General features: G+C 67.8%; 50 protein-coding genes, 1 tRNA gene and 1 pseudogene (1 of these 52 only partly in view). 34 read left to right on the plus strand and 18 right to left on the minus strand.

The window, feature by feature from the left end; genetic code table 11:
- The first annotated feature begins 625 nt into the window (after positions 1–625).
- From V3328_RS25675 to V3328_RS25705, 7 genes are all read left to right on the plus strand, one after another.
- Positions 626–1285, plus strand: a complete 660-nt coding sequence (locus tag V3328_RS25675; RefSeq protein ID WP_340332592.1) for a hypothetical protein — start codon at positions 626–628, stop codon at positions 1283–1285.
- Positions 1286–1432: 147 nt separating this feature from the next.
- Positions 1433–1873, plus strand: a complete 441-nt coding sequence (locus V3328_RS25680; RefSeq protein WP_340332593.1) for a GFA family protein — start codon at positions 1433–1435, stop codon at positions 1871–1873.
- Between the two features lie 47 nt (positions 1874–1920).
- The gene (locus tag V3328_RS25685; RefSeq protein WP_340332594.1) at positions 1921–2187 is read left to right on the plus strand and encodes a hypothetical protein; all 267 of its coding nucleotides are present in this window, start codon (positions 1921–1923) and stop codon (positions 2185–2187) included.
- A 6-nt stretch (positions 2188–2193) separates the two neighbouring features.
- Positions 2194–2619 carry a metallopeptidase family protein gene (locus V3328_RS25690; protein WP_340332595.1) on the plus strand — a complete coding sequence of 142 codons (426 nt, stop codon included), beginning with the start codon at positions 2194–2196 and terminating at the stop codon, positions 2617–2619.
- A gap of 146 nt (positions 2620–2765) precedes the next feature.
- On the plus strand, positions 2766–2969 hold the full coding sequence (locus tag V3328_RS25695; RefSeq protein WP_340332596.1) for a hypothetical protein: 204 nt from the start codon (positions 2766–2768) through the stop codon (positions 2967–2969).
- Between the two features lie 9 nt (positions 2970–2978).
- Positions 2979–4253 (plus strand): diaminopimelate decarboxylase, encoded by a 1275-nt coding sequence (lysA, locus tag V3328_RS25700; RefSeq protein ID WP_340332597.1) that lies wholly within the window; start codon positions 2979–2981, stop codon positions 4251–4253.
- A 120-nt stretch (positions 4254–4373) separates the two neighbouring features.
- A complete protein-coding gene (locus V3328_RS25705) occupies positions 4374–6971 on the plus strand; it encodes a TIGR02302 family protein (RefSeq protein WP_340332598.1) in 2598 nt (865 codons plus the stop codon).
- Between the two features lie 7 nt (positions 6972–6978).
- Here V3328_RS25705 and V3328_RS25710 read toward each other — a convergent pair whose 3' ends face one another.
- The 3 genes from V3328_RS25710 to V3328_RS25720 are packed head-to-tail and all read right to left on the minus strand — an operon-like array spanning position 6979 to position 8798.
- Positions 6979–7338, minus strand: a complete 360-nt coding sequence (locus V3328_RS25710) for a response regulator (RefSeq protein ID WP_340332599.1) — start codon at positions 7336–7338, stop codon at positions 6979–6981.
- A gap of 57 nt (positions 7339–7395) precedes the next feature.
- Entirely contained in the window at positions 7396–7947 is a 552-nt protein-coding gene (hpt, locus tag V3328_RS25715) for a hypoxanthine phosphoribosyltransferase (RefSeq protein ID WP_340332600.1), read from the minus strand.
- Positions 7944–8798 carry a zinc-ribbon domain-containing protein gene (locus tag V3328_RS25720; protein WP_340332601.1) on the minus strand — a complete coding sequence of 285 codons (855 nt, stop codon included), beginning with the start codon at positions 8796–8798 and terminating at the stop codon, positions 7944–7946. Before V3328_RS25720 ends, hpt begins: the two co-directional genes overlap by 4 nt.
- A gap of 228 nt (positions 8799–9026) precedes the next feature.
- On the opposite strand from V3328_RS25720, the gene ftsE reads away from it, so the two are divergent.
- From ftsE to V3328_RS25745, 5 genes are all read left to right on the plus strand, one after another.
- On the plus strand, positions 9027–9686 hold the full coding sequence (ftsE, locus tag V3328_RS25725; protein WP_340332602.1) for a cell division ATP-binding protein FtsE: 660 nt from the start codon (positions 9027–9029) through the stop codon (positions 9684–9686).
- Positions 9687–9693: 7 nt separating this feature from the next.
- On the plus strand, positions 9694–10707 hold the full coding sequence (locus V3328_RS25730; RefSeq protein WP_340332603.1) for a cell division protein FtsX: 1014 nt from the start codon (positions 9694–9696) through the stop codon (positions 10705–10707).
- Between the two features lie 94 nt (positions 10708–10801).
- Positions 10802–11518, plus strand: coding sequence for a YdcF family protein (locus tag V3328_RS25735; protein WP_340332604.1), 717 nt, complete (start codon positions 10802–10804; stop codon positions 11516–11518).
- Positions 11519–11606: 88 nt separating this feature from the next.
- Positions 11607–12392, plus strand: coding sequence for a lysophospholipid acyltransferase family protein (locus V3328_RS25740; protein ID WP_340332605.1), 786 nt, complete (start codon positions 11607–11609; stop codon positions 12390–12392).
- Between the two features lie 54 nt (positions 12393–12446).
- Positions 12447–13214, plus strand: a complete 768-nt coding sequence (locus V3328_RS25745; protein ID WP_340332606.1) for an SDR family oxidoreductase — start codon at positions 12447–12449, stop codon at positions 13212–13214.
- Positions 13215–13234: 20 nt separating this feature from the next.
- Here V3328_RS25745 and ligM read toward each other — a convergent pair whose 3' ends face one another.
- Together ligM and V3328_RS25755 are read right to left on the minus strand one after the other, a co-directional pair.
- A complete protein-coding gene (gene ligM, locus V3328_RS25750) occupies positions 13235–14635 on the minus strand; it encodes a vanillate/3-O-methylgallate O-demethylase (protein ID WP_340332607.1) in 1401 nt (466 codons plus the stop codon).
- 245 nt (positions 14636–14880) lie between these two features.
- Entirely contained in the window at positions 14881–15744 is an 864-nt protein-coding gene (locus V3328_RS25755) for a hypothetical protein (protein ID WP_340332608.1), read from the minus strand.
- Between the two features lie 255 nt (positions 15745–15999).
- On the opposite strand from V3328_RS25755, the gene V3328_RS25760 reads away from it, so the two are divergent.
- From V3328_RS25760 to V3328_RS25770, 3 genes are all read left to right on the plus strand, one after another.
- Positions 16000–18387 carry an adenosylcobalamin-dependent ribonucleoside-diphosphate reductase gene (locus V3328_RS25760; RefSeq protein WP_340332609.1) on the plus strand — a complete coding sequence of 796 codons (2388 nt, stop codon included), beginning with the start codon at positions 16000–16002 and terminating at the stop codon, positions 18385–18387.
- Positions 18388–18639: 252 nt separating this feature from the next.
- Positions 18640–19656, plus strand: coding sequence for an ImuA family protein (locus V3328_RS25765; protein WP_340332610.1), 1017 nt, complete (start codon positions 18640–18642; stop codon positions 19654–19656).
- Between the two features lie 52 nt (positions 19657–19708).
- Positions 19709–21169 carry a Y-family DNA polymerase gene (locus tag V3328_RS25770; protein WP_340332611.1) on the plus strand — a complete coding sequence of 487 codons (1461 nt, stop codon included), beginning with the start codon at positions 19709–19711 and terminating at the stop codon, positions 21167–21169.
- Positions 21170–21224: 55 nt separating this feature from the next.
- On the opposite strand, the gene V3328_RS25775 is transcribed toward V3328_RS25770, so the two are convergent.
- Together V3328_RS25775 and V3328_RS25780 are read right to left on the minus strand one after the other, a co-directional pair.
- Positions 21225–21473 carry a BrnA antitoxin family protein gene (locus tag V3328_RS25775; RefSeq protein WP_378758844.1) on the minus strand — a complete coding sequence of 83 codons (249 nt, stop codon included), beginning with the start codon at positions 21471–21473 and terminating at the stop codon, positions 21225–21227.
- A gap of 37 nt (positions 21474–21510) precedes the next feature.
- A complete protein-coding gene (locus V3328_RS25780) occupies positions 21511–21777 on the minus strand; it encodes a BrnT family toxin (RefSeq protein ID WP_340332613.1) in 267 nt (88 codons plus the stop codon).
- An 83-nt stretch (positions 21778–21860) separates the two neighbouring features.
- On the opposite strand from V3328_RS25780, the pseudogene V3328_RS25785 reads away from it, so the two are divergent.
- The 3 genes and pseudogenes from V3328_RS25785 to V3328_RS25790 all read left to right on the plus strand — a co-directional run.
- Positions 21861–24368: pseudogene (locus V3328_RS25785) on the plus strand (error-prone DNA polymerase); the annotation flags it as partial.
- Between the two features lie 18 nt (positions 24369–24386).
- Positions 24387–25973 carry an endonuclease domain-containing protein gene (locus tag V3328_RS26620; protein WP_479691314.1) on the plus strand — a complete coding sequence of 529 codons (1587 nt, stop codon included), beginning with the start codon at positions 24387–24389 and terminating at the stop codon, positions 25971–25973.
- A gap of 92 nt (positions 25974–26065) precedes the next feature.
- Positions 26066–27034, plus strand: coding sequence for an endonuclease/exonuclease/phosphatase family protein (locus V3328_RS25790; RefSeq protein WP_340332615.1), 969 nt, complete (start codon positions 26066–26068; stop codon positions 27032–27034).
- 63 nt (positions 27035–27097) lie between these two features.
- Here the strand turns inward: V3328_RS25790 and V3328_RS25795 are convergent, their stop codons facing one another.
- The 7 genes from V3328_RS25795 to V3328_RS25825 all read right to left on the minus strand — a co-directional run bounded on the left by V3328_RS25795 (position 27098) and on the right by V3328_RS25825 (position 36020).
- Positions 27098–29401, minus strand: a complete 2304-nt coding sequence (locus V3328_RS25795) for a xanthine dehydrogenase family protein molybdopterin-binding subunit (protein ID WP_340332616.1) — start codon at positions 29399–29401, stop codon at positions 27098–27100.
- 178 nt (positions 29402–29579) lie between these two features.
- The gene (locus V3328_RS25800) at positions 29580–29861 is read right to left on the minus strand and encodes a DUF2160 domain-containing protein (RefSeq protein ID WP_340332617.1); all 282 of its coding nucleotides are present in this window, start codon (positions 29859–29861) and stop codon (positions 29580–29582) included.
- A 27-nt stretch (positions 29862–29888) separates the two neighbouring features.
- Positions 29889–30689, minus strand: coding sequence for a carbohydrate ABC transporter permease (locus tag V3328_RS25805; protein WP_340332618.1), 801 nt, complete (start codon positions 30687–30689; stop codon positions 29889–29891).
- Positions 30690–30834: 145 nt separating this feature from the next.
- Positions 30835–31701: a carbohydrate ABC transporter permease gene (locus tag V3328_RS25810; RefSeq protein ID WP_340332619.1), complete on the minus strand. Its 867-nt coding sequence runs from the start codon at positions 31699–31701 to the stop codon at positions 30835–30837.
- 283 nt (positions 31702–31984) lie between these two features.
- A complete protein-coding gene (locus V3328_RS25815; RefSeq protein WP_340332620.1) occupies positions 31985–33052 on the minus strand; it encodes an ABC transporter ATP-binding protein in 1068 nt (355 codons plus the stop codon).
- Between the two features lie 7 nt (positions 33053–33059).
- Positions 33060–34157 carry an ABC transporter ATP-binding protein gene (locus tag V3328_RS25820; protein WP_340332621.1) on the minus strand — a complete coding sequence of 366 codons (1098 nt, stop codon included), beginning with the start codon at positions 34155–34157 and terminating at the stop codon, positions 33060–33062.
- 123 nt (positions 34158–34280) lie between these two features.
- Complete coding sequence (locus V3328_RS25825; RefSeq protein ID WP_340332622.1) at positions 34281–36020, minus strand: ABC transporter substrate-binding protein; 1740 nt, start codon at positions 36018–36020, stop codon at positions 34281–34283.
- Positions 36021–36174: 154 nt separating this feature from the next.
- Between V3328_RS25825 and V3328_RS25830 the strand changes: the two genes are divergently transcribed.
- The 3 genes from V3328_RS25830 to glpK are packed head-to-tail and all read left to right on the plus strand — an operon-like array spanning position 36175 to position 40068.
- Positions 36175–36972 (plus strand): DeoR/GlpR family DNA-binding transcription regulator, encoded by a 798-nt coding sequence (locus V3328_RS25830; protein WP_340332623.1) that lies wholly within the window; start codon positions 36175–36177, stop codon positions 36970–36972.
- 10 nt (positions 36973–36982) lie between these two features.
- A complete protein-coding gene (gene glpD, locus V3328_RS25835) occupies positions 36983–38584 on the plus strand; it encodes a glycerol-3-phosphate dehydrogenase (protein WP_340332624.1) in 1602 nt (533 codons plus the stop codon).
- Positions 38581–40068, plus strand: a complete 1488-nt coding sequence (glpK, locus tag V3328_RS25840; protein WP_340332625.1) for a glycerol kinase GlpK — start codon at positions 38581–38583, stop codon at positions 40066–40068. The genes glpD and glpK overlap by 4 nt, the downstream gene beginning before the upstream one ends.
- Before the next feature lie 37 nt (positions 40069–40105).
- Here the strand turns inward: glpK and V3328_RS25845 are convergent, their stop codons facing one another.
- The 3 genes from V3328_RS25845 to V3328_RS25855 form a co-directional block, all read right to left on the minus strand.
- Positions 40106–41140, minus strand: coding sequence for a methionine synthase (locus V3328_RS25845; protein WP_340332626.1), 1035 nt, complete (start codon positions 41138–41140; stop codon positions 40106–40108).
- Positions 41141–41289: 149 nt separating this feature from the next.
- Entirely contained in the window at positions 41290–42252 is a 963-nt protein-coding gene (locus V3328_RS25850) for a homocysteine S-methyltransferase family protein (protein ID WP_340332627.1), read from the minus strand.
- 187 nt (positions 42253–42439) lie between these two features.
- Positions 42440–42514 (minus strand) — tRNA-Gly (locus V3328_RS25855).
- A gap of 214 nt (positions 42515–42728) precedes the next feature.
- On the opposite strand from V3328_RS25855, the gene V3328_RS25860 reads away from it, so the two are divergent.
- The 6 genes from V3328_RS25860 (at position 42729) to V3328_RS25885 (ending at position 46729) form a co-directional block, all read left to right on the plus strand.
- Positions 42729–43232, plus strand: a complete 504-nt coding sequence (locus tag V3328_RS25860) for a prolyl-tRNA synthetase associated domain-containing protein (RefSeq protein WP_340332628.1) — start codon at positions 42729–42731, stop codon at positions 43230–43232.
- A gap of 170 nt (positions 43233–43402) precedes the next feature.
- Positions 43403–44338 carry a thioredoxin gene (trxA, locus tag V3328_RS25865; RefSeq protein ID WP_340332629.1) on the plus strand — a complete coding sequence of 312 codons (936 nt, stop codon included), beginning with the start codon at positions 43403–43405 and terminating at the stop codon, positions 44336–44338.
- A gap of 23 nt (positions 44339–44361) precedes the next feature.
- Positions 44362–45039 (plus strand): LON peptidase substrate-binding domain-containing protein, encoded by a 678-nt coding sequence (locus V3328_RS25870; protein WP_340332630.1) that lies wholly within the window; start codon positions 44362–44364, stop codon positions 45037–45039.
- 49 nt (positions 45040–45088) lie between these two features.
- Complete coding sequence (locus tag V3328_RS25875; RefSeq protein WP_340332631.1) at positions 45089–45310, plus strand: Trm112 family protein; 222 nt, start codon at positions 45089–45091, stop codon at positions 45308–45310.
- 246 nt (positions 45311–45556) lie between these two features.
- Positions 45557–45976 (plus strand): hypothetical protein, encoded by a 420-nt coding sequence (locus V3328_RS25880; protein ID WP_340332632.1) that lies wholly within the window; start codon positions 45557–45559, stop codon positions 45974–45976.
- Positions 45977–46258: 282 nt separating this feature from the next.
- Positions 46259–46729 carry a hypothetical protein gene (locus V3328_RS25885; protein ID WP_340332633.1) on the plus strand — a complete coding sequence of 157 codons (471 nt, stop codon included), beginning with the start codon at positions 46259–46261 and terminating at the stop codon, positions 46727–46729.
- A 59-nt stretch (positions 46730–46788) separates the two neighbouring features.
- On the opposite strand, the gene V3328_RS25890 is transcribed toward V3328_RS25885, so the two are convergent.
- Complete coding sequence (locus V3328_RS25890) at positions 46789–48024, minus strand: FAD-dependent monooxygenase (protein ID WP_378758845.1); 1236 nt, start codon at positions 48022–48024, stop codon at positions 46789–46791.
- Positions 48025–48138: 114 nt separating this feature from the next.
- On the opposite strand from V3328_RS25890, the gene tesB reads away from it, so the two are divergent.
- From tesB to V3328_RS25925, 7 genes are all read left to right on the plus strand, one after another.
- Positions 48139–49014, plus strand: a complete 876-nt coding sequence (gene tesB / locus V3328_RS25895) for an acyl-CoA thioesterase II (protein ID WP_340332634.1) — start codon at positions 48139–48141, stop codon at positions 49012–49014.
- A 309-nt stretch (positions 49015–49323) separates the two neighbouring features.
- A complete protein-coding gene (locus tag V3328_RS25900) occupies positions 49324–49662 on the plus strand; it encodes a P-II family nitrogen regulator (RefSeq protein ID WP_340332635.1) in 339 nt (112 codons plus the stop codon).
- A gap of 46 nt (positions 49663–49708) precedes the next feature.
- Complete coding sequence (locus V3328_RS25905) at positions 49709–51064, plus strand: ammonium transporter (RefSeq protein WP_340332636.1); 1356 nt, start codon at positions 49709–49711, stop codon at positions 51062–51064.
- Positions 51065–51377: 313 nt separating this feature from the next.
- Complete coding sequence (locus V3328_RS25910) at positions 51378–52679, plus strand: ammonium transporter (RefSeq protein ID WP_378758846.1); 1302 nt, start codon at positions 51378–51380, stop codon at positions 52677–52679.
- A gap of 201 nt (positions 52680–52880) precedes the next feature.
- Positions 52881–55490 (plus strand): FtsK/SpoIIIE family DNA translocase, encoded by a 2610-nt coding sequence (locus tag V3328_RS25915; RefSeq protein WP_340332637.1) that lies wholly within the window; start codon positions 52881–52883, stop codon positions 55488–55490.
- An 87-nt stretch (positions 55491–55577) separates the two neighbouring features.
- Positions 55578–56249: a LolA family protein gene (locus tag V3328_RS25920; protein WP_340332638.1), complete on the plus strand. Its 672-nt coding sequence runs from the start codon at positions 55578–55580 to the stop codon at positions 56247–56249.
- Between the two features lie 492 nt (positions 56250–56741).
- On the plus strand, positions 56742–57477 hold the 5' portion of the coding sequence (locus V3328_RS25925; protein WP_340332687.1) for an exodeoxyribonuclease III. Its footprint extends 83 nt past the window's final position; 736 of the gene's 819 nt are visible here — the first part of the coding sequence; the start codon lies at positions 56742–56744; its stop codon lies off the right edge, out of view.

The raw sequence follows: 57477 nt of genomic DNA on the forward strand, positions 1-57477 counted from the left end.
GTCCGTGTCGGATCCGGACACGCCCCCGCATGGGAGAGATGACATGAGCATACGCGCGTTCTGGAGAGTGTGAATAAAACTGTCGGCGGGTTGCTGGTAAGCAATTGGCTGTGCAGTCGAAATCGGCGCTCCACCCTGACCTCGATTGCGTCCCCGTCGACATGGCCGGGCCCGTCCCGGCCATCCACGTCTTCTCCGCGGTGACCGCTGTCCGTGGATGCCGGCACAGAGGCCGGGCATGACGGCTGAGGTCGGGAGAGGCGCTGACGCGGCCCCTATGCAGCGGCTGCGCCGGATGTTGCGCTGGATCCCCGTAGTCACGGGGATGAGCGGAAGTTGAGGTGACGGTTGAGTGCGAAACTTACACGCGCAGGCCGTGCCGTGGCCGCTGCCGGATCGCTCGTCTTTTCCCCGATCATGTCGGGGACGCAGCGCGCAGGCCGGCGCGCCGTCCTCGCCACGCCGCCGGCGCCGGCCGGCGGTGTTGAAAACATGTAACAGTCGGTATCCCCGGGAGGGTCTGCCACAATCTGCGGCCAATCCGCCCCGTTGTGACCCCATTGTCGCTCCGATTCCTCCCGATAGTGCGGCCGATCCCAGATTCGCAGACACGCCGGAGATCGCGATGCGCCATGCAATGCCCCTGCTGTTCATCCTGGTGGCCGCGAGCGGAACTGCCGAGGCGGAGCCGCTGGACGCCCTGACCGGGGACGGCCGGTACCAGCTGATGGAAATCAACGACAAGGTCGTCCGGCTCGACACGCGGTCCGGCCGGTTCGAGTTGTGCCGGATGGAAAACGGGAACTGGACGTGCCTGGTCGCGCAGGACGAACGCCAGCGGCTCGAGGATACGGTCGCGGCCTTGTCGAGCCGCGTCGACGCGCTGGAAGCCGCGCGGCGGCAGGACAAGGCGCTGGCGCGGGCATCCGGTCCACTCGCCACCCCCGTAACCGTGAGCCAGCCCAAGGTGGCCGAGGCGGCGCCCGTGACGCCTAGCTCTGTGACACCTGCCCCCGTGACGCCTGCTTCTGGGACGCCTGCTTCTGGGACGCCGGCCCCGACGGCGCCGGCTGCATCGCTGGGCACCAGATCGATCGCCGCTGCGCCGGTGCCGGCGGAGCCGGTGCCCTCGGTCCGGCCAGGCGGCCTCGATCCGGGCGCTCACACGCCGGCGGCGACGGGCGAGCCGTTCGACATTTCTCCCGGTGCGACCGTCGCTGCCGCCGAGGAGAGGCCGGGCCTGTTCGACCGGATCACGGGGCTTCTGCCCAGCATTGGCTGGTGACCGGCTTCGAGGTGCGGCCCGCGGGCCGCAGCAACTGGCGGATGAAAGTCCCCCGAACGCGCCTGATCGATGGCCCGGGCGCGCCCGATGTCCCGACCCGCCGATCGTGCTAGTGTGCGCCACAGACTCGTCGTTCGAGGTACCGGCATGATGACACTCACCGGCGGCTGCCTGTGCGGCGCTGTCCGCTACGAGATCGACTACGAGGGAGAGCGGGGCTCGACCTGCCACTGCGCCATGTGCCGGCGCCAGTCCGGCGGGGCCTTCATGGGCTTCGTCACGGTTCCGCGCGGCCATCTCAGGCTGACCGGCGAATTGAAGACTTACCGCTCCTCCGAAATCGGCCTGCGCAGCTTCTGCCCGAACTGCGGCACGCCGATCACCATGGACTATTCCTTCGAGGACGACCGCACCGGCGTCGTCACCGGCAGCCTCGACGATCCCGAAGCGGTTCCGCCGAGCCTGCACTGGGGCGCGGAATCGATGCTGTCGTGGCTGAAGCTCGAGGACGGTCTGCCGCGGATGACCACGGACGAGGACCCCGAATTCGTCGAGGCGCTGCGGCGGCTGGGCGAACGCGACCGATAGTGACCGCGGCGGGCGACCATGCGCCCTCGCCATGCTACAGTTCCGCGATGAGCGACGACAAGCCCACGCCCGGCAAGACCGACGAGGCGCGCCGTGCCGATGCGCTGAAGGACCTAGAGAACGCGGCCGCGGGCTCCGAGGTGTTCGGCACGTCGAGCTTCGTCAGGCAGGCGGACCGGGCGAAGGCGCATTTCGCCGGACAGGACGCCGATCCCGACGACGCGGTCGAGGTGTGGGGCAGGCGCATCGGGCGCGGGCTGTCACTGCTGGCGTTCGTAGGCCTTCTGTTCTATCTCGCCGCGACCTATCTCTGAGCGGCCATGGCACGCGCGAATTCCCATTCCTTCTGGCAGGATCGTCCCTCGCCGTCGCTCGACGAGATCGAGGCGCTCGCCGGCGATGCCTTCGGCACGCTGCCCGACGCGTTCCGGAAATTGTGCGGCGAGATCGTCATCCGCGTCGCCGACTTTCCCGACGAGGACGTTCTCGACGAGATGGGGCTGGAGTCCCCGTATGACCTGCTCGGCCTGTTCCAGGGCACCGGCCTTGCCCATCGAGGCCACGTCCAGACCGGCGAACTGCCGAACATGATCTGGCTCTACCGGCGACCGCTGCTCGACTTCTGGGCGGAGTCCGACGACACGCTGGGCCATCTCGTGGCCCACGTGCTGATCCACGAGATCGGTCACCATTTCGGCATGTCGGACGACGACATGGAGGCGATCGAAGCGGAGGCGCGCGACTGAGGGCGGCGACGGATCGGCGCTGCCTGCCAGGCTGTTCCGTTTGCAGCGGAATTCTGCTACCGGTCGCCGTCGTGGTGGCTCAGGCCGCCGCGACCACGGCACCCGTCGGGTTGGTGGAAATACCGCTGGAAAGATCGAAGGTGAGGATGTCCGTCAACAGTACACTCCTGCTGGCCGCCGGCCTGTCCGTCTCGCTGCTGCTTGCAGGCTGCGGCATCAAGCCGACCCAGCTCGAGCCGCCGCCCGGGTCCGATCCTGCCGAGGTGCGCGATCCCGCCGTCAAGACGCCGCCGCCGCCGGATGGCGTCAAGCCCGACAAGCCGTTCATCCTCGACGGACTGCTGATGTAGGCGCACCCGATGCATCATTTCGGCTATCGCGGCGGCGTCCTGCACGCCGAGGACGTGCCGGTGGCCGACATCGCCCGGTCCGTCGGCACGCCGTTCTACTGCTATTCGACGGCGACGCTGGAGCGCCACTACCGGGTGTTCGCCGAAGCGCTGGCGGGCTTTCCCTCGCTGATCTGCTACGCGATGAAGGCCAATTCGAACCAGGCCGTGCTGACGACGCTGGCCCGCCTCGGCGCCGGCATGGACGTGGTTTCCGAGGGCGAACTCAGGCGCGCCCGCGCCGCCGGGGTGCCCGGCGACCGCATCGTCTTCTCCGGCGTCGGCAAGGCCGCCCGCGAGCTCGCCTACGGGCTCGACGAGGACATCCTGTGCTTCAACGTGGAATCCGAGCCCGAGCTCGAGCTGCTGTCGGAGATAGCCGCCGCGCGCGGCCAGACCGCCCCGGTGTCGCTGCGCATCAATCCCGACGTCGATCCCAGGACCCATCACAAGATCGCGACGGGAAAGGCGGAGAACAAGTTCGGCATCCCCTGGGCGCGGGCGCGCGACGTCTATCGGCGCGCCGCCGAACTGCCGGGCCTGAAGGTAACCGGCATCGACATGCATATCGGCAGCCAGATCACCGAGCTGGAGCCCTTTGACGCGGCGTTCGAACGCCTCGGCGAGCTTGTCGGTGGATTGCGCGACGACGGCCACCGGATCGAGCACATCGACCTCGGCGGCGGGCTCGGCATCCCCTACGCCGGCAACGGCGCGCCGCCGCCGCTGCCCGCCGACTACGGCCGGATCGTCCACCGGCGGGTCTCGGCGCTCGGCTGCAAGGTGATCGTCGAACCGGGGCGGCTGATCGCCGGCAATGCCGGCATCCTGGTCACCCGCGTGCTGTACGTGAAGCAGGGCCATGACAAGATCTTCCTGATCGTCGACGCGGCGATGAACGACCTGGTCCGGCCGACGCTCTACGAGGCCCATCACGAGATCGTCCCCGTCGACGAGCCGGCGGCCGGCGCCGTCCGGGACGTGGTCGACGTCGTCGGCCCGGTCTGCGAGACGGGCGACTATCTGGCGCTGGCCCGGAGCCTGCCGCGCAGCCGGTCCGGTGACCTGCTGGCGATCATGTCGGCGGGCGCGTACGGTGCCGTCCAGTCGACCACCTACAACACCCGCCCGCTCGTCCCCGAGGTCATGGTGCGCGACGATGCCTTCGCCGTCGTCCGCCCGCGTCCGGACTATGACGACCTGATCGGCCTGGACCGCCTGCCGCCCTGGCTGGACGGCGGCTGAGCACGGCGCTCACAAACGCCTGATTGGCGCCACGATTGCAATCCAGCCTATGCTCCGGCTTTCCCCAGCCCAGGCTCGCCCTAGACTATTGGGGTGAAGTCGACCGGGAAGGATGATCCGTTGGCCGGACCAGAGACGACGCAACGCAGACCTCCGAGGATTTCGGGAAGGCACGCCGCGGACGGTGGCCCGGAGGGCGCGCAGCGTCTGAAGATCCGCGGAGCGATCCAGCGGGCGGGGCTGGCGCTCTCCTTCGAGCGTCTGTGGCCCGCCGTGCTGCCAGCGATCCTCGTCGTCGCCCTCTACTGCATCGTATCGTGGTTGGGTCTCTGGCTCACCCTGCCGCCGGCGTTCAGGATCGCCGGACTGGTGCTGTTCGCGATTGCCTTCGCGGCGGCGCTGTGGCCGCTGAGGCGGGTCCATCTGCCGGGCGCCAGCGAGTCGCGCCATCGCGTGGAGACGGCGACCGGCCTGCAGCACCGTCCGCTGACCGCGCTGTCCGATACGCTGCCCGCCAGCCAGGCCGACGAGGCGACGAAACGTCTGTGGGCGGCGCATCGCAGCCGCGCCGCCGCCGGCCTGGGCCGGCTATCGGCCGGCATTCCCGCACCGCGCGTCGCCGAGCGCGACCCCTATGCCCTGCGCGCCGTGGTGCTGCTGATGTTCGTGGTGGCGCTGGCCTGGGCGGGACAGGACTGGCGCGGCCGGCTGCTGTCGGTGGTCGCGCCGGCGGGGCCGGACGAGACGCAGATCGCACGCATCGACGCCTGGGTGTCGCCGCCCCGCTATACGGGACGGCCGCCGATCCTGCTGACCGGCGGAACCCGCGCCGCGCCGGCGCAGAGGGATCGCGGCGATGCCGCGAATCGACCCGATGCCGTCTCGGTGCCTCAAGGATCGCGCCTCGTCGTGCGGGCGCCGAACAGCGCCGGCGTACGCGTCACGGCCGCCATCGGCATGGCCGAGCCGACTCCCATCGCCTCCACTTCCGCCTCCGCAGCTGAAGGGAACGAGCAGGCACAAGGCGCCGAAGCCGTCGCCACGGGGCCGGCCGAGTACCAGATCACGCTCGACGACAGCGGCAGCGTCGGCATCGAGCTCGACGGCGAGACGATCTACGACTGGGCCTTCGACGTCATTCAGGACCAGCCGCCGTCGGTCGGCTTCGCGCAGCCGCCCGATTTCACCGCGACACAGGCGCTGCGGCTGAACTACTCCGTCAGCGACGATTACGGCGTCGTTTCGGGCGAGGCGACCTTCGTGCCGCTCGATCCGCAACTCGCCGCCGCCGATCCGCTCGTCCCCGCCCCGGACTTCGCCCTGACGCTGCCGCAGCTGCGCGCACAGTCGGGCACCGCCCAGACCATCAAGGACCTGTCGTCGCATCCCTGGGCGGGCTCGAAGGTCAAGCTGCGCCTCGTCGTCCGCGACGACGCCGGCCAGGAAGGCCTGAGCGAATCGCTCGAGATCACGCTCCCGCAGCGGCCCTTCTACGAGCCGCTGGCGCGCGCCGTCATCGAGCAGCGCCGCACCCTGGCGCTCGACCGCAATTCGGCGCCGACGGTGGCCCGCCTCCTCGACGTGCTGGCGATCGATCCGGAGGACCACATCGACGATTACGGCGTCTATCTGGGCCTGCGCAGCGCCTTCTGGCGTCTCAAGTCGGGCGACGGCAGCGAGGAGACGCTGCGCAGCGTCGTCGACCAGCTCTGGGAAGTGGCGCTGCAGATCGAAGACGGCGACCTGTCGCTGGCGGCCGAGGACCTGCGCGCCGCCCAGGAGCGACTTATGCAGGCGCTCGAGGACGGCGCGCCGGATGACGAGATCGAGCGGCTGATGGCCGAGTTGCGCCAGGCGCTCGACGAGTTCCTGCGCGAACTTGCGCAGCGCGGCATGGAAAACCAGGACCTCGCCGATCAGCTGCCGGTCGATCCGAACGCCCAGACCTTCACCCGCAACGACCTGCAGCGCCTGCTCGACGCGATCGAGAACATGGCCCGCAGCGGCGCCCGCGATTCGGCGCGCCAGATGCTGAGCGAGCTCCGCAACCTCCTGGAGAACCTGCGCAACGGCCGCATGCAGCCGGGCCAGATGCAGTCCGGCCCGATGGGCGAGATGCTCGACCAGCTGGGCGACCTGATCCGCCGCCAGCAGCAGCTGATGGACCAGACCTTCCAGTTCAACCAGCAGCAGGGACAACAAGGCCAGCAGGGTCAGCAGGGACAGAACGGCGAGGGCCAGCAGGGCGATCAGCTCGGCCAGCTGGGACAGGGTCAGGGCGACCTGCGCGAGCAGCTTCGCCAGCTCATGGAGCAGCTGAGGGGAATGGGCGGCCAGCCCGGCAGCGAACTCGGCCAGGCCGGCGGGGCGATGGGCGAGGCCCAGCAGTCGCTCGGTCAGGGCGACACCGGCGACGCGCTCTCCGAACAGGGCCGGGCGCTCGACAACCTGCGTCGCGGCGCCCAGTCGATGGCCGAGCAGATGGCGCAGGGCATGGGGCAGGGACAGCCGGGTCCGAACGGACGCCAGCGCACGGATCCCTTCGGCCGGCCGCTGCGCACCGAGGGGCCCGACTACGGCGTGACCGTCAAGGTTCCCGAGGAGATCGACGTGCAGCGGGCCCGCGAGATCCTCGAGGAGCTTCGCCGCCGGCTGTCGGACCCGAGCCGTCCGAGCATCGAGAAGGACTACCTGGAACGGCTGCTGGAGCGGTTCTGAGCCCGTCTCAGAGGGCGGCGCGCACCCGCTCGCGGATTTCGGCGAGCGTGAACGGCTTGAGCACGATGTCGCGCACGATGGCGTGGAGCCCGTCGGCGCGTTCGCGCTGGTTGGCATAGCCGGTCATCAGAACTACGGGCACCTCCGGACGCTCGCGCGCCACGCTCTGCGCCAGCGCGATGCCGTCCATGACCGGCATGACGATATCCGACAGCACGAGGCCCGCCTCGCGGGCCGGCCCGCGCAGCAGATCGAGGGCCTCGGCGCCGTCGGCGGCGGCGTGCACCGAGTAGCCGTCGATCTCCAGCGCCCGCTTCACGAAGCTGCGGACGCCGTCGTCATCCTCAACCAGCAAGACCGTAGCCATTCGGTTCACCCCGTACTCATGACCGGTGCCGGTACCGGGCCCGGCGCGCCGTCCGCGTCAGGCGCGATCCTCGACGACACCGACGAAGGGCAGCTCGCGGAACGCATGGGCGACATCCATTCCATACCCGACCACGAACAGGTCGGGACAGTCGAATCCGACGAAATCCGGGTCGATACTGGCGGCACGGTGGCCGGGCTTGTCCAGCAGCACGCAGGAGAGCACCCGGGCCGCGCCTCGTGCCGCGAGCAGGTCCTTGGCATAGGCGAGTGTCCGTCCCGATTCGAGGATATCGTCGACGAGGATGACCGTGCGGCCGGCAACGTCGGTTTCCACGTCCCGCAGCACCGACACCTGCCCAGACGACGCGGTGCCGGCGCCGTAGCTCGACAGGCTCATGAACTCGACCTGCGGGGAGAGTCCCGCCTCGTAGAGCGCACGCAGCAGATCGGCCGCGAACACGAAGCTGCCCTTGAGGATCGCGATGACCAGGATCTCCGATCCCGCCTTCCGGCTGATCTCGTCGGCAAGCGCCCGGTTGCGCGCGGCGATGTCCTCCGGCGAGAACAGCACGCGTATTCGATGGCCCCGCCGCTCGATCGTGGTCAATTCCTGTACTCCGCGAAACGCTTCGTCCGTTCGATGACTCGAACCGGCCCATCCTCGGCTTCCTGCGGCGGCGAGGCAAGGCGCGTCTGGGATGGCACGGCCCCGTCGGCTGCTGTCGAGCGCTGTGGCGGCTTCTCCGCCCGGGCACCTTCATCGCCGTCTGCGCCCCGAAGCGCAAACCGGAGGGCGGGAAGCGCTTCGCCTCGATCGATATTGCGTATGTCGCCCGCCACGACCAGGAACGGTGCGCCGCTCCCGCGCTCCCGGCCCTGGGCAACATAGGCGAGATCCATCCCGCGCGGCTCCACCGGCAGCCCGACCATGGCAAACAGCCCCGCTGCGGCCGGCATCGTTCGCACGATGTCTTCGCGATGGTGAATGGCGGCAATCTCGAGCACCAGCACCGCGGCCAGCGCGGCGGCGAGCATGCCGCGACGCCCGACCGGGCCGGTCCGGCCGCGCGGGCGGCGAGGAATCGCGGTCGCCGCGAGCCGCACGCATGCTCCCGCGGCCCGCATGACACCCCGGTGCCGGCGGATCAGCAGGCGAGCCGTCCGGAGATCGCCGACCTGGCCGTCGTCGCGGACCGCGCGGTGCGGCGGGGCCGCCATGCGGAAGCCCTCCTCGGACACGAGCTGGCGGAGATATCGGTCCAGCGACCGGTCGACCACGATCAGTGCCGTCGTCGCAGCTTCGTCAATTTCGGGCGGCAGGATGTCGATGACCGGCGCGTCGGCGACCGCGTGCCAGACATGCCGGCAACGGGCGCATCGGACCATGCGACCGTGCCGATGGAAGGAATGCGCGTCGACCGAGTAGCCAGTGTTGCAGCCCGGGCAGGTAATCTTCATAAGGTTCGTCCGCCGACTGTCGGAACGCGTCGAATGAGTCCGTGCCGCGTACGCATCACCTCGCCGGATTATGATTAATGAAGCGTTAAGAGGGTGTCTGCGAGGCTACGGGAACGATCGCAGGATGCGCGACCCGGCCCTGATCGAGAACGTTCCCGGGCGCGGGCACGTCGCGCGGCCCCGGCCCGTCCGGCCTGCCGTCCATCCGTCCGCCGTTGGAGCTGAGTGTTGATTCGTTTCGAAAATGTCGGGCTCAGATACGGCATGGGGCCGGAGGTGCTGCGGGACGTTTCGTTCCGCATAGACCGGGGATCGTTCCAGTTCCTGACCGGACCGTCTGGCGCCGGCAAGACGTCGCTGATGCGGCTGCTGTTCCTGGCGCTGAAGCCGACCCGCGGCCTGATGTCGGTGTTCGATCACGACGTGGCGAGCCTGCCGCGCACCGACCTGCCCACCCTGCGCCGTCGGATCGGGGTGGTTTTCCAGGATTTCCGCCTGCTCGACCACCTCACCACCTACGAGAACGTCGCGCTGCCGCTGCGGGTGATCGGCAAGCCGGAGACCTCCTACCGCACCGACGTCATCGAGCTGCTGCACTGGGTTGGCCTCGGCGACCGCGTCCACGTGCGCCCGCCGGTGCTGTCGGGCGGCGAGAAGCAGCGCGCGGCGATCGCTCGCGCCGTCATCACCCAGCCCGAGATGCTGCTGGCCGACGAGCCGACCGGCAATGTCGACCCCACCCTTGCCCGACGGCTGCTGCGGCTGTTCATGGAACTGCATCGGCTTGGCACCACCGTGGTCATCGCAACCCACGATATCGGCCTCATGGATCAGTACGACGCGCGACGCTTCGTCCTGAACGAGGGCCGGGTCCACATCTACGACTGAGGCGCGCATGGTCCTGCCCGCAGACCTCAAGGACGGCTTCCGCGACGCACGGGACGCGGAGGACGCGGACGACCTGCGCATCGACGATCTCGACGAGGACGGCTCGGAGCCGGACGAGGACTTCGAGCCCGCCGGCGCGATCGTCCCGGCCTCCAGCATTGCCGGACGGGCGCTGTTCTTCGTCCTGGCGATCATGTCCTTCCTGGCCTGCATCACGGTCGGCGCGGTCGCAGTCATCGCCTCCGCCTCGGCGGACTGGCGGTCGGACATCTCCGCGGAGATCACCGTCCAGGTCCGCCCGCTCGAAGGGCTCGACGTCACCGCCGCCGTGACCGAGGCGCTCGACATCATCCGGTCGATGCCCGGCGTCACCGGGGCCGGAGCGCTGTCCGACCAGGAACTGCGTGATCTGCTCGAACCATGGCTGGGCGCGGGCGTCGATCTCGACGAGCTTCCGGTGCCCCGCCTGATCGTCGTCGAGGTCGACCGCTCCGCACCGCCCGATATCGGCGAACTGCGCCGCCGCCTGTCGCAGTCGGTGCCGAGCGCCAGCCTCGACGATCACGAGCTCTGGCAGGGGCGGCTTGCCGTGATGGCCAACACGTTGACGATCAGCGGCAGCGCCATCCTGGTCCTCGTCCTGGTGGCGACCGTCCTGTCGGTGATCTTCGCAACACGCGGCGCGATGGCCTCCAACCGCGACATCGTCGAGGTGCTGCATCTGGTCGGGGCCAAGGAATCCTTCATCGCCCGCGAGTTCGAGCGGCATTTCCTGCGGCTCGGCTTCCGCGGCGGACTTGCCGGCGGACTGGCGGCGCTGGCGTCGTTCGCGGCTATCCGGTGGTCGTCGTCGCAGTTCTCGGCGACGCCGGCCGGGGATCAGTTCGACGCGCTGTTCGGCGGCCTTTCGATCGGCTGGACTGCATTTGCCGGTATTGGCCTGACCGTGTTGCTGGTGGCCGCGCTGACCGCCATGAGCTCCCGGCTCGCGGTGTTCCGGTTCCTCAAGGTTTTCGACTGACAATTCTCTTGTGCGACGCACCGCCGCAACACTTGCCGTGACGTGGCCGCAATCCTTAGTATCCTTCCCGGCTGGGATGGTGGAAAGCGAGCAGATGGCCCGGATCGGCCCGGACAACGGCACCACTGAACACACCGGACCGGCAGCGGACCCTGCGCCGGTGCGGCGGCGTTCGACGTCCGTGCGTCTCGGCACCATCGCGGTGCTGGGATTCCTGATCGGCGGCGTGATCGCGTTCGCGATCGGCTTTGCGCATTTCGTGGAATCCGTCGCCGCGCTGGAGCGTCCACGCGTCAGCGAGCGCGCCGATGCGATCGTCGCGCTGACCGGAGGCGCGGAACGGATCACGGATGCGATTACCCTGCTCGGCGAGGGCCGGGCGCGGCGTCTGCTGATTTCAGGCGTCCATCCGGGGACCACCCGCGAGACGCTCGCCAGCCTGACCCCCGATCACGACGGATTGTTCTTCTGCTGCGTCGATCTCGGTCACTCCGCGCTGAACACGGTCGGCAACGCCAAGGAGGCGCGCGACTGGGCGCGCGGCAACGGCTTCAACACGCTGATCGTCGTCACGGCCAGCTACCACCTGCCGCGCAGCCTCAACGAGATCAGCCGCGAGATGCCGGAGGCAAGCCTCATTCCCTACCCCGTCGTCACCGGACGCGTGCACATCGACAACTGGTGGCGCAATCCGGGCACCACGCGGCTGCTGCTCGCCGAATACACCAAGTACCTGATGTCGCTCGCCCGGCTGCGGCTCGGCGGCCCCTCGACCTCGCTGGACGCCGAGCACGCCGCGATTGGCGGCTGACGGCCCCGACATCTGCGCGGTTGATCTGGACCCCACGCGGGTCCACGGATAGACCCTTGCGCATTCCCGGCAACGCAGGGCCCGACCGGTGGTTCTCAGATCGCTCCTCTTCAACCTTGCCTTCTATGTAAACCTCATCCTGTGGATGACGGCGTGCCTGCCGCTGATCTGGCTGCCGCGTCCGCGCCTGACGGTGCTGATGCAGGGCTGGGCGAAGAGCTCGGTATGGCTGCTGAGGGTGGTCGGCGGGGTGCGCCTCGAAGTCCGTGGCGGGCCTCTTCCCTATCGGGGTCCATGGCTGGTGGCCGCCAAGCACCAGTCGATGTTCGAGACCTTCGCGCTTCTGCACTGCTTCGCCGACCCCGTTTTCATACTCAAGCACGAGCTGACCCGGATTCCGCTGTTCGGCTGGTGGATCTCGCGGGCCGGCATGATCTCGGTCCGGCGCGACAAGGGCGCGCGCGCACTGAAGGAGATGGCGGGCGTCGCGCGTCTGGAGGCACGTTCGGGCCGCCAGGTGCTGATCTTTCCCGAAGGCACGCGCCGGCCGCCGGGCGCCGAACCCGCCTACAAGGCCGGGGTCGTCCTGCTCTACCAGCAGATGGACGTGCCCTGCCTGCCCGTCGCGCTCAATTCGGGGCTATACTGGCCGAGGCGCCGGTGGCAGCGCTATCCCGGCACCATCCTCGTCGAATTCCTCGACCCGATCCCGGCCGGGCTGCCGCGCAAGGAGTTCCTGGCGCGGCTGGAGGCCACGATCGAGACGGCGTCGGACCGGCTGCTCGTCGAAGCAGCCCGGGCACCGGCACCGCCGCCGCTGCCCGAATCGGCGCGGCAGCGGCTCGCCGCTCTCGGCGAAGGCCGGAACGCATGACTCCTCCGTCGCGGACGCGGCGATCCAACAACCGACTTATCAGGGAGAACCCCCATGAGCGAACTGGCAGGACAGGCCGCGATCATAACGGGTGCAAGCCGCGGAATCGGCGCCGCGGCCGCGCGTGAGCTCGCAGGCCGGGGCGTCTCGGTCGTGCTCGCGGCGCGATCGAGCGGGGACATTTCCGGGATCGCCGACGAGATCGTCGCGGCCGGCGGCAAGGCGCTTGCCTGGACATGCGACGTATCGCGCTACTACGACGTTGCCGATGCCGTGAGGATCTGCCGGAGCGAATTCGGCCGGCTGGACATTCTCCTCAACAATGCCGGCGTTATCGAGCCGATCGCCCGGATTGCCGAGTCCGATCCGCAGGAGTGGGCGAAGGTCGTCGACATCAACCTGATGGGCGTCTATCACGGCCTGCGCGCCGCGCTGCCGGTCATGGAGGAGCAGGGTTCCGGCACGATCATCAACATCAGCTCCGGCGCGGCGACCAGCGCGCTGGAGGGCTGGAGCCACTATTGCGCGACGAAGGCCGCCGTCCTGTCGCTGACCATGTGCGCCGACAAGGAATACCGGGACAGGGGCATCCGCGTCGTCGGCCTGAGCCCGGGCACGGTGGCAACCGGCATGCAGGTCGCCATCAAGGCCTCGGGCGTCAATCCGGTCAGCCAGCTCGACCCGTCGGTGCACATCCCCGCGGAGTGGGTGGCGAAGGCGATCGCCTGGCTGAGCGGTCCGGGCGCCGACGGCCATCTGGGCACGGACGTGTTACTCAGATCGGCCGAGGTCAGAGAGGCCGTCGGGCTGCCGCAAGCGTAGGTTCGGCTGCGGCGCAGCCCTCAGGCTCTGCGGGTGCGCCAGCTGTCGGCGTAGGATTCTCGCGCCATCTTCGAATAGGGGACGGGAGACACCCGGACGCGGATCTCGGTCTGCCGGTGCGGCTCGACGGTGGTCTTGCGTGTGCCGCCGTCCTCCTCGCCCCAGACCAGCGTCAGCACGTCGCCCTCGTTGATGTCCGGATCGACGATGCCGAGCGACAGCATGGACTTCTCGTTGTAGCTGTAGCCGGCGAACATCGAGAAGCCGACCGTCCTGCCGCCCATCTCGATCCTGTCGTAGGAGGACGAGGCGTAGTTCGACAGCGGCAGGTCGATGTACTTGTAGGCCTCGCCCTCGGGCGCAAACATCGATGCCATCACCCTCGCCACATCCTCGGCGTTCCATTCGAAGGTGACCTTGCGGCGCTGCGGGGCGTCCTTCATCTTCTCGAGCGCCTCGCGGCCGATGAAGTCGTGGTCGAACTTCACGTATATCCCGTAGCCGAGCTCATACGGGTTGACGTAGTAGTCCTCGATGTCGGCGGAGACGAAGCTGCCGCCGATCGAGCCGGTCGCCTCGTAGCTGTCGGCCGGGAGCCATTCGCGATAGGGCTTCATCTTCTCGCCCGTATAGACGGCCGGGAGCGGCGAGGGGATCCAGCCCGATTCGAGCGTGTTGGTGGCATAGGCGCGCGAGCCGACCTGGTGCAGGCCGTGGTCCCTGCCGGCCTCGATGATGGCGGCGCGGATCTCCTCGCCCTCCTCGTAGGGACCCCAGACCTCGAGACCGGGCGCGCCGGCCATGCCGTGGCGCAGCGCCCGCACCTTGCGGCCGGCGATGGTGATCTCGTCCATGTTGAAGAACCGGATCTCCGGCACCGGCCCGCCGTTCAGCTTCTCGAGGATCTGCGGGGCGTTCGGCCCCTGGATCTGGTAGCGGTAGTGCCGCCGGACCACCGGCTTGCCGCCCGGCCGCGGCGGCGACCGGTCGTCGCGGGCAAGCTCGACGTCGTAGCCGCCGGTCGAGGCGTTGAACTCGACCCAGTTCACCGTCGGGGCGCGCCCGACGAGATTGTACTGGTTCTCCGCCAGGTGGAAGATGATCACGTCGCCGATGACATGGCCGCCATGGCTGCACGGCACGAAGTGCTTGGCCTTGTCGACGGGAAAGTTCTCGAAGGAGTTGATGGCCAGATAGGACAAAAGCTTCCTGGCGTCGGGACCCTCGACCATCAGTTCGGCCATGTGGTGGGACTGGTCGAAGAGCACCGCGGAATGGCTCCAGGCCCACTGTTCGCTGCGCCAGTTGGTGAATTCCGGCGGCACGACCGGATAGACATAGGCGCCGATCTGCGAATTGCGCAGCATGTCCACCGTGTTGCCGGCCGACGCGAGCGCGTCCTCCAGGGTCTTTCTGGTCATTGTCGTTCCTTCCCACGATTGCGGACAGGGCTGTCAAAGCGCGTGCCGCCTGGTCCGATGAAGTCCCCGAAAGGATCGGCCATTGTTAGTGCAAAGGTAGTTTGGGAGTCGAACGACAATTGGGCAATGCGGAGGGTTATGCGGCTTTCCCTGCGCTATGCGAAAACCGGCCGGCCAAGGCGGCCGGCCGGTCGTCGCAATCGGTATCGGAGTCGGCGGTTTGCGGGCCGGGTAGCGGGAGCCGACTACTGGAAGACGCAGCGATTGATCGCCGGTGCCTTGCCGTCGAGCAGCTTCGATAGAACGGTTGCGACGCCGGTCGGCGCACCGACCGCGATCCTGGTTCCTGTCTTGGAGACGCTCGTCACGCCGCACAGCCGTTCCTGGTAGTCCTGATCGCAGCAGCGGCCGTTGACGTTCTTGGCGCCGGGCCTGCACGACCACGGACCGGAGGCCTGGAAACCGATGGGCGAGGCCGCGGCGGGCGGGCAGGAACAGACGATCTCGTCCTTCTTGACGTGCCCGAGGCCGGGGAAGTCCTGGCCGACCGTGCTCTTGAAGCAGACGCCGCCGTCGCACTGGGCGGAGTATCCGGCCTCCGCGCCCATGCTCGTTCCCGGACAGGTGTAGAGCGCCAGCGGCCGGCCGAGCTTCTCCTTGGCCGGCTTGTAATCCTTTTCGAGCTGGCGCGGCGTGGCGTAGGTGCTGATCGTGAAGCCGTTTTCGACGCCCTCCTTCAGCAGATCGCAGACATCCTGCCGCTTGCCGCCTGCGCGGAAGTGGAAGGGCAGCGAAATGCTGTCTTCGTTCAGCACGTCGCACTTGCAGTAGGCGACCCCGTCGAGGGTCCAGCACTTGGCGGTTGCGCACAGGGCGAAGGTGTTGGGGTCGTCCGGCGATTCGGGGCAGATCTTGAAGGCGGACGGATTCGCCGCGATCGCGGCAGGCGTCAGTTCGGCGATCGTGCGGCCATCGGTATCGGCGGTGCCGGCGATCCCGCTCGATGCGGAAACAAGCCCGGCGAATGCCGCGACCAGCATCGTCCGCAGGCGCGTCGTACGGGTGAATTGCATGTTGTCAGGCCCCTTGCGTTCATTGCCGTACGGCATCGTTGATACTCCCCGGGACCGGCGCGCATTGGCTGATCGCCGTTGCACCGAATCTTCCGCCGGTCCGGCGATGATCTCACGGTTATCGGATTCCGACGACTGATTAAGTGTCAATAATTGGATGCAAATCCCGTCTCCGGCATGTCGAGGACGTTGCCTCTCAGGTACAAAACATGAACATTTATTGACCTCGTGCACGTTTCGCACGATATTGGAAGGTGGCGCCACCTTGGGCGCGCGTAACGAGTATCGAGCATGGCAAGCAGGACCTCCCGCGACTCCATACCGCTCTCCCCGATCGCAACCGAGATCTGGGACATGAAGTACCGGCTGCGCGGCGAGGGCGGCGCTCCCGTCGAGGACAGCGTCGACGATACCCTCGGCCGGGTTGCGCGTGCCGTCGCGGACGCCGAGGTCCCCGAGCGTCGCGATGCGTGGGCGCAGCGGTTTCACGAGACGCTGAAGTCGGGCGCGTTCCTGCCCGCAGGCCGCATCCTGGCGGGGGCCGGCACCGGCCGCCGGGTGACCCTGTTCAACTGCTTCGTCATGGGAGAGATCCCCGACGACCTCGACGGCATCTTCACGCAGCTTCGCGAGGCGGCGCTGACCATGCAGCAGGGCGGCGGGATCGGCCACGACTTCTCGACGCTGAGGCCGAAGGGCGCGGTGGTGAAGTCGATCGGCGCCGACGCGTCCGGGCCGGTCAGCTTCATGGAGGTCTGGGACGCCATGTGCCGGACGATCCAGTCGGCCGGCCACCGCCGCGGCGCCATGATGGGCACGCTGCGCTGCGACCATCCCGACATCGAATTGTTCATCGACGCCAAGGCGGACTCGGCGAAGCTGAGGATGTTCAACCTGTCGGTCCTCGTGACCGACGCCTTCATGCAGGCGGTTGCGGACGACGCCGACTGGGATCTCGTCTTCGACGGCAAGGTCTACCGGACGGTGCGGGCGCGCGATCTGTGGGACCGCATCATGCGCTCCACCTACGACTACGCGGAACCGGGGGTCATCTTCATCGACCGGGTGAATGCGGAGAACAACCTCGCCTATTGCGAGACGATCCAGGCGACCAATCCGTGCGGCGAGCAGCCGCTGCCGCCATACGGCGCCTGCCTGCTCGGCTCCGTCAACCTCGCCAGACTGGTTCATGATCCCTTCGAGCCGACGGCGCGCCTGGACGCCGACGAACTTGAGGAGACGGTGGCGACCGCGATCCGTTTCCTCGACAACGTCGTCGGCGTCTCGAATTTCCCGCTTCCCGCCCAGCGCGAGGAGGCCGAGGCCAAGCGCCGGCTGGGCCTCGGCGTCACCGGTCTTGCGGATGCTCTTGCCATGCTCGGGCTGGTCTACGGTTCCGACGAGGGCGCCGAGGCGGCCGGCGCCTGGATGCGGACGATCCAGAATGCCGCCTATCGCGCGAGCGCGCGGCTCGCCGCCGAGAAGGGCGCCTTCCCGCTGTTCGACAGGGACCGGTTCCTGGAAAGCCCGACGGTCGCCCGGCTCGACGAGGACGTTCGGGCGCTGATCGCGACGCACGGCCTGCGCAACTCGCACGTCACCTCGATCGCCCCGACCGGCACCATCTCGCTGTTCGCCGACAACGTCTCGTCGGGCATCGAGCCGATCTTCTCGCTGGCCTACCGGCGCGCCGTGCTGATGCCCGACGGCACGCGCCGCGAGGAAGAGGTCAGCGATCACGCCTACAGGCTCTACCGCGCCCGGTTCGGCGAGGAGGCCGGTGTCGCGGACGCCTTCGTCACGGCGCAGACGCTGACCCCGGCCGCGCACCTGAAGATGCAGGCGGCGCTGCAGCCGTGGGTCGATTCCTCGATCTCCAAGACCATCAACGTGCCGCGCGACACCACGTTCGAGGCCTTCAAGGACCTCTATGCGCAGGCCTATGCGATGGGCCTGAAGGGCTGCACCACCTACCGGCCGAACCCGGTGACCGGGTCGGTCCTCAGCGTGGTGGAAACGGCCGGCGGCCAGGCAAGCGCCGGTCAGGAGGCCGCCGGCGATTCGCAGACAAGCCTGCCGCTGCCGGCGCCGGAGATACCCGCCGAGGCCCGGACCGTTCCCCCCGACGGCGCCGCGGTCGTGCGGCTGACGGAGCCGCTGAAGCGGGACGCGATCCTGCCCGGCTTCACCTACAAGCTGCGCTGGCCGGACATGGAGCATTCCTTCTACATCACCATCAACGACATCCTCCGCGACGGGCGGCGCCGGCCGTTCGAGATCTTCATCAACTCGCGCAATGTCGAGCACTATGCCTGGACCGCGGCCCTGACGCTCTTGATCTCCGCCGTGTTTCGCCGCGGCGGCGACGTGTCCTTCGTGGTCGACGAACTGAAGGCGGTGTTCGATCCGCGCGGCGGCCAGTGGATGAACGGCCGCTACGTGCCGAGCCTTCTGGCCGCGATCGCCGACGTCATCGAGAAGCACATGGTCGATATCGGCTTTCTCGCCTCGAGCGGCGACAGCCGGCGCGACGTGCGGGAAGAGCCAAAGGCGAAGGCGATGATCGCCGGCATGCCGGAAGGGTCGGGGGCGACCTGCCCCCGCTGCGGCCATCCCAGCCTGCATCACCGCGAGGGCTGCCTCGCCTGCCTCGACTGCGGCTATTCCAAATGCGGGTGAGGCACCCGCGGCTCGTACAGGGGCGCGGGCAGGGCTGACCGACGAGGTGCCTGGGCCGTGCCGGAGCTTTTCAGATTCGCCTTTGGCCCGGGTCCGTTATCTCTCGGGGAATCTACCCGATGCCGGGCCTTCGGGTGATCAGCCCGCCGATTGACTCTCACGCTGAACAATGGAATCCATATTGGAACAAAACAGGAACAAAAGCTGTTGTCACCGGGCGGCGGAAGCATTTGCCCGGAACGGAGAGCCATTGTGCCCGACGCACCTGACACCCTGCCCGATCTCGACAGCCTGCGGCGGCGCATCGCGCGGCTGGAGGGTGACGGGGGTGGGTCGGCGGAGCCGGATCAAAGCCGGGTCGCGTCGCCTGTCCCGCTCGGCCATCCCGCGCTCGACGACACGCTCGGCGGCGGCCTGAGGCGGGGGGACCTGCACGAAATCCGCGCCAGCGAGGCGAACGGGGCGCTCGCCTTCGGCTTCGCCGCAGCGCTTGCCGCCCGTCTTTGCGCCTGGCCCGGCGGCGATCGGGTCGACGTTGACCGGCCACCTCTGGAGCGGACAGCGCAGGGCCCCACTGGCCGCCACCGGCCGGGTGGCCGCTGGACGCTGATCGTGACCACCTTCGACGGCGCCGGCGAATGGGGCCGGCCCTACGGTCCGGGCCTTGCCGCCTTCGGCCTCGACCCCGGCCGGCTGCTGATCGTGGAGACGCGGCGCCCCCGCGAGGCGCTGTGGGCGGCCGAGGAGGGCCTGTCGAGCCGGGCCCTCGCCGCCGTGCTGGCCGAGATCCGGGGCGACCCGGCAGTGGTCGACATGACCGCGACCCGGCGACTGACCCTACGCGCCGCCCGCAGCGGCGTGACCGCGATGCTGGTTCGGCCGGGCGCCGGCGCCGGCCTCAGCGCAGCCCGCACCCGCTGGCGCATCAGCCCGCCCGCGGACCTGGGCGTTTCCGAGTCCCTGGCCCTGCCGCAGCCGGCCTGGCAGGCCGATCTGGAACGCAACGCCGCCCGCCCCGGCGGCTGTTTCACCCTGATGTGGAAGCCCGATGAGCACGTCTTCACCCCCGCCCCTCCCCTCCTCACGTCCGGCATCGCGGACCCCGGCACCGGTCAGCCCGGATCGGCCTGGTCCGGATCCGATTGGCCTGGATCCGATCGGTCCGGCACGGCGGTTCCTCGCCGTCAGGCTGCCGCACCTGCCGGTCGAACGGCTGAGGGGGGCTCCGCCGACCGGCCGGCCGTCCTGCCGCTCCGGCGCGCCGGATGAGACGGGCGCTCCCGCGGTCCCGCACGCCACGGTCGAGACTGCGGGCAACGCCATGCGGCTCGCCGCCGTCGACCGGGTCGCCGCCGCGGCCGGGCTCGATCCGGGCCTGACGCTGGCCGACGCCCGCGCCCGCCGACCCGACCTCGAGACCTTTCCCGCCGATCCGGAGGCGGACCGCCGAACGCTGCTGGCGCTTGCCGAGTGGGCGGGGCGCTACACGCCGCTGGTGTCGCTCGACGGGCCGTGCGGCCTGGTCCTGGACATCGCCGGTTGCACCCACCTGTTCGGCGGCGAGACCGCGCTTCTCGCCGACCTCACCGGCCGGTTGCGGCGCCGAGGCCTGACCGGCGCCGCCGCGATCGCCGACACGGCAACCGCGGCCCGTGCGCTTGCCCGCACGACGCCGGGAACCGTCGTACCGCCCGGTGGCAACGCCGAGGCCGTCGCGGCCCTGCCCGTCGGGGCGCTCGAGGCGGACCCATCCACCGTCGCCACGCTCGACCGGCTCGGCCTGAAGCGCATCGGCCAGCTCGTCGGCCTGCCGCGCCAGACGCTGGCCGCCCGGTTCGGCCCCGACCTGTTGACCCGTCTCGACCGGGCCCTCGCCAGGGCCGACGAGCCGCTGTCGCCGCTGCGCGCGCCGCCGGCGTTTCTCGTGGAGCGGACCTTCGCCGAGCCGATCCGCCTGGTCGAGGACATCGAGCGGACGATCCGGACGCTGGCCGGACATCTCGCCGAACCGCTGACGCGCCACGGCCAGGGCGCGCGGCGACTGGCGCTGACCCTGTTCCGCCTCGACGGCAGGGCCTTGCGGATAGAGGCGGGGCTCAGCCGGCCGGCACGCGCGCCCGACGTGATGGCCTCGCTGCTGCGGGAGCGGCTGGTCACCTTCGACAGCGGCCTCGATACCGGCGAGGGGATCGAACTGGTACGGCTCGCCGCAGAGGTGGTCGAGGCCTTCGATGCCGAGCAGGTGGCCGCCGCCCGGATTGCGCCGGACCGGACGGAGGACGAGGAGGCGCTCGCCCGCCTCGCCGACCGGCTGGCCGCGCGCCTGGGACGCGACCACGTCGTCCGGCTGGTCAGTCGCGACAGTCACATTCCGGAGCGGGCCGCTGCCGCGGTGCCCGCCGTCGACGGCCTGTCGGGAACGCACTGGCCGCAGCCCCTGCCGCGCCCCGGCCGGGCACCCGAACGGCCGCTTCGGCTGCTGGCGGTGCCCGAGCCGATCGAGGCGATCGCCGAGGTGCCGGACGGGCCGCCGATCCGCTTTCGCTGGCGCCGGGTCCTGCGCCGCATCGCGCGCATGGAGGGCCCGGAGCGCATCGCGCCGGAATGGTGGGCGCAGGCTGGCGGCGGCCTGCAGGAGGCAAGCGAGGATGCGGCGACGCTGACCCGGGACTATTTCCGCGTCGAGGACGATGCCGGCCGCCGCTACTGGGTGTTCCGGGCAGGGCTCTTCGGCCGCGAAACGGCGCGTCCGCGCTGGTACCTGCACGGGCTGTTCGGATGAGTTGCGGAGCGGGGCGTCCGGGCTGGCGCGGTTCCGGCCCCGGGGCCCGGACGGTTCAGGCGCGCTTCTTCTGCTCCGCCTCGACGACACGCCGCAGCGCATCGTTGAGCCGCGTCTGCCAGCCGCGGCCGCCGGCCCGGAAATGCTCCACCACGTCCTGGTCGAGCCGCAGGGTCGTCTGCACCTTGGTCGGCGCCTTCTGCGGACCGCGGGTCCTGGGCCTGGGAAAATCGAGATCGGGGAAGACCTCGCGCGCCGGGCGCAGACCTGCCAGCTGCTCGTCCGTCAGTTCCGGACTGGCCACATCATCCCAATCCTTCCTGGAAATATGCGCCGGTTTCCTACGCTCGCTCATAACTGCGTCTTTCCCGTTCATTCGCCTTGCGCAGGCTGATGATCCTGATCGTCGTGCCGCGAAGGGTGAAGATCACGACGTGAACCCGCTCTCCGATCAAACCCAGAGCAATGAAGCGCTTCTCGCCGTACCTGTGCCTGCGGTCTTCGCCGAGGCGCGCCGATTCCCATTGGAAGTCAACGACATGCTCGAAGGCCACGCCATGCTTCACGACATTGGCAGCGGCCTTCCGCGGATCCCATTCGTATTCCATATCATATTGTGGTTACGATATGCACTGCGCGCAAGAGTTGAGACCGGAGTTGAGGGTATGGCGGCCGCGCGAGGGGCGCCGCGATGAGCCCCTTCGCCGAACTCGCCGCGATCACCAACTTCTCCTTCCTGCACGGTGCCTCGCATCCCGAGGAGTTGGTCGACCGGGCGATCGCGCTGGGCTACCCCGCACTGGGCATCACCGACCGGAATTCGGTGGCCGGAGTGGTGCGCGCCCACGTCGCCGCACGCGAACGCAGCTTCCGCATCGTCGTCGGCACCCGCCTCGTCTTCTGCGACGGCACGCCCGACATCCTGGCATGGCCTGTCGACCGCGCCGCCTACGGCCGGCTTTGCCGGCTGCTCACCACCGGCAACCGCCGCGCCGGCAAGGGCGATTGCCATCTCGCGCTCGCCGACCTGCTGGACTGGGGGGATGGGTTGCTGCTTGCCCTCGTAGCCGGCCCCTCCACCTATGACGGACCGGGACGACCCGATCCCACGATCTGGGCGAATGAAAATAAGCCGCCTTTAGAGTTGACGCTGCGGGTCCTCTCCCGGCGCTTTCCCGCCGCGGTGTATCTGGCCGCCCGCGCGGCCTACGACGGCGACGACCGCGCGGGGCTGGCACGCCTCGCCCGCCTTGCCGACCAGCACGACACCCCTCTGTTTGCCACCAACGAGCCGCTCTACCACTCACCCGAACGGCGCCCGCTGCAGGATGTCGTGACCTCCACGCGCAACCACTCGACTCTCCATAAAGCCGGCTCACTACTTCTCGCGAATGCCGAACGCCACCTCAAGCCTGCCGACGAAATGATGCGCCTGTTCCGCAATCACCCCGGCGCGATCGCCGTGACGGGCGAAATACTAAGCCGCATTTCATTTTCCCTCGACGAGCTGCGCTACCGGTATCCGGACGAGCCCACCGGCGACAGCGCCACGCCGCAGGACGAGCTGATCCGACTTGCATGGGAGGGCGCCGCGCGGCGCTATCGCGAGGGCATACCGGAGAAGGTGCGCCGACTGCTCGATCACGAGATCGGACTCATCGGGGAACTCGACTACGCCCCCTATTTCCTGACCGTCCACGACATCGTCCGCTTCGCCCGCTCGCGCGGCATCCTCGCCCAGGGGCGCGGCTCTGCCGCCAACTCGGCGGTCTGCTTCTGCCTCGGCATCACCGAGGTCGATCCCGCGCGCATGGATCTCCTGTTCGAGCGCTTCATCTCGGCCGAGCGCCGCGAACCGCCCGACATCGACGTCGACTTCGAGCACGAGCGCCGCGAGGAGGTGATCCAGTACATCTACAAAAAGTACGGCCGCGAGCGCGCCGGCCTCGCCGCCACCGTGATCTCCTACCGGGCCCGCTCGGCGATCCGCGAGGTCGGCAAGGCCTTCGGCCTGTCGGAGGATATCGCCGGCGGCCTCGCCGGCGCGATCTGGGGCTGGTCGGAGAAGTCGATCACGCAGGCCGAGGTGCGCCGCCGCGGGCTCGATCCGTCGGATCCCGCCTTGGGGCGAATGCTCGAGCTCACCCGCGAGGTCATCGGCTTCCCCCGCCATCTCTCCCAGCACGTCGGCGGCTTCGTCATCACCAGGGACCGGCTCGACGAGACGATCCCGATCCAGAACGCCGCCATGGAAGACCGCACCGTGGTGGAATGGGACAAGGACGATCTCGACGCGCTGGGCATCCTGAAGATCGACGTGCTGGGCCTCGGCATGCTGACCTGCGTGCGCAAGGCCTTCGACTTCCTGCGCGACCACTACGGCGTCGACCTGACGCTCGCGACGATCCCGGCGGAGGATCAGGCGGTCTATCGCATGCTGCAGCGCGCCGATTCGATCGGCGTCTTCCAGGTCGAGAGCCGCGCCCAGATGACCATGCTGCCGCGCCTCAAGCCGGACAACTTCTACGACCTCGTCATCGAGGTGGCGATCGTGCGCCCCGGGCCGATCCAGGGCGACATGGTCCACCCCTATCTCAGGCGCCGGCAGGGGCTGGAGAAGGTGGTCTATCCGGCACCGTCGCCCGAGCACGGCCCCCCCGACGAACTCGAGAAGGTTCTCGGCCGGACGCTCGGCGTCCCGCTGTTCCAGGAGCAGGCGATGAAGATCGCCATCGTCGCGGCCGGATTCACCCCGTCGGAAGCCGACCGGCTGCGCCGTGCCATGGCGACCTTCCGGCGGGTCGGCACCATCGGCACCTTCCAGCAGAAGATGATCGAGGGCATGACGCGGCGCGGCTACGAGCCCGAGTTCGCCGAACGCTGCTTCCGCCAGATCGAGGGCTTCGGCGAATACGGCTTTCCCGAAAGCCACGCGGCGAGCTTCGCCCTGCTGGTCTATGCCTCGGCCTGGCTGAAATGCCACTACCCCGACGTCTTCGCCGCGGCCCTGCTCAACAGCCAGCCGATGGGCTTCTACGCCCCCGCCCAGATCGTCCGCGACGCCATCGAGCACGGCGTGCTGGTCCGGCCCGTCGACGTCAACCTCTCGGACTGGGACAACGGCCTGGAGGAGGAGGAGGCGCCGGTATCAGGCCCAGCCGCCCCCGCTTCACGAGAGCCGCAAAAGAGGCCTGCGCACACGCCGGTTTGCGAAGGTTTGCGGGAAAATGCCAAGGCCCTTCGCCGCAACATGACGGATGCCGAGCGGCGTCTCTGGAACGCGCTGCGGGCCAATCGATTTCAGGAACATTCCTTCCGGCGGCAGGTCCCGATGGGTCCGTATATCGCGGACTTCGTCTGCCACGGCCAGCGCATCGTCGTCGAGGTGGATGGCGGCCAGCACGGCGAGGCCGGTCACGCCTCCGCCGATGCAAGACGCGACGCCTGGCTCACCTCACGCGGCTACCGGGTCCTGCGCTTCTGGAACAACGAGGTGATGGAGAACCTCGACGCGGTGCTGGAGCGCCTGGCGGAGGCTCTGCACGCACCCCCCTCTCCATCTCTCCCCCGCAAGGGGGGAGAGGGTTCTTTGCAGCAACCGCCGGACGCAGCTGGCGATCTCGAGTTCACTGCTCGGCTAGAAGGAGATTCAAGGTCCTCGCATGGCGCCTTGCGCCCCTCTCCCCCCTTGCGGGGGAGAGATGGAGAGGGGGGTCGCGGAGCCCCGATGGAACAGCCGGGCTCCGCAGACAAAAGCCAACCGTGGAATGCCGCCGAAATACGCGATCCAAAACACGTCCGGGATCGAGAACCGCGTCCCGCCGCGCGTCGCCTCCACGCCCTCCATGCCGACATGCGCGACGACATCCGCTCGACCCGCGCGATCCGCCTCGGCCTCCGGCAGATCAAGGGCATCGGCGAGGAGGATGCACGGCTGATCGTGGCGAAGCGCGGGGCGGGCTACGATTCGGTCCGGGATCTGTGGCTCAGGACCGGCCTGCCGGCGGCGACCGTCGAACGGCTCGCCGACGCCGATGCGTTCCGCTCGATCGGGCTCGACCGCCGCGCCGCCTTGTGGGCGGCCAAGGGTCTCGACAAGGGATCGGCGGACAGCCGGTCCCGAGGCCGGCAGAACGGCCGTCTGCCGCTGTTCGAGGCCGCCGACCATGCGGATCTGCGCCGAGAGCCGGACGTCGACCTGCCGCCGATGCCGCTCGGCGAGCAGGTGGTCAACGACTACCGATTCCTGAAGCTCTCCCTGAAGGCGCATCCGCTGAGCTTCCTGCGCGAGGCGCTGGAGAGGCGCGGCATGGTGCGCCACGCGGCGCTGCGGACCATGCGTCCCGGCCGCAGGATCACCGTCGCGGGCCTGGTGCTGGTGCGGCAGCGGCCCGGATCGGCCAGCGGCGTCATCTTCATGACGCTCGAGGACGAGACCTCGGTCGCCAACATCATCGTCTGGCCGAAGGTGTTCGAACGCTACCGGGCCGAGGTGATCGGCGCCCGGCTGATCGGCGTCACCGGCCGTCTGCAGAACGAGCAGAACGTCGTCCATATCGTCGCCGAGAAGATCGAGGACCTCACGCCGATGCTCGCCACCCTCTCCGACGACGCCGGCGATCTTGAGGCCCTCGCCCGCTGCGACGAGGTGCGTCGGCCGGTCCCCGACAGCAAGGAAAAGGTGGCCCGGCGCTCGCGGCTGGGACGGCTTCTCGCCGAGACGCCCGAACTCGCCAGGGACATCGCAACGGACGACATCAGGACGTTGGCGAAGGCGATGCCGAAGGGCCGCAACTTCCATTGACGGCACAAATCCGCGCGCCGATGCCGGCGCCGGGCTGCGGGGCCGGCGCGCCTGGGCTACGCTGAGGGAACATCGCCAGGATACCGACCGACATGCGGCTTGCCACCTTCAACATCGAGAGCCTCGGCGGAGACCGCCGGACCGGCGCGCCGATCGAGGACCGCATCGCCGTGCTGCGGCCGCAGCTCGAACGGCTGCGCGCCGAGGTCCTGTGCCTGCAGGAAATCAATACCCGCAAGGCCGGCGGCACTCGCCAGCCGGCCGACCTGAAACGACTTCTGGCCGGCACGCCCTATGCGGAGCACGCGCTGGAGATCGCCGCGCGGCCGGGCGGAGACACCCCCGCCGACGTCCACAATCCGGCCATCCTGACGCGCCTGCCGGTCGTCGAGCGCGAAGACATCCACCAGCGCCTCGTCGCCCCGCCGTCCTGGCAGAACACCACCGCCATCCCGCCCGGGGAGGCGCCGCAGCCCATGACCTGGGACCGGCCGATCCAGCGGCTGGCGCTCGCCCTTCCCGACGGCCGGCACCTGCATGTCTTCAACGTCCACCTCCGCGCACCGCTCGCCGCGCCGATCGCAGGCCAGAAGGACGCGCCCTTCGTTTGGAAATCGGTCGCCGGCTGGGCGGAAGGTTACTTCGTCTCGGCGATGAAGCGGAGCGGACAGGCGCTGGAACTCAGGCTCGCCGCGGAGCGCGTCTTCGACGCCGATCCCGACGCGCTGATCGCCGTGTGCGGCGACTTCAACGCGGAGGACCACGACACCGCCCTCAGGCTCGCCTGTGCCGGCGAGGACGATACGGGGTCGGGACGGCTCGCAGGGCGGGTGCTGACGCCGGTCGAGCGATCGCTGCCGGCCGACCGCCGCTACACGGTCGTCCATCATGGCCGCCCGCAGATGCCGGACCACATCCTGGCAAGCCGGGCGCTGTTCGGCCGGCTGGCGTCGGTCGAGATCCACAACGAGATGCTGGAAGACGAACTGGTCGCCTTCGGCCGCATCGACCGCCCTCCGGAATCGCTGCACGCGCCGATGGTGGCGGAATTCGCGATCTGACTCCTGCAAGGCAACCGTCCGGATCGGACCGACGCCCGATCCGGCAGTCCCGGCAGACAGTCCTCAGGCGGCCGCAGCCTCCGCTTCGCTGAGCGCCCGCCACACCTTCTCCGGCGTGACCGGCATGTCGATATGGGTGATGCCGGCGGCCCGGTACAGCGCATCGACGACCGCGTTGACGACGGCCGGGCAGGCGCCGATCGCCCCCGCCTCTCCGGCGCCCTTCATGCCGAGCAGATTGGTCGTGCAGGGAACGTTGCGCGTCTCGAAATGGATCGAGGGCACGTTGTCGGCACGCGGCAGCGTATAGTCCTGCAGGCTCGCCGCCAGAAGCTGGCCGTCCGCGTCGTAGGCGGTGTGCTCGAGCAGCGCCTGGCCGATGCCCTGGGCGATGCCGCCGTGCACCTGGCCCTCCAGCAGCATCGGATTGAGCAGTACGCCGAAGTCGTCGACGACGGTGTATCTGACAATGTCGATATGTCCGGTGCCGGGATCGATCTCGACCTCGACGACATGCGAGCCGTTCGGATAGGTCGCCTCAGGCGGTGTCCAGGAGTCGGTCTCGACAAGCTCCTCGCCGGCTTCCGACGCCTTCTCGGCAATCTCGGCGAAACTGACGGACCTGTCGGTACCGGCAATGGTCACGACGCCGTCGCCGAATTCCAGGTCGGAGGTCGCCGTCTCGAGCATGTCGGCGGCCTTCGCCTTGATGCGTTCGCCGAGCTTGACGGAGGATTCCGACACCGCCGCACCGCCCACCGGAAGCGAACGCGAGCCGCCGGTGAAGCTGCCGTGCTCGTAGGCGTCCGAATCGCCCTGCAGGACGGTGATGCGCTCGGGATCGATGCCGAGCCGCTCGGAAACCACCTGGGCGTAGGCTGTCAGATGGCCCTGTCCGGTCGACTGGGTGCCGACATTGACGAAGATCGTGCCGTCGTCCTTGAGGGCGACCCGGGCCGTCTCCGGCGCACCGCCGGCGCACGCCTCGATATAGGTGGCCAGCCCGATGCCGCGCAGCTTGCCGGCCTTGCGGCTGTCGCGCAGCCGGGCGTTGAAGCCCTTCCAGTCGGAGACGTCCATTGCCTGGCGCATGTGACCGTCGAACTCGCCGGAATCGTACGTCTTGTCGGTCGGCGTCTTCCACGGCATGCTCGACGGCGGAATAAAGTTCTTCCGCCGCAGCGCATCCGGCTTCATGCCCAGTTCGCGCGCCGCCTTGTCGACCAGCCGTTCGATCAGATAGGCGGCCTCCGGCCGGCCGGCGCCGCGATAGGCGTCGACGGGGACGGTGTTGGTGTAGATCCCGCGCACCCGGCCGTGGACATTCCTGAACCGGTAGATGCCGGGCAGCATGCCGGCGCCGCCATGGGCGACGAACGGTCCGAACTGCGCAAGGTAGCCGCCCATGTTGGCGAGCGTATCGACCCTCAGCCCCAGGAACCGGCCCTTGGCATCGAGCGCCAGTTCGGCGCGGCTGACGTTGTCGCGGCCATGGGCATCGGCAAGGAAATGCTCGCTGCGGTCGCTGACCCAGGTCACCGGCCGGCCGACCTTCTCGGCGGCCACCAGCACCAGGGGATATTCCCGGTAGATGAACAGCTTGGTGCCGAAGCCGCCGCCGGTGTCCGGCGTGATGATGTGGAACCGCTCCTTCGGCAATCCGAAGATCATGCCGGCGAGGACGTTCTGGATCAGGCCCGTCCCCTGCGATCCGCAGGTCAGGGTGTAGCGGCCGGTCTGCGGATCGAAGGCGCCGATGGCGCCGCGCGGTTCCATGTAGTTGGAGACGAGGCGGTTGTTGACGAGTTCGAGCGTCACCACCCGGTCGGCCTCGGCGAAGGCGGCATCCGCCTTGTCCTTGTCGCCGACATGGGCGTCGAAGGCGATGTTGCCCGGCCGGTCCGGCCAGACCTGGGGCGCGTCGGAAGCGATCGCCGCCTGCATGTCGGCAACCGCCGGCAGGGCGTCCCACTCGACTTCGAGGGCTTCCGCCGCATTGCGGGCCTCCACGAACGAGCCGGCGACGATCATCGCGACAGCGTCGCCGACATAGCGGACCACGTCCTCGGCAAGGATCGGATAGCGCGGGACCTGCAGCGGCGTGCCGTCCGTGTTCGGCGCCTGGCCAACGCAGGGCATCGCGTTGACGTGGCTGACGTCGTCGGCCGTCAGCACCGACAAGACGCCGTCCATGCCGCGCACCTCGTCGAGATTGCCGAACGAGAAGCGCGCGTGCGGAAGCGGACTACGGACCACGTAGGCGTAGGCGGTATCCTCGGGTATCCGGTCGGACAGGTAACTGCCCTTGCCGGTGATGAACGCGGAATCTTCCTTGCGCCGAATCGACGCGCCAATGCCGAATTTCATGGAACCATCCGTGCGTGCGGGGGACAGACTGCTTCAAAGCTAGTGCCCCGAGCCGTTCGCGGCAACTGCTGCGCAACATTGAAGTTTTGCATTGCGGCAAAAGCGGGCCGGGGGAAATCGGCCGGAACGGCCCGCTTCACGCTTGCCGCCGATGACGCGGTCGGCGACCAGCCGGCGGCTAGACGAACCGGAACACCAGCAGGGCCCAGACGATCGCGATAGCCAGCGGCGCCCACAGCGGCGTCCCCATCAGGCCGAGCCAGGCCAGGAAGATGAACGCCGAGCCGAGCAGCGAGATGAACAGCCGGTCGCCGCGGGTGGTGTCGAGACCGAGAATGCCGTGCCGCGGCGCCCCGCCCGGCGATTTCAGCTCCCACACCGTCATTGCCGCGAGGCACAGCACGATGAAGCAGAAGAACGCCGCCGTCGGGCCGGTCCACGCCATCCACGAAAGTCCCATGGTCGATCTCCTTGCGGACCCGTCGGGTCAGACCCGCCCGAGGGCGAAGCCCTTGGCGATGTAGTTGCGCACGAAATAGATGACGAAGGCGCCCGGAATGATCGTCAGTGTCCCCGCCGCCGCCAGCAGGCCGAGCTCGTAGCCCGAGGTCGAGGCAGTTCGCGTCATGGTCGCCGCTATCGGCTTGGCATCCACCGCCGTCAGCGTCTTGGCGAGCAGTAGCTCCACCCACGAGAACATGAAGCAGAAGAAGGCGGCGACGCCGATGCCGGCGGCAATCGTCGGTATGAAGATCTTCACGAAGAACCGTCCGAAGGAGTAGCCGTCCACGTAGGCCGTCTCGTCCAGTTCCTTGGGCACGCCGGACATGAAGCCCTCGAGGATCCAAACCGCCAGCGGGATGTTGAACAGCGTATGGGCGAGCGCGACGGCGAGATAGGTGTCGAACAGGCCGACGGCCGAATAGAGCTGGAAGAAGGGCAGGGCGAACACGGCGGCCGGCGCCATCCGGTTGGTCAAGAGCCAGAAGAACAGGTGTTTGTCGCCGACGAACCGGTAGCGCGAGAACGCGTAGGCCGCCGGCAGCGCCGCGCAGACCGACAGCACCGTGTTCATGGTCACGTAGATCAGCGAGTTCACGTAGCCCATGTACCAGGTCGGATCGGTCAGGATCTTCTCGTAGTTCTCCAGCGTGAAGTCGACCGGGAACAGCGTGAACGAGCCGAGGATCTCGTTGGTCGTCTTGAACGACATGTTCACGAGCCAGTAGATCGGCAGCATCAGGAACAGGATGTAGATCGCCGGGACGAGGAAGCGCGCGCGTCTCATGGCAGGGCTCCGACCGATGAAGCGGACGGGACGGGCGCCGGCGAAAGTCGACGCGGTTCGAATACCGGACGCGCCAGACCGAACTTCGAGGGCCCAAGGCCCGAAGGGGCGCGGCACGAGTCATGCGCGGGGTGCACCGACGTGATCATTGCTGCGCCTCGTTTCGCATCATCAGCGTGTAGAACACCCAGCTCATCAGCAGGATGATCAGGAAGTAGATCAGCGACATCGCCGCCGCCGGGCCGAGGTCGAACTGGCCGAGCGCGATCTTGACGAGGTCGATCGACAGCAGTGTCGTCGCGTTGCCGGGCCCGCCGCCGGTCAGCACGAACGGTTCGGTGTAGATGTTGAAGGAATCCATGAAGCGCAGCAGGATCGCGATCGTCAGGACGCGCTTCAGCTTCGGCAGCTGGATGTAGCGGAAGATCGCCCAGGACGAGGCACCGTCGATCTTGGCGGCCTGGTAGTAGGCTTCAGGGATCGACACCAGGCCCGCATAGGTCAGCAGCACCACCAGCGAGGTCCAGTGCCACACGTCCATCAGGATCAGCGTGAACCACGCCGACAGCGGCTGGCGGGTGTAGTTGTAGTCGAAGCCGAGACCGTTCAGGACTCGGCCGAGCAGGCCGATGTCCGGCAGCGCGAAGATGTTCCAGATCGCGCCCACCACGTTCCACGGGATCAGCAGCGGCAGCGCCATCAGCACCAGGCAGACGGACACCCATGGACCCTTGCGCGGCATCGCGAGCGCGATGGCGACCCCGAGCGGCACCTCGATCACGAGGATCAGGAAGGTGAACAGCATCTGCCGGCCGAGCGCCTTGTGGAAGCGCTCCGACCTCAGCACGTCCTCGAACCAGGTGACCCCGGACCAGAAGAAGGTGTTGTCGCCGAAGGTCTCCTGCACCGAGTAGTTGACGACCGTCATCAGCGGGATCAGGGCGTTGAACGCCACCAGCGCCACCACCGGCAGCACGAACAGCCAAGCCTTCTGGTTTTCGGTCCTGTTCATGGCGACCGTCCCAGAAAACTCCCCTCCCCCCTGTGGGGAGGGGTCGGGGGTGGGGGGGCGAGGAGGCCGGCCTCGATGGCCGACCTCTTTGCATTCAAGCGGCAGTCTGGCGCACGGCCGGCCCATCGAGGTCCGCCCGAGCGACCCCCCGCCCTAAGCCTCCCCCACAAGGGGGGAGGGAAAAACTGCGGCGACTCGGAGCGAAGTCCGGCTTCGAAGATGCCTGAAAGGGGGGGCGTATTCGGCGATCGGATGGCGACCTGCGTTGTCATGAAATCCTCCCTCACTCCACGATCCAGCCGTCGGCGTAGACCTGCGTGTGCGCCGGGTCGAACTGCAGGAAAGCGTGGCCCGCCGGGATCTCGCCCGCCTCGCCGACAACCACCTTGATCGACGTTTCGCCGTGCGCGGTGTCGACGATCCGGTAGCGGCCGGCGTCGCTGACCCGCGACACCCGCACCGGCACGCCGTCCTCGGCGAAGGCGACGAACTCCGGCCGCACGCCGATCTCCAGCCGGGCGGCGCCGCCGCCGAACCTGCCGGCATTGTTGGTCTCGACCGAAATGCCGTCAAAGACCGCCTTGCCGTCGCGGATCTCGCAGGGCAGCACGTTCATCCCCGGCGAACCGATGAAGTGTCCGACGAATGTGTGCCGGGGCCGCTCGAACAGGTCGACTGGCTCGCCGATCTGCACGACCTCGCCCTCGTTCATCACCACCACCTGGTCGGCGAACGTCAGCGCCTCGGTCTGGTCATGGGTCACGTAGATCATGGTGATGCCGACGCGCTGGTGCAGCTCCTTCAGCTTGGAGCGGAGCTGCCACTTCAGGTGCGGGTCGATGACGGTCAGCGGTTCGTCGAACATGATGACGTTGACGTCCGGGCGCACCAGCCCGCGGCCAAGCGAGATCTTCTGCTTGCCGTCGGCGGTCAGGCCGGAGGCGCGCCTGTCCAGCGTCGCGGTCAGGTCGAGCATGCCGGCGATCTCGCGCACCCGCGCATCGACGTCCGCCTCGGCCGCGCCGCGATTGCGCAACGGGAACGCCAGGTTGTCGTAGACGCTCATCGTGTCGTAGACGACCGGGAACTGGAACACCTGGGCGATGTGGCGCTGATCGGGCGGCAGGCCGGTGACTTCCCTGCCGTCGAACAGCACCTGCCCCTGGCTCGGCCGCAGCAGGCCGGAGATGATGTTGAGCAGCGTGGTCTTGCCGCAGCCGGACGGGCCGAGCAGCGCGTAGGCGCCGCCGTCCCGCCAGTCGACGTTGAGGGTCTTCAGCGCCCAGTCGGCCTCGGCGCGCGGATCCGCGAGATAGCTGTGCCGGAGGTTCCTGAGGGTGATCTCTGCCATGGCGCACTCAGCTCCGGCCGCCGGCCTGGGAGGCGATCAGCTTGCCTTCGGCGTCAAAATACATCGCCATTGACACGTCCACGTAGAGGCGCGCCGTCGCGCCGACCTCGAAGGGATGGATTCCGTGGGACACCGATACCCAGGTGGTGTCCGCCACGGTGAAGTGGATGACGCTTTCCGAGCCGCTGAGCTCGGTCACCAGCACCCGTCCCTCGATCGGCACCGGATGGCCCCCGCGCTCGAAGGGCGTGATGTGGTGCGGGCGGATCGCGAACGTGTGGCTGCCGTCGCCGAGAGCGGCGGCGGCGCCGGACGCGCTCCAGGTTGCCGCACCCGCCGAGGCGTCCTCGAGAGTGAAGGTGTCGCCCGCCTTGCGCACGGTGGCGACGTTGATCGGCGGATCGGAGAAGACCTGCGCGGTGATCAGGTCCTCCGGGTGCCGATAGAGGTCGCCGGTCGGCCCGAACTGGGTGACGCGGCCCTCCGACATCGTCGCGGTGTTGCCGCCGAACAGCAGCGCCTCGGTCGGCTCGGTCGTGGCATAGACGACGATCACCTCGCGGCCGGCGAACAGGCGCGGCAGTTCCTCGCGCATTTCCTCGCGCAGCTTGAAGTCGAGATTTGCCAGCGGCTCGTCGAGCAGCACCAGATCGGCGTCCTTGACCAGCGCTCGCGCCAGCGCCGTGCGCTGCTGCTGGCCGCCGGACAGTTCGCCGGGACGGCGGTCCAGCATCGGCGTCAGCTTCAGCAGCCCGGCCATCTCCCGGACGCGCCGGTCGATGTCGCCGGCCCGTACCCGCGCCACCCTGAGCGGCGAGGCGATGTTCTCGTAGACGGTCAGGTTCGGGTAGTTGATGAACTGCTGGTAGACCATCGCCACGTTGCGCTTCTGCACGGGCATGCCGGTCGTGTCGACGCCGTTGAACCAGACCTGGCCGGCCGTGGGCCGGTCGAGACCCGCCATCAGCTGCATCAGGGTGGTCTTTCCCGCCAGCGTCGTCCCGAGCAGGATGTTGAACGTGCCCGGTTCGAGCGTCAGCGACGTTGGATGGATGTGGACGTCGGCGCCGACGCGTTTGGTGACGTTCCTGAGTTCGAGTGTCATCGCCGTCGCGTCAGCATCGCGTTGGACGGACTTCGGTCCGCAACCGGAGAAGGAGCGGGGCGCACCGTCGATGCGCCCCGCGGGACCGGCAGTTTCATGGCGCCGGGAGGAGTGCCGTACCGGTCACTGGGCGGCCCAGCGCGCGGTCAGCTCTTCGTACGAGATCGTCTCGCCCTGCGGCTTCTCGTTGTCGAGCTTGGCGGCCGGGCCGTCCGGCTTGCCGAGCCATTCGGAGGGGTCCTTCGGCTCGTTCAGCCGCGGACCACAGCCGCCATAGGTGTCGTTGGCCTCGTCGGCCGCCTGCATGCGGGCCATGATCTGGTCCATCTCGCCGGCAAGCCGGTCCATCGCCTCCTGCGGCGTGAAGGCGCCGGAGTTGACGTCTCCGATCTGCTGCCACCACAGCTGCGCCAGCTTCGGATAGTCCGGCACGTTGATGCCGGTAGGCGTCCAGGCCACCCGGTCCGGCGAGCGGTAGAACTCGACCAGGCCGCCGAGCTTCGGCGCGCGCTCGGTGAAGGACTCGCCGTTGATGGTGGAGTCGCGGATGATGGTCAGCCCCACATGGCTCTTCTTGGTGTCGACGGTCTTCGAGACGACGAACTGGGCATAGAGCCAGGCCGCCTTGCGGCGATCGACAGGGGTCGACTTGAACAGGGTCCAGGAGCCGGTGTCCTGGTAGCCGAGCTTCATCCCCTCCTTCCAGTACGGCCCGTGCGGCGAGGGCGCCATCCGCCACAGCGGCGTGCCGTCGTCGTCGACCGTGTTGTTGCCCTCGCTCTTCGGGGCGACCATGTTCGCGGTGAAGGCGGTGTACCAGAAGATCTGCTGGGCGACGTTGCCCTGGCTCAGTGCCGGCAGCGACTGGTAGAAGTCGTAGTCGGCCGCGCCCGGAGGCGCGTACTTGCGCAGCCACTCGTCCCACTTGGCGATCGCGTAGACCGAGGCCGGCGCGTTGGTGCCGCCGCCGCGCGACACCGAGGCGCCGGAGGGATTGCACGAGCCCTCTTCCATGCGGATGCCCCACTCGTCGATCGGCCGGCCGTTCGGCAGGCCCGGCGAGGTCGATCCGGCCATCGACAGCCAGGCATCGGTCATGCGCCAGCCGAGATCCGGCGCGCGCTTGCCGTAGTCCATGTGGCCGTAGATGCGGACGCCGTCGATCTCCTTGATGTCGTTGGTGAAGAACTCGGCGATGTCCTCGTAGGCCGACCAGTTGACCGGCACGCCGAGGTCGTAGCCGTACTTGGCCTTGAACTTCTCCCTGATCTCCGGCCGGTCGAACCAGTCCTTGCGGTACCAGTACAGGTTGGCGAACTGCTGGTCGGGGAGCTGCCAGATCTTGCCGTCCGGCCCGGTGGTGAAGGAGATCCCGATGAAGTCCTCGATATCGAGCATCGGGTTGGTGACGTCCTTGGCCTCGCCTTCCATCCAGTCGGTCAGGTTCACCGCGCTCTGCAGCCGCGAATGCGTGCCGATGAGGTCGGAATCGTTGATATAGGCATCGTAGAGATTGCGATTCGTCTGCATCTGCGTCTGAACCGCCTGCACCACCTCGCCTTCGCCGAGCAGCTGGTGATTGACCTTGATGCCGGTGATTTCCTCGAAGGCCTTGGTCAGGGTCTCCGACTCGTAGGTGTGCGTCGGGATGGTCTCCGACAGGACGTTGATCTCCATCCCGCGGAACGGTTCGGCTGCGTTCACGAACCATTCCATCTCCTTCATCTGCTCCTCTTTCGAGAGCACCGAAGGTTGAAATTCGTTGTCGATCCACTTCTCGGCTTCCTCCATTCCGGCGAAGGCCGGTCCGGACAGTGCCAGAAGCGCGGCGGCCGCTGCTGCAGCCATCATTTCGCGTTTCATCGGCTTCCTCCCTATGGAATGCCGAAAAACTATCAAACGAAAGAAAGCGAACGTCAATACGAAACTTTTCATTGTGTTGCGGCCAGGTTTGCCGAAAAATAGCGCAAATCTGCCGGCTATTTCGCACTTGCGAAAAGAACCGAAAGGAAAGGAAATGGAGCCACTTACGCCCAGGCAGGCCGAAATACTTGGCCGGGCGCGGCAGGTCGGGCGCGTCGAGGTGGAAGGACTTTCGCTTCAGTTCGACGTCACGCCGCAGACGATTCGCAAGGACCTGAACGATCTTTGCGACCGGCGGCTGCTGCAGCGGGTGCACGGCGGCGCGATCTATCCCTCCGGCGCCTCGAACTATGCCTACGATTCGCGGCGGATGCTGGCTGCAGACGAAAAGCGCCGTATCGGCGAGCGCGCCGCCGCTCTCATCCCCGACAATGCATCGATCATGCTCAACATCGGCACGACGACCGAGCAGGTGGCGCACGCGCTGCGCCAGCACGACGGCATCATGGCGATCACCAACAACATCAACGTCGCCCACATTCTCCGCGACACGCCGTCTGCCGAGGTCATCATCGCCGGCGGGCTGGTTCGCAAGTCGGACGGCGGCATCGTCGGCGAGGCGACCGTCGACTTCATCAAGCAGTTCAAGGTCGACTACGCGGTCATCGGCGCCTCGGCGATCGACGAGGACGGCTCCGTGCTCGACTACGACTACCGCGAGGTGCGGGTCGCCCGTGAGATCATCGGACACGCCCGCCAGACGATCCTGGTCGCCGATGCCCTGAAGTTCCAGCGCAACGCGCCGATCCGCATCGCCCACCTGTCGGAGATCAACGTGTTCGTGACCGACCGGATGCCGCCGGAACCGATCCTCGCGCTGTGCACGGGCGCGGGCGTGCGGATAGAGGTGGCCGGCGAAGACACGGAGGCGGTCGCCCTGGCGGCGTCCTGAGCGCATGTCCATGTCCCCCCCACCCGAATCCGGCGGTTTCGACTACGACATCTTCGTCATCGGCGGCGGTATCAACGGTGCCGGCATTGCCCGCGACGCCGCCGGGCGTGGCTATCGCGTCGGCCTTGCCGAGAAGGACGATCTGGCCAGCGGCACCTCGTCGGGCTCCACCAAGCTGATCCACGGCGGCCTGCGCTACCTCGAGCACTACGAGTTCCGGCTGGTGCGGGAGTCGCTGATCGAGCGGGAGATCCTGTGGAGCAACGCACCCCACATCATCTGGCCGCTGCGATTCGTGCTGCCGCATCATGCCGGTCTCCGGCCGGCCTGGACGCTGCGCCTCGGCCTGTTCATCTACGATTACATTGGCGGGCGCAAACGGCTGCCGCCGGCGCGCACCATCGACCTGCGGCGCGATCCCGCCGGCCGGCCGCTGAAACCCGGCTATTCTAAGGCATTCGAGTACTCCGACTGCTGGGTGCAGGATGCCCGGCTCGTGGTGCTCAACGCCCGCGACGCGGCGGCACGGGGGGCGACGATCCTGACCCGCACCGCCTGCACGGCGCTGAGGCGGGAGAACGGCGGCTGGCGGATCACGCTCGACGACCTCCGCTCCGGCACGACGCACGAGGTCACCGCCCGGCTGGTGGTCAACGCGGCGGGGCCGTGGGTCGACCAGATCCTGACCAGCGTGGCCGGCGGCAACCGCGTCCACAACATCCGGCTGGTCCAGGGCAGCCACATCGTCGTGCCGCGGCTGTTCGATCACGACCACTGCTACATTTTCCAGAACGCCGACGGCCGCATCGTCTTCGCCATTCCCTACGAGCGCGACTTCACGCTGATCGGCACGACGGACCGCGACTTCACGGGAAATCTCGACGACCTCGCCGTCGCCGACGACGAAGTGGAGTACCTCTGCGCTGCCGCGAGCGAGTATCTTTCCGCGCCCGTCGTTCCGGGCGACATCGTCTGGACCTATTCGGGCGTCCGTCCGCTCTATGACGACGGCGCATCGAAGGCGCAGGAGGCCACCCGGGACTACGTCATCAAGAACGATGGCGACCCGGAGACCGGCGTGCTGGTGAACATCTTCGGCGGCAAGATCACCACCTATCGCCGGCTGGCGGAGACCGTCCTTGCGGACATCGGCACGCTCATCGGCCGCCGCGGCGGGGCCTGGACGAAGGACGCGGCGCTTCCCGGCGGCGGGTTTCCCGTGGACGGTTTCGACAGCCTGTGCACAGAGTTGTCCTCCGCCTATCCACAGCTTTCCCCGCGAATGCTCGAACGATACGCCCGCAACTACGGGACTGAAGCGCGTCAGCTTCTCCGCGACGCCCGCCGCGAAGCGGATCTGGGGGCCTGTTTCGGTGCGGACCTGTTCGAGGCGGAGGTCCGCTATCTGATGGCCGCCGAATGGGCGCAGACCGCCGACGACGTCCTGTGGCGGCGCTCGAAGCTCGGCCTGCGCCTGTCCCAGGCCGAGGCGGACAAACTCGACGACTGGATGGCGGCGGCACGATCGGCCACTATCGACCGTGACACCGGCACGGTCTCCGCGGACGGAGAGGGACCGCCGGACGGGGACGGACCGGGAGGCGAGACATGAGCTCGGGGATCCTGGCGATCGACCAGGGCACCACGTCGTCGCGCGCCATCGTGTTCGGCGCGGACTACCGTGTGGCCGCGATCGCGCAGGAGGAGTTCAAGCAGCACTTTCCCGCCTCCGGCTGGGTCGAGCACGAGCCGGAGGATATCTGGGATACTACGGTGCGCACGGCCCGCGCCGTGCTCGACGAGTGCGGCGGAACCTCCGGCGTCGCCGCCCTCGGCATCACCAACCAGCGCGAGACGACGGTCGTCTGGGACCGCCGCACCGGCCGGGCGATACACCGGGCCATCGTGTGGCAGGACCGGCGCACCGCGGACATCTGCGCGCGGCTGAAGGCCGAGGGCCTGGAACCGATGTTCGCGGAGAGGACCGGGCTGTTGCTCGACCCCTATTTCTCGGGCACCAAGATCGGCTGGATCCTCGATCACGTCGACGGCGCCCGCACCGCCGCGGCGGACGGCCACCTCGCCTTCGGAACCGTCGACTCCTTCCTGCTGTGGCGCCTGACCGGGGGCCGCGTCCACGCCACCGACGCGACCAACGCCTCGCGCACGCTGCTCTACGACATTCACAGGGGGGCCTGGGACGACGACCTGCTGACGGCGCTCGGCGTTCCCGCCAGCATGCTGCCGGAGGTGCGCGACAGCTCCGACGATTTCGGCGAGACGGCGTCCGACCTGTTCGGCGGCGCGATCGCGATTCGCGGCATTGCCGGCGACCAGCAGGCGGCGACCGTCGGGCAGGCCTGCTTCCGACCGGGCATGGTCAAATCGACCTACGGCACGGGCTGCTTTGCGGTGCTCAACACCGGCCCCGATGCGGTGCTGTCGCAGAACAGGCTGCTGACGACGATCGCCTATCGCGTCGACGGGAGGACGACCTACGCGCTCGAGGGCTCGATATTCATTGCCGGCGCGGCGGTGCAATGGCTTCGCGACGGTCTCGGCGTGATCGGCAGCGCCGAGCAGACGGGGCCACTGGCGGCCGAGGCCGATCCCGCCCAGCGCGTCGTGCTGGTGCCGGCGTTCACCGGATTCGGTGCACCCTACTGGGATACCGAGGCACGCGGCGCGCTGTTCGGCCTGACGCGCGCGACCGGCCCGAAGGAGCTTGCCCGGGCGGCGCTCGAATCGGTCTGCTTCCAGACCCTCGATCTCGTCGAGGCGATGCGCCGGGACTGGCCGCACGACGGCGACACCGTGTTGCGCGTCGACGGCGGAATGGTCGCCAGCGACTGGACCATGCAGTGCCTGGCCGACGTTCTCGATGCGCCGGTCGACCGGCCGGAGGTGCTGGAAACGACCGCGCTCGGCGCCGCGTGGCTGGCCGGCTACGCCGCCGGCGTCTGGCCCGACATGGAGGGCTTCGCCGCGGCCTGGCGGCGCGACCGGCGTTTCGAGCCCAAGATGGACGGCGCCGACCGGGCCGACAAGGTAGCGCTGTGGCGCGACGCGGTGAGACGGACGCTCAGCGCCGGATAGCCTTTAGGCGCGCCGCCGTTCCCGTTCCGGGTCCCGGCTAGCCGGTCTCCGTGCAGACGATCGCGGCGCCGGCCGCCAGCGCCTTCAGCTTGCCGACGGCGACGTCGCGCGGCATCGGCGCCATGCCGCAGTTCGTGCAGGGCTGGATCCGCCCGGCATCGGCATGCCGCAACGCCTCGCGGATGGTCGCTGCGACCTCCTCGGCTGTCTCGACCCGGTTCGTAGCCACGTCGATCGCCCCGACCAGGATCTCCTTGTCCTCGAGCAGCCCGATCAGCGACACCGGCACGTGCGAGCCGGCGCATTCCAGCGAAACCTGGTCGATGCGGCTGGCGTTGATCGCCGGGAAAATCTCCTCGTACTGCCGCCAGACGGAGCCGAGGGTCTTCTTCCATTCGGTGTTCGCCTCGATGCCGTAGCCGTAGCAGATGTGCACCGCCGTCCGGCAGGTCAGGCCGCGGGCGGCGCGCTCCAGCGCGGCGATGCCCCAGTCCTTTACGTCGTCCATGAAGACGTTGAAGGCCGGCTCGTCGAACTGGATGACGTCGACCCCGGCGGCCTCAAGATCGCGCGCCTCCTCGTTCAGCACCTCGGCGAAGGCCATCGCCATGTCGGCGCGACTGCCGTAGTGGCTGTCGGCGATGGTGTCGCAGATCGTCATCGGTCCCGGCAGCGTCCATTTCAGCGCCCGCGTCGTATGGACACGAACGAAGCGGGCCTCCCCGACATGGACCGGCTTCGTCCGCGCGACCGCCGAGGTGACGGTCGGGACGTCGACGACATAGCGGTTGTCGCGGATGCCCATCCGGGTCTTCCGCTCCCAGTCGATCCCGCCGATGTGCTCCAGGAAGCCGTGCACGAAGTGGGTGCGGAACTGCTCGCCGTCGGAGACGATGTCGATCCCAGCGTCCTCCTGTTCCTTCAGCCAGACCAGCGCCGCGTCGCGCTGTGCCGCCTCCCGCTCCGCCCCCCGGTGGCGCCAGGCCGGCCAGAGCTTTTCCGGCTCGGCGAGCCAGAACGGCTTCGGCAGGCTGCCGGCCACCGTCGTCTGGAAAAGCTGCGCTGCGGTCATCGTCTCCTCCCCGCGATGCGCCCGTCATGCGTGCAGGCGGCTTGCCGGCAACCCTAGCGGGGAGGCCGGTGCGGGGGGAAGGGCTTTCGCGCCCGCGGGGAGGCGACAAGCAGTTTGTCCTGCAGGTTGAAGGCGAATCGGCGGCGGTATCAGCCCGTGCGGTCCGCGACGATGGCGTCGCCGATCGCCGCGACGTGGCGGTGATCGGTGCCGCAGCAGCCGCCGACGACATTGAGGTTCGGCATGACCTCGCGCAGCGCCCTCAACCGGCCGGCCAGGTCCTCCGGATCGCCCTCGTCGAGCGTCTCGGAATCGTCCAGTTCCGCATGGCTCTTGGCGGATGCGTTGGCGCGGATGCCGCGCACCCGCGTCAGCCATGCCTCGCCGCGCAAGACCGCATGCTCGAAATGGCTCGGATGGGCGCAGTTGATCATGTAGTAGGCCGGATGCGCCTCCGTCGCGGCATCCACCGCGTCGACCGCCGCACCGATCTCCTCGCCGGAGGGCAGCCGGCCGTCGGTCTCCACCGTGAACGAGACCGCGCACGGCACGGCGGCATCGCGTGCGGCGAGCGCCAGTCCGGTCGCTTCGGGGACGTTGGTCATGGTGATCCCGGTGACCATGTCGGCGCCGGCCGCCGCGAAGACCCCGACCTGCCCGGCATGGTAGGCGCGCGCCTGTTCGACGCTCGTCAGGTCGCCGGCATCGTATCCGTCGCCGCGCGGACCGACGCAGCCGCTGATGACGAAACGACTCTGCGGCGTCTCGTGCTCGTTACGTATCTCGTGCATCATATCGATCGCGGCCGTGTTGATGCGGGCCAGCGCGTGGGCGTCGTAGCCGAGCTTGCGGCCCCAGTCGGGGCTCGCCCGCCATGTCGGGCTTTCCAGGATGAATCCGAGCCCGCGCTCCGCGGCCAGCGCGGCGTATCGCCGGAAATAGCGCCGCAGCATCTCCCGCCCCTCGTCGGTCTCCAGCAGCACGAACGAGGCGAAGCAGGGAAGGTCCGCCCCCTCGTGGAAGATCAGCACCGTCTCGATGCCGCCGTCGGTAAGGAAGACCCCGCCGGAGCGGGGGTCGGTCTGGGGAAGGTGGTCGCGATACCTGGACATCTGCGTCCGCTCCTGTGTCGACATGGTCATGGCGTGACCATGCGGGTAGCAGGATGCGGTATCGCCTCTGTGTCCGCGACGTTTCAGGCCGGTTTCTGCGCCATCCGGCTCCAACCCGGTTCATGCGGGCGGCACGTGCGGGCACCGCGCGGCAGGCCCGTCCGACAGATCGAATGGTGAGGAAAACTGGAGCGGGCGATGAGATTCGAACTCACGACCCCAACCTTGGCAAGGTTGTGCTCTACCCCTGAGCTACGCCCGCTCTGGCGCCGCCGTTAGGCGTTCGGGCGCCTTATATGCACAACAGTCGCACCGATTGCAACTGGCAGGAATCCCATCGCCGTCGGCGGCCTGTCCCGTGCGGCGCGGAGAGATGCCGACCGTACACGGTTCCGGACAGCCCCGGGAGGGCCATTGAGAAATGCGGTGGCGGACTCTAGAAGCGGGCGGAGAGGAAATCGTGACGGACCAAAGCCATGCCGCTGACCCCCGACCAACTGCTCGACCGCCTGCAATCCCTCGGTTTCGAGACCACGACGGTGCGCCATCCGCCGCTGTTCACGGTCGCCGACTCCCAGGAACTGCGCGGCGAGATCGAGGGCGGCCATACCAAGAACCTGTTCATGAAGGACAAGAAGGGCCGGCTGTGGCTCGTCGTCGCAGAAGAGGATGCCGACATCGATCTGAAGCGGTTGCACGAGCGGATCGGCTCGGCGCGTCTGAGTTTCGGCAAGCCGGAGCTGCTGATTGAGGTGCTCGGCGTGCGGCCCGGATCGGTGACGCCGTTCGGCGCGGTTAACGACACCGAGGGCCGCGTCACCGTCGTCCTCGACGAGGCCCTGCTGCGCCACGCGGTCCTGAATTTCCACCCGCTCACGAACGATGCGACGACCTCCATCCGCCGCGACGACCTGATAGCCTTCCTCCGCGACACCGGCCACGACCCGCTGGTGATCGCGGTATCGGATCCCGTGACCTGAGGCGCGCATTACCGGATTTGCACTCCGGCGCATTGGAGCCCATCTTAGTGGTGACCACGGGCACGCGGGCCGGTCCGGAATGGAGGCGGTCCCCGACAGTTCGGGCACCACAGCTCGGGCAACACTTCGGGCAAGGTTGTGCCGATAACACTTGGATAGGACGACAGGACATGGATCTTTCATCCCTCGTTTCCGGAGGCGCCCCCGGCGGAGCCAACGGCGGCGGTGCACCGGGCGGCCTGATCAAGGACACCAGCACGGCCGAATTCATGACCGACGTCATCGAGGCGTCGAAGACGCAGCCGGTGCTGGTCGACTTCTGGGCGCCCTGGTGCGGCCCCTGCAAGCAGCTCGGGCCGTTGCTGGAAAAGGCCGTGCAGGAAGCAAAGGGCGCCGTGAAGCTCGTCAAGATGAACATCGACGAGCATCCCTCGATCCCGCAGCAGATGGGTGTCCAGTCGATCCCGGCGGTATTCGCCTTCGTCGACGGCCGTCCGGTCGACGGCTTCATGGGTGCGCTGCCGGAAAGCCAGATCAAGGAGTTTATCGCCCGCCTCGCCGGTCCTAGCGCCGAAGAGGCCGAGCTTGAGGATGTGCTCGCATCGGCCCAGGCGGCCCTCGACGAGGGCGACGTCGCCGGGGCGGCCGAGATCTTCGCCGCCGTGCTGCAGGAGGACCGCACGAATCTCGCCGCGATCGGCGGGCTGACGCGGTGCCTGGTCGCATCCGGCGAACTGGACAGGGCGCGTCAGACGCTCGCGCTGACGCCGCCCGGGAAGGAAGGCGACGCCGTGATCGCCGGAGCCCGCGCCGTGCTCGAACTCGCCACGCAGACCGCCGATGTCGGCGACATCCAGACGCTCGCCGCTCAGCTCGAGAGTGATCCGAATGACCACCAGGCGCGTTTCGATCTGGCGCTGGCGCTGAACGCCCGCGGCGACCGGGAGGATGCGGTAAACCATCTGGTCGAGATCATCCGGCGCAAGCGCGACTGGAACGACGAGGCTGCCCGCAAGCAGCTCGTCCAGTTCTTCGAGGCTTGGGGACCGGTCGATCCGATGACCATCGAGGCGCGCCGCAAGCTGTCCTCGGTGCTGTTTTCCTGAGGAACCGCCGAGGCGAACCGTAAATGACCATCAATCGCCCCTACCACGGTCCGCGCGAGCTCCCGCAGATCGTCCCGGTCTTTCCGCTGAGCGGTGTCCTGCTGCTGCCCCGCGGCGACTTGCCGCTCAACATCTTCGAACCGCGCTACCTGAAGATGATCGACGACGTGCTCGCCGGCGACCGGATGATCGGCATCATCCAGCCCGCCATCGGTGCCCAGGGGCCGGACGAACGCGAGGTCCCGGCGCTTGCCGACATCGGCTGCGTTGGCCGTGTGACCGCGCTGCAGGAAACGGGCGATGACCGCTATCTCATCACGGTCACCGGCATTTCCCGGTTTCGGGTCGTCGAGGAACTGGAGGTGACCACGCCCTATCGCCAGTGCCGGATCACGACGGAGCCTTTTGGGGAGGACTTTACCGCGAGCTATGGGGAGGACGCCGTCGACCGGCAAAAGCTGCTCGCCACCTTCCGTGCGTTTCTGGATGCCAACGACATGGAGACCGACTGGGAGTCCGTCAATCGGGCCTCCAACGAAACGCTGGTGAACGCCCTGTCGATGCTGAGTCCCTACGGACCGCGCGAGAAGCAGGCGCTGCTGGAAGCAGACGACCTCAATACGCGCGCCGAAGTGCTGATTGCCGTGACCGAGATGGCGTTGGCGCGCGACAGCGACGATTTCGGGCCGTCTCTGCAGTAGGCGGGACATTCGACAAGGCTGCGATTCAATCAGGAGGTCGCCACAGACGATGAGCATACCGACGCGCGGGAGCATCGATCCGAAGCTTCTGGAAATCCTCGTCTGTCCGCTGACGAAGACGGTTCTGGAATACGATTCCGATCGTCAGGAACTGGTCAGCCGCGCCGCCCGTGTCGCCTATCCGATCCGCGACGGGATTCCGATCATGCTGCCCGAGGAAGCCCGGCCGCTCAGTGACGAGGATCTGTCGACCTCCGGATCCCGCGGCTGAGCCCTGACGGACTTCCCGTCCCTTGCGCGGGGTAAATTCCTTGTTGCGGCATTCGGCGGGCCGATCTATCTGTCCCGGCACTCGATTGTCAGGAGTCCAGGCGCGCATCTAGGCCCGCGCGCACAACACCGAAAAATCGAAACCACGAACCGGCCCGGGCACCGTCAGTGCAACCGGACGATATCCCCTGTGAGGAAGCAGATGCTCCGAGTTAAGACCTTTATTGCATTGGCGTTTGGAGGATTGTTGCTGGCGGCGCCGGCAAAGGCGCAGCAGGTCGAATGGCGGGGTGGCGGCTTCTTGTCCTCGCTGACGCAGGCCTGCCTGGACGACGGCTACAAGGAGCACGAGTACGTGTCGGTACGCTATCGGCCGAAAGGGTTCGGATCGAACGGCAGCCAGTCGCGCATCGGCTTCTTCCATCCGCTGTTCTTCGCCACGAGCTATGCCATCAACGGCAATTTCGCCAAGTCGTTCAAGCCGGTGCAGGGTGGCGGCACGTCGGCCGGCACCTTCCTGTTCGAAACCACCATGAAGTTGACGCAGAAGCCCTCGAAGCTCACGGACTCGACCCCTTCGGTGGAGCTTTCGGGACAGATCCGCAACTACGGCGGTACTCCCGACTGCACGATGGCCTTCGAGGTCAACCTCACCAGGCGTCCCTGAACGCTTCTCCGACCGCTCCGCTGCGACCCGCGCCGCGGAGCAGGCCTGCCGATCATTCCATGGTGCGGCCGTCGCGACGGGTCTTCCAGCCGCCGCGCGGGGCGACCCCGCCAACGTTTGGCTTTGACCAACGGGTCAACTATGGTCCCTCCGTGCCGAGTCGGATCCGCTTCGACGAGCAGCACTTCATCCGGCTCTTCGAGCCATCCAGCCATTACGAGGCAACAACCAGGGACAGCTGACGGGCCAAGTGACCCGGCTGTCCTTTCCTTGGAGATTCCGATGTTTGCAATTCGAACTGCTTTTCTTGGCGCGGTCGGTGCCGTCCTGCTGGCTTCGCCGGCGAGCGCGGCGACCGAGGAATGGCGGGGTGGCGTCTATCTCACCGCCGAAACTCCGGCCTGTGCCGAGGATGGATATCAGGACCGCGAATACGTCAATGTCCGCTACCGTCCGAAGGGCCTCGGCGACAATGGCCCGGATTCCCGGATCAGCTTCTTTCATCCGCTGTTCTTCGCGACATCCTACCGGCGCACTGGCAATTTCACGAAGTCGTACAAGCCCGTCCAGGGCGGCGGCATGTCGGCATCCGTCTGGGCGTTCGAGAACACCCCGCGGCTGAAGCTGAAGCAGTCGCCCGCCAGGCTGAAGCCGTCGACGCCGTCGGTCTACATCACCGGCGTGATCAGGAACTACGGCGACTACGTCGGCTGCACGATGTCGTTCGAGGGAAGCCTGACCAAGCGCCCCTGAGGGCGCGCGGGCCCGCGGCGTCCGCTGCGGGCCCTGCCTTCCCAGACCGGCACGCCTTCCTAGACCGGCTCGCCGCGCAGCAGGCGCGGCGCCGGACCCGCGTCGCCGGCGGCCTCGGCCACGAACAGCTTCTTCAATGGGACGATCCGGTCGACTAGGCCGAGACCGATGTCGCGCACCGCGCGCAGCGGGCCGAAGTCGTTCGAAAACAACCGGTTCATCGCCTCCGTGGCGGTCGCCACCTGAACCGTGTCGAACCGGCGCCAGCGCTGGTATCGCTCCAGCACGGCGAGCGAGCCGAAATCCTCGCCGCGGCGCGCCGCGTCCACGACGACCTGTGCGAGGGCGGCCGCGTCGCGGAGGCCTAGATTGAGTCCGAGACCCGCCAGGGGATGCAGCCGGTGCGCGGCATCGCCGACCAGCGCTATGCGTGGTGCGACGAAAGTGCGGGCCAGCGCAAGTTCGAGCGGATAGACCCGCGGCGCCTCCAGCACCGTGATGTCGCCGATCTCCGGACCGGCGCGCAGGGCGAGTTCCCGCGCGAAGTCCTTTGAAGGAAGCGCCACAAGCCGCTCCGCCCGGGCTGCCGGCTCCGTCCAGACGACGCCGCTGCGGTTTCCCGGCAACGGCAGCAGGGCGAATGGCCCGCCGGGCAGGAAATGCTGGGTGGCCGCGCCGTCATGGGCAACGTCATGACCGACGATCGTGATGATCGAGGCCTGACCGTAGGACCATCCAACCGTCTTAATGCCGGCCCGCCTGCGCACCGCGGATCTCGCCCCGTCCGCGCCGATCAGAAGTCGCGACGGGACCGTTTCGCCGCCGATTCGAATGCCGTAGGTGTCGGCCCCCACGGTTTCGACAACGGCGCCGTGCTCCACAGTGATCCCCGCCTCGTCGCACGCGGCGGATACGGCAGCCTGCAGATCCCGGCCGTCGACGAAATGGGCGAAGGGCTCGCCGGCTCGCGACGTGCCGGCAATCGTCAGGAACACGGGACGAACGACCTCGGCGAGCTTGCTGTCGGAAATACGCATCGCGCTGCAGGCCTCGGCCTTGTCCTTCAGCCGGGCCCAGACGCCGAGTTCCTCCAGCATCCGCACCGTCGAGGCGGCGATGGCGTAGGTCCGTATGTCGCCCGGCGGACGGGGCGTCGGCGATGCGTCGACGATCCGCACCCGCAGGTCGACCCCCCGGGCGCCGGCGAGCGCCAGCGCCATTGCCTGGCCCACGAGGCCGGCGCCGGCGATGGTAACGTCGTGGCTGGTCGTTCTTGCGCCGTTTGCCATTGTCATTTTCGCCCTGTTCCGGCCGGTCCGGCGACGCCGGGGCGGTGTACGCCCGGTCGGCCCCTTGACTTGGTTGCGGCAGCGCCGTCAGTTTCGCGCATCCCAACGGGGCACGCTCGCATGTCCGATGCAATCGAAAACCTGATCTCGATACTCGATCTGGAACAACTCGAAGACAACCTGTTCCGTGGTCGCAGCCCGCAGGACGGCTGGCAGCGGGTATACGGCGGACAGGTGATCGGCCAGGCGCTGGTAGCGGCCTCGCGCACGGTGGCGGACCGGCACGTCCATTCGCTGCACGGCTATTTCATGCTCGGCGGCGACCCGAAGGTCCCGATCATCTACGAGGTCGAGCGTATCCGCGACGGCGGCAGCTTCACGACCCGTCGCGTCGTTGCCATCCAGCACGGCAAGGCGATCTTCTCCATGTCCTGTTCCTTCCACATCGAGGAATCCGGTCTGGAGCATCAGTTCGAGATGCCGGACATTCCCGATCCGGAGGATCTGCCGGACGTCGGCAGCTTCGTGGCGCAGTTTCCCGACAAGATCCCCTCCGCGATCCGCAAGTACTGGGAACGCGAGCGGCCGATCGAGTTCCGGCCGGTCGACCTGTCCCGCTATGCCGGCAATCCGAAGAAGGTGCCCTACCAGCACATCTGGTTCCGCGCCTCGGCGCCGCTGCCCGATTCGCCGGAAATCCAGCGCTGCGCGCTGGCCTACGCCTCCGACATGACGCTGCTCGACACCTCGCTGATCGCACACGGCCGCAGCGTCTTCGAGCGCGACATCATGGTCGCCAGTCTCGACCACGCGATGTGGTTCCATCGCCCGTTCCGCTGCGACGAGTGGCTGCTCTACGTGGAGGACAGCCCGTCCACGCAGGGCGCGCGCGGCTTCAATCGCGGCCTGATCTACACCCGCCAGGGAACGCTGGTCGCCTCCACCGCGCAGGAGGGGCTGATCCGGCCGATCAGCCGCGAAGGGCGCAAGGACTAAGCCGGTTCGCAGCGCGAATAGGCGGATTGCCCAATAATACGGCGCCCACCGGGCATTGCATAAATATTGAGCATTTCCGCTTCCGGTTGCCACGCCGGATTCCCGTTCCGATTCCTGAAACCAAACAGATTCAATGACTTGCTGACGGTTCCGGCAGTTGGCACGGCTTTTGTTGTTCAACCGTCCAGCGAGGCCTGCCTGCGCCGTCCTGGGGGCCATTGGGCCGGGGGACTGACGGGCGCCGTCTCGTATCGAACGTCCGAGGCGCTGACGCCTGGACGATGGGTCGGAACAGGACAGGGAGCCGACATGAAAATCGTTATGGCCATCATCAAGCCCTTCAAGCTCGATGACGTCCGTGAGGCCCTCACCGCCATTGGGGTGCAGGGGCTGACGGTGACCGAGGTGAAGGGATACGGGCGCCAGAAGGGGCACACCGAGATCTATCGCGGCGCCGAATACGCCGTCAGCTTCCTGCCGAAGCTGAAGATCGAGGTCGTCGTGGCGGCCGATCAGGTCGACAGGGTCGTCGAAGCCATCTCCGGGGCCGCGCGCACCGGCCAGATCGGCGACGGCAAGATCTTCGTCCACGGAATCGACCGCGCGGTGCGTATCCGGACCGGCGAAACCGACGCGGACGCCCTCTAGGCGCGCGCATCCCCGCAAAACCAGACTGTTCAGGGAACCAGATCCGATGAACCTGCGAAAGCTACTCCTCACCATTGCCGGGGGCGCGGCGCTTGCTGCCATCCTCGTTGAACCGGGCCTCGCCCAGGACGCGGCGGAAGCGACCGAAGAGGTCGTCGAGGCGACGGGCGGCGGCGTGCCGGCCGAGTCCGTCTACGTCTTCAACACCCTGCTGTTCCTCGTCACCGGCTTCCTCGTGATGTTCATGGCGGCCGGCTTCGCCATGCTGGAAGCCGGCATGGTGCGCACCAAAAACGTCTCCATGCAGTGCCTGAAGAACATCGCGCTGTACTCGGTCGCCACGATCATGTTCTGGATCGTCGGCTACAACCTGATGTATGACGGGGTCGACGGCGGCTTTCTCGGTTCGTTCACGCCGAAGATGATGCCGGCGCCCGATGCCGATGCGGGCGACTACGCCGCTGCGTCGGACTTCTTCTTCCAGCTGGTGTTCTGCGCGACCACCGCCTCGATCGTCTCCGGCACGCTCGCCGAGCGCATCAAGCTGTGGCCGTTCCTCATCTTCACGGTCGTCCTGACGGGCTTCTTCTACCCGATCACCGGCGCCTGGCAGTGGGGCGGCGGCTGGCTCGCCGAGATGGGCTTCTCCGACTTCGCCGGCTCGACCATCGTGCATTCGGTCGGCGGCTGGGCGGCACTGTCCGGCGCGCTCATCCTGGGCGCGCGCAGGGGCAAGTACGCCGCCGACGGCCGGGTCCATCCGATCCCCGGATCCTCGATGCCGCTGGCCACCCTCGGCACGTTCATCCTGTGGCTCGGCTGGTTCGGCTTCAACGGCGGCTCGCAGCTGGCGCTGGGATCGGAGGCCGACGCCTCCTCGGTCGCCCGCATCTTCGTCAACACCAACATGGCGGCGGCCGGCGGTGTCGTCGTCGCGATGATCCTCACCCAGATCATCTACAAGAAGGTCGACCTCACCATGGCGCTGAACGGCGCCCTCGCCGGTCTCGTCTCGATCACCGCCGAGCCGCTGGCGCCGAACCTGCTGATGTCCGTCATCATCGGCGGCATCGGCGGCATCATCGTGGTGGTCGCCGTGCCGTTGCTCGACAAGCTGAAGATCGACGACGTGGTCGGCGCCATTCCGGTCCACCTGATCGCCGGCATCTGGGGAACGCTGGCGGTCGTGCTGACCAATTCCGACGCCAGCATCGGCACCCAGGTGATCGGCATCGTCGCCATAGGCCTGTTCACCTTCATCGCCTCGGGCATCGTCTGGGCGATCCTCAAGGCGGTGGTCGGCATCCGCGTCAGCGAGGAGGAAGAGGCCCTGGGTCTCGACATGGTGGAAGTCGGCGTCGAGGCCTATCCCGAGTTCGGAGTCGGCAGCCAGCGCGTCTGACGCATCGCTCCCGCGCTCCGTGCGCGCCTCAGGCCCGGGCTTCGGCCCGGGCCTTTTTGCTGTCCCCACGCCGGCTCGCGCACGCCCTGGCCCGCCGCCTGCCTGTTCCGCAGGCAATTCGGCGTGCCGGTTTTATGGGCAATTGAACAACCGGGCGGCATCGTCTGCAGCAAAACCGCGATTGATTGGTGAACTGAATCAATAACATGCATTTGCCGCAGGAATTGGCACGCCGCTTGTAGAGGTGCCGGCGGCTCCGCCGCGTCGATCGACGTGATTTCAGGCGACGGGGCGAGATCCTGGAGGACATCAAATGACGCTACTGCGCCGTCGCGGACTGACCGTTTCCCTTTGCGCTGCCGGGCTCTGGCTCGCATCCCTCGCGCCTGCCCTCGCGCAGGACGCGCTCGACAGCGGCGATACCGCCTGGATGCTGACCTCGACGGCGCTCGTACTGATGATGACGATCCCCGGCCTCGCGCTGTTCTACGGGGGCATGGTCCGGCAGAAGAACGTGCTGGCCACGGTGATGCAGAGTTTTGCCGTGTGCTGCCTCGTCACCATCCTGTGGATGGTCGCCGGCTATTCGATCGCGTTCACCGACGGCGGCGCCTTCAACGCCTGGATCGGGGGCTCCGGCCGCTTCTTCCTGGCCGGAATCGGCACCGATTCGGTGACGGGCACGATTCCAGAGATCCTGTTCGTGATGTTCCAGGCGACCTTCGCGATCATCACGCCGGCGCTGATCTGCGGCGCGTTCGCCGACCGGATGAAGTTTTCCGCGATGCTCTGGTTCATGGCGCTCTGGCTGATCGTCGTCTACTGCCCCGTCGCGCACTGGGTGTGGGGCGGCGGCTTCCTGGCCGACGACGGTGTGCTCGACTTCGCCGGCGGTACCGTCGTCCACATCAATTCCGGCATCGCCGGGCTGGTCGCCGCGCTCGTCATCGGACGGCGGACGGGCTACGGCACCGACAACATGGCGCCGCACAACCTCGTCTACTCGGTGATCGGCGCCTCGCTCCTGTGGGTCGGCTGGTTCGGCTTCAACGCGGGCTCGGCCTTGGCGGCCAACGGCTTGGCCGGCATGGCGCTTGCGGTCACGCAGATCGCCACGGCAATGGCAGCGCTCGCCTGGATGTTCGCCGAATGGGTGCTGCGCGGCAAGCCGAGCGTGCTCGGGATCATTTCGGGCGCTGTCGCGGGGCTCGTTGCGATCACGCCGGCGTCGGGCTTCGTGACGCCCACCGGCGCGCTGTGGATCGGCCTCGCCGCCGGCCTTGTCTGCTTCTGGATGGTCACCTGGGTGAAATCGGTCCTGAGATACGACGATGCCCTCGACGTGTTCGGCATCCACGGCGTCGGCGGCATCGTCGGGGCAATACTCACGGGCGTCTTCGCGGCCCCGGAAATCGGTGGCGCGGCCGGATTGCTGTCCGGAAATCCCGGGCAGCTGTGGACCCAGATCGTCGGCATCGTCGCCACCGTGATCTGGTCGGCCATCGGCGCCTTCGTCATCCTCAAGGTGCTCGATCTGACCATCGGCATCCGGGTGTCGCGCGACGTCGAGATCGAGGGCCTCGACGTCAATCTGCACGGCGAGACCATCCATTAGGTCCAGCTGAGGGGCATGCCGGTCCCGCGCCGCGGCGGGACCGGCCGTTCTTCACCATCTTTTCCCGGGTATCGTCGACTCCTGCGCGGAAGGTTAATGGCCTCTTAACCCGGTCCGCATAGCGTCTGAGGCCTCGACGTTCGCCTCGCCTGCCGGCGTACGCGCGCGTATGAAGCCGACGCTTCTTGATGCCTGGACCCGATGAGCGCGACCGGATCGCAATTCCACGATGATTCGAGCCTGACGGAGCGCCTCCGTGAAGGTGCAGAGCGCCTGTCGACGCAGGCCACAGGCCTGGCGATCCTGGCGATCGTCGCTGGTATCGTGGCCAGTCTGGCGACGTGGTCGGTCCAGGATCCCTCGCTCAGCCACGCAACCGAATCGGTTCCGACCAACCTTCTCGGCTTTCCTGGCGCCGCGGTGGCCGACCTGATGATGCAGATGCTGGGGCTGGCGTCCGGCGCCATGTTGATCCCGGTTGGCGTCTGGGCGGTGCGGCTGATAGCCGACCGCCCGGTCGCCGCCGTCGGCCGGCGCCTGCTGTCCTGGCTCGCCGGTAGCGCCTTTGCGTGCGCCTTCTTCGCGGCCCTGCCGGCGCCGTCCGGCTGGCCGCTTCCCTCCGGCCTGGGCGGTCTGATCGGTGATGCGCAACTCTACGTGTCGGGCTTCCTGTTCTCGCCTATATTCGGCGGCCTTGCCGCGCTGCCGGCCGGCCTGATGGCGGGGCTCGGCGCGTTCCTGCTGCTCTCCTACGCCTCCGATCTTCCCCTGCCGTTGCTGCGTCGCCGGCGCCGGGAGGAAACCGGCAGCGAGTGGGATGACGAAGACCAGAACGAGCGGGACGCCGGCGGCGAAGCCGACGAGGACATCGACGAAGAGCAGGGTGGCCATCGCATCGGCGCCCTGCAGCACGGCTGGCTGAGCTTCAAGGCGCGGATGCGCCGCCGCATTCGACCGGGAACGTCGGCAACGCCCCGCGCGCGTGGCTCGCTTGCCCAGTCCGTGTGGAGGCGGCTGGTCGAGGACGAGCCGCTGGTCGCGGTGCCGGTCACCGGCCGGGTCGAACCAAGCTTCGACGGCGACAGGCGCTGGTCCGGCCCGTCGCCCGAGGACGCCGCGCAGGACGACGACTGGGCCGGCGACGACTGGCCGGAGGAGACCGGACCGGGTGAGACGGGGCCGGGTGAGACGGGGCCGGACGACTGGGAAGAGACGGCCGCCCCGCGTATCACGCCGGCCAAGGCGCGCCTCAAGCAGGGCCGCCGCGCCTCCAAGGAGGCACAGCCTTCGCTGCTGCCCAACAGAGGCTACGAGCTTCCGCCTCTGCGCCTGCTCGCCGAACCGAAGCAGACCCGCAAGAACTCCGCCAGCGACATGGAGGGGCTGGAGCAGAACGCGCGCCTGCTCGAGAACGTCCTCGATGATTTCGGCGTCAAGGGCGAGATCATCAACGTCAGGCCCGGACCCGTCGTCACGCTCTACGAACTGGAGCCGGCGCCCGGCACCAAGTCCTCCCGTGTCATCGGCCTGGCCGACGACATCGCCCGCTCGATGAGCGCGATATCCGCCCGCGTCGCCGTCGTCCCCGGCCGGAACGTCATCGGCATCGAGCTGCCGAACTCGTTTCGCGAGACGGTGTACCTGCGCGAGCTTCTGGCGTCGGAAAACTTCGAGAAGTCCAAGTCGAAACTGGCGCTCTGTCTGGGCAAGACCATCGGCGGCGAGCCCGTCATCGCCGATCTCGCCCGGATGCCGCATCTGCTGATTGCCGGCACGACCGGCTCCGGCAAGTCGGTCGCCGTCAACACGATGATCCTGTCGCTGCTCTACCGGCTGGGTCCCGACGTCTGCAAGCTGATCATGATCGACCCGAAAATGCTGGAGCTGTCGGTCTATGACGGCATTCCGCATCTTCTGTCCCCGGTCGTCACCGACCCCCGCAAGGCCGTGGTCGCGCTGAAATGGACGGTCCGCGAGATGGAGGACCGGTACCGCAAGATGTCCAAGCTCGGCGTGCGCAACATCGACGGCTACAACGCCCGCGTCGCCGAAGCGAACCGCAAGAACGAGACCGTCGTGCGTACCGTGCAGACCGGCTTCGACCGCGAAACCGGGGAGCCGGTCTACGAACAGGAGGAGATGGACCTTTCGCCTATGCCGTTCATCGTCGTCATCATCGACGAGATGGCTGACCTGATGATGGTGGCCGGCAAGGACATCGAAGGCGCCGTCCAGAGGCTCGCGCAGATGGCGCGCGCCGCCGGCATCCACCTGATCACCGCCACCCAGCGCCCGTCGGTCGACGTCATAACCGGCACCATCAAGGCGAATTTCCCCACCCGGATCTCCTTCCAGGTCACCTCGAAGATCGACAGCCGGACGATCCTGGGGGAACAGGGCGCCGAACAGCTGCTCGGCCAGGGCGACATGCTCTACATGATGGGCGGCGGCCGCATCACCCGCGTCCATGGTCCGTTCTGCTCGGACGAAGAAGTCGAGGACGTCATTTCCTTCCTGAAGGCGCAGGGGACGCCCGACTATCTGGAAGAGATCACCGAGGAGTCGGAAGACGGCGGCTTCGAGATGCCGGGCCTTGTATCCGGCGGCGAGGGCGACGATCTGTTCACCAAGGCCGTGCAGGTGGTGCTGCGCGACAAGAAGGTGTCGACCAGCTACGTGCAGCGCCGGCTGCAGATCGGGTACAATCGCGCGGCCACGCTGATCGAGCGGATGGAGCAGGAAGGCATCATCTCGGCGCCCAACTCGAAGGGGCAACGCGAGATCCTCATGGGCGAGGGCGACGACGGCTAGGCGGAAACGGCGTCGCGCTTTCGCCACATCGCAGTGTTTGCGTCCGCGGCAATCGACGTCCGCATGGACAGATGGAGTTGGAATATCATGGCATTCGTCCGCAAACTGATGATCGCCGCCGTCGCGACAGGTATCGCGACTGTGCCCGGCGCGCTGATCCTCCCCGGCGCCCTGTCGGCCCGCACCGAGGCGACCGACCTGACCATCGCCCAGGTCGCCGCGGTGGACCAGGTCAGCGCTTATCTCAGCAACATCACGACCTTGCAGGGCGAATTCGTTCAGACTGCGCCGGACGGCAACATAACCCAGGGCCAGTTCTTCATTGAGAAGCCGGGCCGGATGCGCTTCGAATATGCACCCCCCGCCCAGCTTCAGATCGTGTCCGACGGCCGCTGGGTCGCCGTCCAGGACAAGAAGCTGAAGACGACGGAAAAATACCCCCTGATCACCACGCCGCTGAAGATGATCCTGTCGGACAACGTCAATCTGATGCGCGATGCCAAGATCCTGGCCGTCTATCCCGAGACCGAACTCGTCACCGTCTCGATCGAGGAAACCACCGGCGAAGCGCCAGGCACCCTGACGTTGATGTTCGATCCGGTCCAGAACCGCCTGACCCGCTGGACCGTAACCGACGTCCAGGGCCTCGATACGACCGTCGCCCTTGAAAACACCGTCGCGGGCCAGCCGATCGATCCCTCGAAGTTCCGGATCATCGAGCATCGCATCCTCGACGTCGGCGGCGGCAACATGCGCTGAAGCAGTTCGGGGGCCGATCCTTCGGTCCGGACGGCAAACGGTCAATAAACCGCATTCCGGTCGAAGTCGTATCCGGAAAGTGGACTTCGCCGGATCGGGGCCGTGCAAGCATCGGCTGGCCGATGCCATCACAATTCGGTGTTCGATCCGGCAACTCTTGAAACGGGGCCTTCGCAATCCCAGATTTTCGTCAGTAGCGGCGACGCTCGTGTTTTCGGTAACGCCCCCGTCTCGCCGAAGAGTGCCAGCCGCTGGTGCCGGTCTTCCCTCCCGGCACCCCGCAATTTGCGCGGACAGCGCCCGGTTCCTTCCCCCGGAGCCGGGCGCATTGTTTTTTGGCCCGGTCTCTGTCCTCCCGGGCCCCAGGTGTCCAGGCCCGGAAGCGGCCGGTTGTCTTCGGCCCGTCCGCGCGATAAAGGCGGTCCAGGCGTCCGCCGGGCCGGCAGTCGCCGCCCCTGCAATCACCGACCCATGGAACGGACTGTCCCGCACGTGCCGCTGACCGTCGCCACCTGGAACATCAATTCCGTCCGGCTTCGCCAGGACCTGGTCGCGGAACTTGCCGCCAAGCGCAATCCGGACGTGATCTGCCTTCAGGAGACCAAGTGTCCGAACTCCGAATTCCCCCGCAAGAGCTTCGAAAGGCTCGGCTACCGGCATATCGCGGCGCATGGCCAGAAGGGCTATCACGGCGTCGCGGTGCTGTCGAAGCGGCCGATCGAGACGATCGTCGCGCGGGAATTCTGTGAAAAGGGCGATTGCCGCCACCTGGCCGTCGATGTCGAGGGCGACGGAGGCCGCTCGGTGCGGATCCACAATTTCTACGTTCCCGCCGGCGGCGACGAGCCGGATCCGGCGATCAACCCGAAGTTCGCCCACAAGCTCGACTTCCTCGAGGAGCTGATCGCCTGGTCGGCCGACGACGTGTCGACCGTCGCCCCAGACAGCGGCGCGCTGCTCCTGGGAGACCTCAACATCGCCCCGCTCGAGGACGACGTCTGGTCGCACAGGCAGCTTTTGCGCGTGGTGAGCCACACGCCGGTGGAGACCGAGGGCCTGGAACGGGTCCGCAAGGCGCTGGACTGGGTCGACGTGGTGCGCCGCGACGTGCCCCCGCCGGAGAAGCTCTACACCTGGTGGAGCTACCGGGCCCGCGACTGGGAAGCCGCCGACAAGGGCCGCCGCCTCGATCACGTCTGGCTGACGCCGGGCATCGCCGATGCCTGCA

Source organism: Microbaculum marinum, assembly GCF_037855135.1.
GTDB classification, from domain to species: Bacteria; Pseudomonadota; Alphaproteobacteria; order Rhizobiales; family Tepidamorphaceae; genus Microbaculum; species Microbaculum marinum.

Excerpts from the sequence above, each read along its gene's own strand:
- V3328_RS25675 (WP_340332592.1), top strand. The coding sequence starts at position 626 with ATGCGCCATGCAATGCCCCTGCTGTTCATCCTGGTGGCCGCGAGCGGA.
- V3328_RS25680 (WP_340332593.1), top strand. The coding sequence starts at position 1,433 with ATGATGACACTCACCGGCGGCTGCCTGTGCGGCGCTGTCCGCTACGAG.
- V3328_RS25685 (WP_340332594.1), top strand. The coding sequence starts at position 1,921 with ATGAGCGACGACAAGCCCACGCCCGGCAAGACCGACGAGGCGCGCCGT.
- V3328_RS25690 (WP_340332595.1), top strand. The coding sequence starts at position 2,194 with ATGGCACGCGCGAATTCCCATTCCTTCTGGCAGGATCGTCCCTCGCCG.
- V3328_RS25695 (WP_340332596.1), top strand. The coding sequence starts at position 2,766 with ATGTCCGTCAACAGTACACTCCTGCTGGCCGCCGGCCTGTCCGTCTCG.
- lysA (WP_340332597.1), top strand. The coding sequence starts at position 2,979 with ATGCATCATTTCGGCTATCGCGGCGGCGTCCTGCACGCCGAGGACGTG.
- V3328_RS25710 (WP_340332599.1), bottom strand. The coding sequence starts at position 7,338 with ATGGCTACGGTCTTGCTGGTTGAGGATGACGACGGCGTCCGCAGCTTC.
- V3328_RS25720 (WP_340332601.1), bottom strand. The coding sequence starts at position 8,798 with ATGAAGATTACCTGCCCGGGCTGCAACACTGGCTACTCGGTCGACGCG.
- V3328_RS25730 (WP_340332603.1), top strand. The coding sequence starts at position 9,694 with ATGGTCCTGCCCGCAGACCTCAAGGACGGCTTCCGCGACGCACGGGAC.
- V3328_RS25735 (WP_340332604.1), top strand. The coding sequence starts at position 10,802 with ATGGCCCGGATCGGCCCGGACAACGGCACCACTGAACACACCGGACCG.
- V3328_RS25745 (WP_340332606.1), top strand. The coding sequence starts at position 12,447 with ATGAGCGAACTGGCAGGACAGGCCGCGATCATAACGGGTGCAAGCCGC.
- ligM (WP_340332607.1), bottom strand. The coding sequence starts at position 14,635 with ATGACCAGAAAGACCCTGGAGGACGCGCTCGCGTCGGCCGGCAACACG.
- V3328_RS25755 (WP_340332608.1), bottom strand. The coding sequence starts at position 15,744 with ATGCCGTACGGCAATGAACGCAAGGGGCCTGACAACATGCAATTCACC.
- V3328_RS25760 (WP_340332609.1), top strand. The coding sequence starts at position 16,000 with ATGGCAAGCAGGACCTCCCGCGACTCCATACCGCTCTCCCCGATCGCA.
- V3328_RS25770 (WP_340332611.1), top strand. The coding sequence starts at position 19,709 with ATGCGGCTCGCCGCCGTCGACCGGGTCGCCGCCGCGGCCGGGCTCGAT.
- V3328_RS25780 (WP_340332613.1), bottom strand. The coding sequence starts at position 21,777 with ATGGAATACGAATGGGATCCGCGGAAGGCCGCTGCCAATGTCGTGAAG.
- V3328_RS25790 (WP_340332615.1), top strand. The coding sequence starts at position 26,066 with ATGCGGCTTGCCACCTTCAACATCGAGAGCCTCGGCGGAGACCGCCGG.
- V3328_RS25795 (WP_340332616.1), bottom strand. The coding sequence starts at position 29,401 with ATGAAATTCGGCATTGGCGCGTCGATTCGGCGCAAGGAAGATTCCGCG.
- V3328_RS25800 (WP_340332617.1), bottom strand. The coding sequence starts at position 29,861 with ATGGGACTTTCGTGGATGGCGTGGACCGGCCCGACGGCGGCGTTCTTC.
- V3328_RS25805 (WP_340332618.1), bottom strand. The coding sequence starts at position 30,689 with ATGAGACGCGCGCGCTTCCTCGTCCCGGCGATCTACATCCTGTTCCTG.
- V3328_RS25810 (WP_340332619.1), bottom strand. The coding sequence starts at position 31,701 with ATGAACAGGACCGAAAACCAGAAGGCTTGGCTGTTCGTGCTGCCGGTG.
- V3328_RS25815 (WP_340332620.1), bottom strand. The coding sequence starts at position 33,052 with ATGGCAGAGATCACCCTCAGGAACCTCCGGCACAGCTATCTCGCGGAT.
- V3328_RS25820 (WP_340332621.1), bottom strand. The coding sequence starts at position 34,157 with ATGACACTCGAACTCAGGAACGTCACCAAACGCGTCGGCGCCGACGTC.
- V3328_RS25825 (WP_340332622.1), bottom strand. The coding sequence starts at position 36,020 with ATGAAACGCGAAATGATGGCTGCAGCAGCGGCCGCCGCGCTTCTGGCA.
- V3328_RS25830 (WP_340332623.1), top strand. The coding sequence starts at position 36,175 with ATGGAGCCACTTACGCCCAGGCAGGCCGAAATACTTGGCCGGGCGCGG.
- glpD (WP_340332624.1), top strand. The coding sequence starts at position 36,983 with ATGTCCCCCCCACCCGAATCCGGCGGTTTCGACTACGACATCTTCGTC.
- glpK (WP_340332625.1), top strand. The coding sequence starts at position 38,581 with ATGAGCTCGGGGATCCTGGCGATCGACCAGGGCACCACGTCGTCGCGC.
- V3328_RS25845 (WP_340332626.1), bottom strand. The coding sequence starts at position 41,140 with ATGACCGCAGCGCAGCTTTTCCAGACGACGGTGGCCGGCAGCCTGCCG.
- V3328_RS25850 (WP_340332627.1), bottom strand. The coding sequence starts at position 42,252 with ATGTCCAGGTATCGCGACCACCTTCCCCAGACCGACCCCCGCTCCGGC.
- V3328_RS25860 (WP_340332628.1), top strand. The coding sequence starts at position 42,729 with ATGCCGCTGACCCCCGACCAACTGCTCGACCGCCTGCAATCCCTCGGT.
- trxA (WP_340332629.1), top strand. The coding sequence starts at position 43,403 with ATGGATCTTTCATCCCTCGTTTCCGGAGGCGCCCCCGGCGGAGCCAAC.
- V3328_RS25870 (WP_340332630.1), top strand. The coding sequence starts at position 44,362 with ATGACCATCAATCGCCCCTACCACGGTCCGCGCGAGCTCCCGCAGATC.
- V3328_RS25875 (WP_340332631.1), top strand. The coding sequence starts at position 45,089 with ATGAGCATACCGACGCGCGGGAGCATCGATCCGAAGCTTCTGGAAATC.
- V3328_RS25885 (WP_340332633.1), top strand. The coding sequence starts at position 46,259 with ATGTTTGCAATTCGAACTGCTTTTCTTGGCGCGGTCGGTGCCGTCCTG.
- V3328_RS25890 (WP_378758845.1), bottom strand. The coding sequence starts at position 48,024 with ATGACAATGGCAAACGGCGCAAGAACGACCAGCCACGACGTTACCATC.
- tesB (WP_340332634.1), top strand. The coding sequence starts at position 48,139 with ATGTCCGATGCAATCGAAAACCTGATCTCGATACTCGATCTGGAACAA.
- V3328_RS25900 (WP_340332635.1), top strand. The coding sequence starts at position 49,324 with ATGAAAATCGTTATGGCCATCATCAAGCCCTTCAAGCTCGATGACGTC.
- V3328_RS25905 (WP_340332636.1), top strand. The coding sequence starts at position 49,709 with ATGAACCTGCGAAAGCTACTCCTCACCATTGCCGGGGGCGCGGCGCTT.
- V3328_RS25910 (WP_378758846.1), top strand. The coding sequence starts at position 51,378 with ATGACGCTACTGCGCCGTCGCGGACTGACCGTTTCCCTTTGCGCTGCC.
- V3328_RS25915 (WP_340332637.1), top strand. The coding sequence starts at position 52,881 with ATGAGCGCGACCGGATCGCAATTCCACGATGATTCGAGCCTGACGGAG.
- V3328_RS25920 (WP_340332638.1), top strand. The coding sequence starts at position 55,578 with ATGGCATTCGTCCGCAAACTGATGATCGCCGCCGTCGCGACAGGTATC.